This is a genomic window from Methylobacterium sp. D48H (genome assembly GCF_053345715.1).
In genome coordinates, this window is sequence record NZ_JBKFAP010000003.1 from 1 (window position 1) to 57,671 (window position 57,671).

Here is a 57,671-nt window from a genome sequence, read left to right on the forward strand (position 1 = left end):
GCCGGCGGCATCAGCCGCACGTCGTGGCCGAGGCTCATGAGCTCCCGGGCCCAGTGGTGCGCTGTGCCGCACGCCTCCATGCCGACCAGGCATCGCGGCAGCTTGGCGAAGAACGGCACGACCTGCGCCCGCCTCAAGGCCTTGCGCACGACGACGTGCCCAACTGCATCGACGGCGTGAACCTGAAAGATGCTTTTGGCCAGATCGATGCCGACGGTGGTGATCTCCATGGGGATGGCTCCTGCATGAGCGTGGCTGCTGCTTTGACAGCAACCACATCTTGGCATCGAGATGCCGTCAGTCGGAGCGGGAGCCATCCACCCCATCTGCTTCCCAGATCTGGCCTCCCGGCTCCCCATGGCCGCCGGCATGCAGTAGTCTCGCAATCGGCTCGGTCCAAAATACCGGTCAGGTCAAGGAGACACCCGAGCCGAGGCTATGAAGATGGGGGCATATGCGGACGTTCCGCTGGCGACCCATGCCGGCCGCCCGGATCGCGGCCAAGCTTTCGCTCAAGGCGGTCATCTGCGACCAGCCGTGCACGGTCGGTAGCCATCGAAGTCGGCGGCGACTGTACCTGAGATTCCATGATCGAAGCAGTTCAACGCGGCGAACTCGTAAAGTCGGGCAGGTTGTGTCGCGAGCAACGTCGGTACTCTCGCCCCCCGGCGAACGCAGCCGTCGCCGTGAGTGCGCTCATCGACCGGTCCCCTGCTGCATCCGCTGGCGGGGCTTCGTATGCCGTCGCTTGCTCACCCTGCCGAAGGGCAGGCGCAACGTCGCGATCACCGGATAGACGGCGGGAAGAACGACGAGCGTCAGCAGCGTCGCGGTGATCAGGCCGCCGATCACCACCGTGGCGAGCGGGCGCTGCACTTCCGCGCCCGCGCTGGTCGAGAGCGCCATCGGCAGGAAGCCGAGCGCTGCGACAAGGGCCGTCATCATCACCGGGCGCAGGCGCCTCTCGGCCGCCCGGGTGGCCGCCTCCCGCGGGTCCAGGCCGGAAGCTTCGAGGTCGCGGATGGTGCTCGTCAGCACCACGCCGTTCAGGATCGCGATGCCGAAGGTCGCGATGAAGCCGATCGCCGCCGAGATCGAGAACGGCATGTCGCGCACAGAGAGGGCAAGGATGCCCCCCGTCGCGGCCATCGGCACGTTGAGGAAGATCAGCCCGGCGCGGCGGATGTCGCCGAACATCACGACGAGGAGGACGAGGATCCCCGCCAGCGCCGCCGGCACCACCACCGAGAGGCGGGCGGTAGCCTCCTGCAGGTTCTGGTACTGGCCGCTCCATTGCAGCGCGTAGCGGGGCGGCAGCTTGACCTGATCGGACACGGCCTTCTGCGCGGCGTCCACGAAGCTCTGCACGTCGCGGCCGCGGACGTTGGCCTGGATCGAGATCCGCCGCTGCAGCCGCTCGCGGCTGATCTGGGCCGGGCCGGAGGTGACCTCCACCGAGGCCACCATCGCGAGCGGCTCCGTCATGGCGGGACCGGTCTCCTTGCGCGGCCGCCCCACCGGCAGGGCGCGGATGCGCTCGATGTCGCTGCGGTCGGCCGGGTCGAGCCGGACCACGATGTCGGTGATGGAATTGTCGTCGCCGTAGACCATGCCGGCGGTGCGCCCGCCGATGCTCTCGACCACGTCGAGCACGTCCGAGACGTTGATCCCGTAGCGGGCGGCCTTGACCCGGTCGACCCGGATCGAGAGCGCCGGCATCCCGGCCTGCGCCTCGGCCTTCACGTCCGCCGCGCCCTGAATGCCTGAGACCACCCGCACGATGGAATCGGCCGTGTCCTTCAGGACCTTCAGGTCGTCGCCGTAGAGGTTGATCGCGACGTCGCCGCGCACGCCCTCCAAGAGGTCGTCCATCCGCATCTGGATCGGCTGCGAGAAGCTGTAGGCGACGCCCGGCACCTCCTCCCGGAGCCGCTTGTCGAAGGCCGCGACGAGCCCTTCCTGGCTGTCGGCGGTCCTCCAGGTCGAGGGGTCGGTCAGGGTGATGAAGCTGTCGGTCGATTCGACGCCCATCGGGTCGGTCGGGATCTCGGCGCTGCCGGTGAGGGAGACGATCCGCTTCACCTCGGGGAAGGATTTCAGCACCCGCTCGATGCGGGTCACGGTGGCGAGCGAGGCGTTCAGCGCGATGCCGGGCAGCTTCTCGGAGGTGATGACGATCGAGCCCTCCGACAGCTTCGGCAGGAACTCGCCCCCGAGACGCGTGGCCATCGCGCAGGAGCCGGCGAACAGGGCGACCGTCGTGAGCACGGTGACGAACGCGTGCCGCTCGGCCCAGCGCAGCACCGGCGTGTAGACACCCCGCACCGCGTGGACGAGGCGCGTCTCGCGCTCATTGACACCGCGCCCGGTGAGAAAGAGCGCCGCGAGCGCCGGCATCAGGATCAGGGTGACGACGAGCGACGAGGCGAGCGCCAGGATCACCGTGAGCGCCATCGGGGCGAACATCTTGCCGGCCACGCCTTCCAGCGCGAGGATCGGGACGTACACGATGATGATGATCGCCACCGCGAAGATCACCGGGCGGGCCACCTCGGCGGCGGCGTCGCGGATCACGTCGTGGGCCGGGCGGTCCGGGTGCTCGCCCCGGGCGCGGAGCACGTTCTCGATCATCACCACCGCGCCGTCGACGATCAGCCCGAAATCGATCGCCCCTAGGCTCATCAGGTTGCCCGACAGGCCGAGCAGCCGCATCCCGGCGAACGCCATCAGCATCGAGAGCGGGATCGCGGCGGCGACGATCAGCCCTGCGCGCAGGTTGCCGAGCAGCAGGAGCAGCACCACGATCACCAGCACCGCTCCCTCGAGGAGGTTGTGCTCCACCGTGCGGATGGTGCGGTCCACCAGCGCGCTGCGGTCGTAGAACGGGACGATCTCGACCCCTGGCGGCAGTTGCTGGCGCAGGGCGGCGATCGTCTTCTTCACCTCCGCGACCACGGCGCTGGCATTCTCGCCGTAGCGCATCATCGCGATGCCGACGACGGTCTCGCCTTCCGCGTCGTTGGTGACGGCGCCGAGCCGGACCTTGGGGGCCTCCTGCACCGTGCCCAGCGTGCCGAGCGTCACCGGCACGCCGCCGGGGCCCGTCGCGACGACGATGTTCGCGATGTCCTCCGGGCCCTTGGCGAGGCCGAGGCCGCGGATCGTCTCCTGCTGGTCGTTGTGCTCGATGTAGGCGCCGCCCCGGGCGGCGTTGTTCTCGGCGAGCGCCGTGTAGACCTGGGCCAGCGTCACGCCGTAGCGGCGCAGCGCGTCCGCCGAGACGCGGACCTCCTCGGTCGGCATCTGGCCGCCGTAGATGTTCACGTCGGCGATTCCGGGGGTGAGCTTCAGCTTCGGCGCGATGGTCCATTGCAGGATGCGCTTGAGCTGCATCGGCGTGTAGGCGGGCCCGCGCAGCTCGAACTGGTAGATCTCGCCGAGCCCGGTCGCCATCGGACCCATCTGCGGATCGCCGACTCCGGCGGGCATCAGGCTCTTGGCCTGGGGCAGGCGCTGGAATACCTCCGCCCGCGCCGCTGTGACCGACACGGATTCGTCGAAGGTGACGTAGACCGCCGAGACGCCGGCCCGGGACGTCGAGCGGACGTTGGAGAGCCCCGGCGCACCGGCCATCGCGTTCTCGACCGGAAAGGTGACGAGCCGCTCGACCTCCAGGGGGCCGAGCCCCGGCGACAGGGTGAGGATCATCACCTGCTTCGGCGAGATGTCCGGCACCGCGTCGATCGAGAGACCTCCGAGGTTAGCGGCTCCGCCCGCCGCCGCGGCCAGCGCGATCATCAGCACGAGGAAGCGGCGGCGGACCAGGATGGCGAACCAGCTCTTCATCGCCGGCGCTCAATCCGTCGAGCCGAGAAGGCTGCGCAGCAGGATGGCCTTCAGGCCGAAGCTGCCCGCGGTCGCAACACTCTCACCCGCCGCCACGCCTCGGTGCACCTCCACCCAGTCAGTGCGCTGGATGCCCAGCGTCAGGGCCCGCCGCTCGAACCTGTCCGGGGCCGTGCGCACGAAGGCGATGGGGCCGGTGTCCGTCTGCTGCACGGCCGCCGCCGGGATGGTCACGCCGTCGCGACCGAGATCAGCCCCGACCATCACCGAGACGAAAAGGTTGGCGCGCAGGAGATCCTGCGGGTTGTCGAGTTCGATCCGCGCCGGCGCCGTGTTCGTCGCCGGATCGAGGGCGGCGTTGACCGAGCGGACATGGCCCTCGAAGGGCGGATGGCCGGGCACCGGGCTCTCCACCGAGACCGCATCCCCGGCCTTCACCCGGGAGATGTCGGCCCCGTAGAGGTTCGCCAGCACGACGACACGGGTGGGATCGGCCACCGTGAAGGCGTCGCGCCCGGTATCGACGACCTCGCCCAGGGTGATGCCGACGCTCGTCACCACGCCGGCAATCGGCGTGACCACGGCGCTGGTGCCCGGCGCGGCGCCCTCGGCCGGGGCGAGGCGCCGGTACTGCGCCCGGTACATCTCCGCGTTCGCCTGCGCAGATTTCACCGCCGCCTGTGCCTTGGCGAGATCGACCTGCCGCCGCTCGACCTCGGCTTGCGCCACGCCCCCGAATTTCAGCTGCTCCAGCCCACGCTTCACCTGGAGCGCCGCCACCGCCTCGGAGGCCCGCGCCTCGCCGAGGGCGGCTTCAGCCGCCTGAAGCCCGTTGCGGGCGTCGAGGAGGCCGGCTGCATCGAGGGTCGCGAGCGTCTGCCCCGCCGTCACCCGGTCCCCGGGCTGGACGGCGAGGCTCAGTACACGTCCCTGCGTGCGCGGCTTGAGATGCGTCACCCGCCGCTCGTCGAAGGCGACGGTGCCCGGCGCCCGCACCGGGAGCACGATCCGGCGGGTCTCCGCCGTGCCGAAGGCTAAGCCGATCCGCGTCTGCCCCGCCCCGTCGAGGGTGACGAGATCGGGGTTCGCCGGGGCGTCGTCGGAACGGTCCGCCTTCGCCTCGGGGACCGCGGGCGGGGCGAGGCCAAGGCCGGCGAGGATTGGGCCGCGATAGGTCCAGCCCGCGAAGGCCACGGCGGCCAGCACCGCCAGGATGAGCAGCGCTCGCGGCGCGCGGCTCCGGCTCACAATCGGAGCCGGCGCGGAGGCATCCCCGCGCCCGAAGCCATCTGTCTCGGATGCCTCGGAGACCTCCGCGGGGCGCGCGGACGCTTCGGCGTTCAGCGACATGGACAGGCAGCTTGCCGACCGGTCGGGCCGGACGCCGCGCGGGTGAGGATGAGGTTCATGCGTCGAAGCCGGTGGGGAGCACCTCGTCGCTGACGAAGCGCCCGGTCTCGACCTCGCGGATCACAACCTCGAAGCCCTCGCCGCGCCATTCCCGCAGGCGTTCGACGGAGACATAGGTGCGAGTCTCGACGTCGTAGAGCCGGCTCTGGGCGTAACGGTTGATGAGGCGGCGGGGCCGCCGCTTCCGGGGCATGTGTGGACTCCCTCAGCGGTGGGGGATCGCGGCGGATGCGGGGAAGCGGCGTAGCAGGAACAACATCGGAGGAGCCCGCTGAGGATCGCGCCCAGCCGAACAGGGCCCGAGGTGCGCGCTAGAGTCATTCTAATAAATTGGACGAAGCCGATGGGGCGCCACTAAATTCTGGTTCACAGTCGCTTCCTCGCGCAGGCCGCAGGGCCGACATGCGACACACTGGCAACGCGGGAGGACCGGGTTCACGTGGCGAGGCTGCTGCTGATCGAGGACGACGGGGACACGGCCGGGGACGTGCGCGACGACCTGCGCGGGCGCGGCCACGAGGTCGCCTGGGCCGCGACCGGGCCGGACGGCGCTCGCTCGGCGCGGCAGGGCGGCTGGGACGCGATCATCCTCGACCGGATGCTGCCCGGCCAGGACGGGCTCGGCGTGCTGCAGGACCTGCGCCGGGACGGGGACCGGACACCGGCCCTCGTCCTCAGCGCGCTCGGCGACGTCGACGAGCGCATCCGCGGCCTCCGGGCGGGTGGCGACGACTACCTCGCCAAGCCCTTCGCGCTCGGCGAACTCGCCGCACGGATCGAGGCGCTGCTCCGCCGCCCGGTCGACACCCGCGAGACGCTGCTGCGGGTCGGAAGCCTGGAGATCGATCTGATCGCCGGGACGGGCCGGCGCGGCGCGCGCGACCTCGACCTCCTGCCTCGGGAACTCAAGCTCCTCGCCTATCTGATGCGCGCGCCCGGTCGGATCGTCACACGGGCGATGCTGTTCGAGGAGGTCTGGAACTACCGCTTTACTCCGAAATCGAACCTCATCGACGTCCATCTCGGCCGCCTGCGCCGCAAGCTTGAGGCGGCCGGGGAGGCGCCCCTGATCCAGAACGTCCGCGGCGTCGGTTTCACCCTCACGCCCGATGACTGACCTCCTGCGCTCGACCACCCTGCGGTGGGCGGTGGGGATCGCCCTGTGGTCGGTGCTTCTCGCCCTGACGATGTTCGCCTTCATCTACTGGCAGACGGCCTCCTACCTGCGGGAGGAACTCGCCGAGACCCTGCGGCTGGAAGTCCGCGCGGCCGCCGCCGACCCCGCCGCCACGGCGTTGCGGGTCGACACCTGGACCGCCATGGACCCGCATGCCCGGCACTATGGCGGCTACTTCGCTCCGGACGGCGGCCGGCGCGCGGGTAACCTCGATGCGATGCCGAAGGGGCTGCCGCGGGACGGGGATGCCTACCGGGTGAACGCCACGGTGGAGGTCGGGGGCCGCAGCCTCGCCGACGAGATCTGGGCCGCGGCCCTGGCGCTGCCCGGTGGCGGCACGGTGGTGATCGCCCACGACACCGACGACATCGACCGGGTGCGGGTCACGACGCTGCGGGCGCTCGGCCTCGGGCTACTGCCGATGCTGGCGCTCTCCGGGATCGGCGGCCTCGTCCTCGCCCGCCGGGGCCGCAGGCGGTTCGCCGCCACCGAGGTGGCGCTCGCCGAGGTGATGCGCGGCAACCTCGGCAAGCGCCTGCCGGTCGGAGGCCGGGGCGATGAGTTCGACCGCCTTGCCGCCAACGTGAACCGCATGCTCGACGAGATCGAGCAACTTATGGGCGAAGTCCGCAGCGTCGGCGATGCCGTCGCCCACGACCTGCGGACGCCGTTGACCCGCCTGCGGGCCCGGCTGGAACGCAGCCGGGCGCAGGCGCGAACGGTGGCGGAATTGCACGAGGCGATCGATCAGGGCCTCGCCTGGATCGACCAGACACTCGCGATGGTGACGGCCGTGCTTCGGATCGGCGCGATGGAGGAGGGCCGCCGGACCGCCTTCGCGCCGGTCGACCTCGGGGAGGTCGCCGCTGCGGCGGTCGACTTCTTCGAGCCCGAGGCTGAAGAGAGGGGCGTCCGGCTCGTCCTGTCGGCGGTGGGGCCTTTCACCGTCCACGGCGACCGGGACCTCTGCTTCGAGGCCCTGTCGAACCTCATCGACAACGCCGTGAAGTTCACGCCCCCCAGAGGGACCGTCCGGGTCGGGGTCGCCTGGACCGGCCAAGCGATCGAGGTGGCCGTGGAAGATACCGGCCCAGGCCTGCCGGCGAGCGAGCACGAGAAGGTCTTCCGCCGCTTCTACCGCGCCGAGATGTCCCGCCAGACCCCCGGCAACGGCCTTGGCCTCAGCCTGGTCGCCGCCATCGCCAAGATTCACGCCGCAAGCGTGAGTGTTCGCACGTCGGAAAAGGGTGGTTGCCGTTTCGCGATGACGTTCCCGAATTTGACCATCGAAGACTGCACGTCTTCTACTTATTGGACGGCTTCGAGAAAAGGTCCGCTTGTCAATTTTTGAATGAATTTCTGGCCCTGCCCGCTAAATGATCTGCCAATGGGCTCGCGTATCAAGAAGCGTCGCGGCACGTCTGCTTCCATGTCTATGCCAGTCGAAAGCGGGCCGTTTCAGATCCACCCATCTTGGACGTTCAGAAGAGCGCGTCGTGGTGGTGACCTGGCCGGTCACTAGGTCGAGCGGGGCGCGTTCGTGCCGGTCCTGCAGAGCTTCGCCACTGAGCGCTCTGTGTTCACGGCGCTGTGGCCGGAGAGCCGACGCGGCGATCCAAACGTGAAGGCTTTCCCGGCATTCCTCGGTGGTATGCTCCCATCCCCGACACCTTGGGACAAGCTGTTCGAAGGTGCGGCGAGGGCGTGAGCGGTCCCCGTGGAGATGTCCGCTTCGGGACATCCGCCGATCGGAAGCAGGCGGGCAGGAAGCCACCCGAAACAGTCTGGCAGATAGTCAGCAGAGCTTCCCAGAAACGGCCGTTCGTCGATCCGGCGCTCCGATCGTGTGCGTCCCGGGCGGCGAACTCTACGACCGAACGTGCTCCCACACCTTGGAGATGACGACCGATCCCTCGCCGACCGAGGCTGCGACCCGCTTGACGGAGCTGGCGCGGACGTCGCCGACCGCGAAGATTCCCGGATGCGACGTCGCGTAAGGCGAATGCGCGCCGATCGCGTCTCCGGTCAGGACGAAGCCGTGTCCATCGAGCTCGACGAGCCCCGAGAGCCAGCCGGTATTGGGGGCGGCGCCCACCATGACGAACACGGCGCAGGTCGAGATCCTGCGCGTCGCTCCGTCGGCGACGGTGCGGATCGTCACCGCGTCGAGATGGTCGTCGCCGTGCAGGTCGGTGACTTCGGCCCCGTACTCGATCGTGATCGCCGGGTCTGCCTCGAGCCGGCTCGACAGGTACCTCGACATGGAGGTGGCGAGCGATTGCCCGCGCACCAGGAGGCGAACGTGTCGCGCTGAGCGGCTGAGATACATCGCAGCTTGGCCCGCCGAGTTGCCGCCGCCAATAATGATTGCCTCGGCATTCCGGCAGTAGCGCGCCTCGATCTCCGTCGCAGCGTAGTAGATGCCGGCGCCCTCGAACGCTTCGAGGCGGTCGATCGGCAACCTTCGGTACTGGACGCCGGTCGCGACGACGACGGCCTGTCCCCGAACGCGCCGGCCGTTGTCAAACGTCGCACAGAACGATCCGTCCTCGAGCTGCTCCAACTTCGCCACCCGTCGCGGCATCGCGAAGCGAGTGCCAAATTTCATCGCCTGGATCTCGCCGCGCCAGACGAGGTCGGCGCCCGAGATCCCGGTCGGGAAGCCCATGTAGTTCTCGATCCGGCTCGATGTGCCGGCCTGACCGCCGATCGCCACATCCTCGATGACCAACGCGCGCAGCCCCTCTGCACCCGCATAGACGCCCGCTGCCACCCCGGCCGGCCCGCCGCCCACGATGAGGACGTCGAAGGCCTCGTCGTCGACGAGGTTGTAGTCGAGGCCGAGCAGCCGCGCGACCTTGGCGGGCGTCGGCTCGGTCACGACCACGTCCCGGCCGAAGATGACCGCCGGTCGGTTTGCCGAGATCGAGCAGGCCGTTGCGACGCTTGCCGCCTCCGGGCTGCCCAACGGATAGGTCCTGTAAGGAAGCCGGTTGCGGCTCGCGAACTCGGCGATCCGCCGCACGCTCCGGTCGTCGTCCTCGCCGATGAGCACGAGCGTGCCGTCGTGCGAGTCGAGCTGCCGCCGCCGCCGTGCGGCGAGGACTGTGATGATGATGTCCGACATCTCCGGGATCTCGGACATCAGTCGCAGCATCTCGGGGCGCGGCACCTCGGTGACGACCGTATCTGCGCTGGCCCGCATGGGCATCGACCAAACGCCGCCGTTCAGGAACGAGATTTCGCCCATGAACTGGGTCGGACCGAGGGTGGATGGGAGATGGCGCTCGTCTGTGAAGGGATTCACGACTTCGATCTCGCCGGCCTCGACATACACGAAGCGATCGGCTGGCTCACCGGCACGGACGAGAAAGGCGCCTGCGGAGTAGTGCTTCTCGGCCCCGATCGCCCGCAATGCGGCGACATGCGATGCAGCGAGGGGTATGCGCTGCATCTCCCGCAGGTCACGGCCGATCGTTTCCAAGGGTCGCTCCCGTCGTAGGCCATCCGCTGCGGCGCAGCATCGATGGCTCGGCCGCTACAGGCAAGACCCTCGATGTTTGATCCCGCGGTGTGGTGGTACGGTCGACCGTCATGCTGCGAGGGATGCCCCGACGACAGTCCAGAAGTGGCGAACGCGGCAGACGACAGGTGACGCCGCTATGGGGCCGAAGCAGCCCCGTTCGACGGTTCTGACCCCAGCGGAGGAGGTCATCATCGTCGCCTTCCGCCGGCACACCCTGCTGCCGCTGGACGACTGCCTCTACGGCCTACAGCCCACGATCCCGCACCTGACCCGCTCGTCGCTGCACCGCTGCCTGGAGCGGCACGGCACCAGGCGCCTACCGGACGGAAGGCGACAAGCCCGAGAAGAAGCGCTTCGCCGATCACCCAGTGGCTACATGCACATCGATATCGCCGAGCTCAGGACAGAAGAAGGCAAACTCGACCTGTTTGTGGCCATCGACCGAACCTCGAAGCTGGCTTTCGCCAAGCTGGAAGCAGAAGCGAACCGCTATACGGCATCGGACGTCCTGCGCGCGCTGACGAGACGGAGGGACTGGGTTGCCGCTGCGAAAGCGCAGCGATCCTGCTACCCTGCGCACAGCCGTCGCCGCTCGGTGGCGCACCTCAGCGCGAGGCAAGTCGATCATGCATAGCGCGGCGATCAGGTGGCTCGTTGTCGCGCTCGCGGGCTTCGTGAGCACCGAAGCTGTCGCGCGGCGTTCTCGAGCGAGCAGCCCCGTCCCGCGCGGCGCGACTGCGTTCTCCCCCTTCGCCTTCCCGCGGCCGCCCAATACCGCGCCGCGTCCCGCCGGCGACGGGATCATCCACTGGAACACGCCGAACAAGGACGGCAACCTCGGCGGACCCGGAACAGGGGGAGGGGGCGGCGGTGGAGGCTGACCCCGCTCAGCTTCGCCATCGGGCGCCCGTGGTCCCGCACCCCGTCGCGGAAGGGGCGTCTCGGGAGCAGCGGCGGCAACCCTCAGGCAGGGACGCCTGTCAGACCGCACTCAGGCCCATCAGCACGACGGCCATTTGCCAGCCGACCACCAGCATCGCGGCGATCCACACCACCGTCGCCACGCCGCCCGCGACCATGATCATCGTGAGGAAGCGATCCATCCAGGGACGCATGGATTGATCCTGAACCGACACCGTCTCGATGTGAGCCATGATTCACCGTCGCATCAGCGTACCGAGGCGATGTCCGCAAGCTTGGTTCCTGCGGCGGAGCACACAGCCCGCCCGCCAGTCAGGCATACAGGAGGTAGAGCACGGTCGCCGGAGCGATCACGACATTGGCTGCACCGAGGCACACGAGAATCGTCACGGCTGTCGCATGGAGGTTCGGCCTGTTCTTGAACATCCATTCTGCAGGGAATGCGAGTACTGTGATCGGCAGCATGCAGAGGACGATCGAGATCCACAGCAGTGCGCCCGGCACGAAAATCAGGAGACCGATCCGGCTTCTCGGCAACCACTCCGTCCGTTGATCGCGTGCAAGGATGGCTTCCGACATCTGACGCGCCGTCCCCTCTTCCAGATGGCTAATGCAACTAAAAGTGGTATATGCCGGATTAGCGTCACCTCAACGGGAAATCCCCCGGCGCCTCGGGTTCGGATTACGCAGAACCTGAGCAGCACCCGCCGTTGCGTTGCCCACCTGCCGATGGGCCTGTGAACACAGCAGGATGGCGGCGCCCGACAGGGTGACCGGTAACGCGTTCCAGCCTCAGCGGCGGCGTGCGACCCTCGCCGCGACCCAAGGTGAGGCGGGCGCGGGTCTCAGCAGCGCGTCTCCGGCCTCGAACCTCGCCACCTCATGGTCCGTGCCGCCCCCGGACCTGCTCTGAAGCGGGCTGTGGACCTCCTCAACACGGAGAACGCCCGATACCCGAAGACCGAAGACACGGAAGACCCGCGGAAGCTGCGTACGCTGCTGGGCGCGAGGCCCGCGTCGGTGCTGAGCGGCAGACCGCTCCTTCCGCCTGCTCCGGCTGCGGCAGGGCTTGGCTGACGTCCCGGCGGTCGGCCTCTCGCGAAGGACCGCGATGAGAGCGTCGTCGCGAAGCGGGAGACCGGAATCCGAGCGCCCCGGCTGGCGCAGGTCGATCCTGCCAGCCTCATGCAACAATCGGAGCAATCCTGGCGACATCCAGCTTGACCATAAGGCCGCCTCGGAACAGCCGAGCTGACGGGGCCACGATGACCAAGCCGATCACCCTGACGAACCGTCTCGTCGACGCCGTCGTGACGGCCGCCATGGCGTTCAGTCTCGTCGTGCACGCCCAGGTCATGATCCTGCCGCCGCACTTCGTGTGACGGACGATCGAACGTGGAGGATGCCGAATTGTCTCACCCGCTGTCGCGCGCGTGAGAAGGGGCCGTCGGCCCCGGCTCGGCAGTGCCGAGCAGCTGATCCCTCGCGAACCCAGCAGTTTGCCACATTGAACCATCACCGTTTCATGCACGTATGCGTTGTATATGGAGCTTGGAGGTTGTGATGCAGGCATCCGAATGCTGCATCATCCGGGTATCTATCGCCGCGAGCCTCGGCTGGCTCATCGCGATTACCCTGATGTGGAAGCATGGCGTGCTGGCCGCGCTGATCGTCAGCCCCTTGTTCGGGACCGCGGCGGCGATCGCCGCCATGACCCTGTTCTGGTTCGTGAGCCTGTTCGTCTCCTGCGAACCCATCGGGCCGCGGGCGTCTGACACCAACCGGTAGCAGGATCGGAGAAGGTCGCAGCGCCGAGCCATGTGCACCGGGATCGGCACGGCGCCGGCCGGCGCCCGATCGGAGCCGGGCGCGTCGGGGCGTGTCAGGTCCGCATCCTGCGGGGAGCAGGCGCAGCTGCTAAGACGTGGCCATGAAGCGGAGACCGCCTGACCGACTCACGACGATCGCGATCCTCGCGGTCACCGCCGCGCTCGCAGCCGTGCTCGTTGTGAGGCTTCGTGACCCCACGCCTCCGCACCGTGGCCCCCTGCCCAGTGCGTCCGCCGCCAGGCGATGATGCTCCACAGCCCGCGTTGAACAAATGCAGCGGGTGGAAGCGGAATGGCTTCTCGCATGCGCGCCGCCCGCGAAGGCGGACGTGCGTTGGCCGGTGCTTCCCCGTGCTCGGACCGGCGTTTCGCCGAGCGCGACACAGTCGGTCCTGTAGGGATCGGCTCCGCGATCTCGGCAGGTTCCGTGACCGTCCATGCGGGCGACCCGGCGGATCTTACTTCTCCCGGAACGCCCGCCGGGCTTGATCGACGAGCGGCTTGGTGAGGTAGGACAGCACCGTTCGGTCAGCCGTGCGGATGAAGGCCTCCACGGGCATGCCGGGCATCAACTTGGCCCCGTCCAGTCGCTTCATCTCCTCCTTCGTCACGCCCAGGCGAACGAGGTAGTAGAAGCTGCCGGTCCGCTTGTCCTCGCTCACATCCGCCGCGATCCGGGTCACGCGCGCGTTGAGTTCGGGTGTCGTCCGCTGGTCGAAACTCGGGAAGCGCAACCCCGCGGCCTGACCGGTCTGCAACCGGTCGATGTCCTGCGGCGCCACACGTACCTCCGCGACGAGGGAATCCGCGGTCGGCACGATCAGCATGATCGGCTCGCCCGGGGAGATCACACCGCCGCGGGTGTGGACCGCGAGTTCGTGCACGTAGCCGGTCTGCGGCGCGCGGATCTCGATGCGCTGCAGCTGGTCGAAGGCCGTGATCCGCTGCTCGGTCAGCGTCGCCGCCTTGGCGCGGTTCTCGGCGAGCTCCTTCGCGACGTCGCTGCGGAGATTCTGCTCGAGCTGGATGATCTGCAGCTCGGTCTCCGAGACCTTGCCCTTGGTCTGCGCGATGTTGGCGACGAGGACGCCGCGCTCGCCTTTCAGGCGGGACATGTCGCGCTGGAGGCTCGTGAGCCGGGTCAGCTGGATGAGGTTCTTCCGCCAGAGATCCTCGACGCCCTCGTACTCCCGCCCAATGATCGCGGTCTCCTGCTCCTTCGCGGCGGCCTGCTCGGACAGGCCTTTGATCTCCTCGTTCAGCTGCCCGACCCGCTCGCGGAGCTGCGCCTTCTGGCCCTGGAGCGCGTCCTGTCGGAAGCGGAACAGCTTGCGCTCGCCGTCGACGATCCGGGCCACATCCGGTCCGGCTCCCTCGAGTTCGGGGGCGATGGCGAGGCTCGCGCGGCCGTCGCGTTCGGCCTCCAGCCGGGCATTGCGCGCCGCGATCTCCCACAGGCTCTTGGTGACGCTGTCGTAGGTGGCCTTGGCGGTGGTCGCGTCCAGGCGGACCAGCAGGTCGCCCGCCTGGACGCGCGCGCCCTCCTGAACCGGCAGTTCGGCGACGACGCCGCCGGTCGGATGCTGGACCTTCTTGATGTTGCTCTCGACCACCAGCGAGCCCGTGGCGATGATGGCGCCGGACAATTCCGTCGCCGCCGTCCAGGCCCCCGCGCCCGTGGCGACCACGATCACGGCGGCGACGCCGGCGACGTGCCGCCGCAAGGAGCGGCGCGTCTCGTAAGTCGGATCCGTAGCCGGCCCGTCAGGCGTGCGATCCGTCGTCATGCGACCCTCGTGGGCGTCTGCCGCGTCAGGGCGTTCAGCTTCGACAGAACTTCGTCGCGCGGGCCGTGCAGCTGCACGCGCCCGTCCCCGAGGACCAGGATGCGATCGACCGCCGCCAGGGCGCTCGGCCGGTGCGCGATCACCACGACGATGCCGCCGCGGGCGCGCACGCCCTGCACGGCGGCGGACAGGGCGCGATCGCCGTCGACGTCGAGATTCGAGTTCGGCTCGTCGAGGACCACGAGGAACGGATCGCCGTACAGCGCCCGCGCGAGCGCGATCCGCTGCCGCTGACCCCCGGAGAGGCCCAGGCCGCCGGTACCGACGCGGGCGTCGTAGCCGCCCGGCAGCCGGAGCACGACCTCGTGCACGCCGGCGGCCCGGGCAGCCGCCAGCAGGGCCTCGGGGTTGGGCTCGGGATCGAAGCGCGTGATGTTCTCGGTGATCGTGCCGTCGAACATCTCGATGTCCTGCGGCAGGTAGCCGACCGCGCGCCCGAGGGCATCGGGATCCCACTGATCGATCGCCGCGCCGTCGAGGCGGATCACGCCGCGGTTCGGGCGCGCCAGCCCGACGAGGGCACGGGCGAAGGTGGACTTGCCGGAGCCGCTGGCCCCGATCACCCCGAGGGCGCTTCCGGGCGCGAGGGCGACGTTGACGTCGTGGAGCACCAGGGTGTCGGTCCCGGGCGCCGCGATCGACAGGGCCGTCACGCGCACGCTCTCCCGCGGCGCCGGGAGCGGCGTGAGGGCGGCGGGCTCCCGCCGGGGCAGGAACGCGACGAGGCGGCCCCAGGCCTGCCGGGCGCCCGAGAACGACTTCCAGTTGGCGATCGCCAGGTCGACCGGGGCGAGGGCGCGCGCGGACAGGATCGTGGCGGCCAGCATCACGCCGGCCGTCGCCTCCTCGCGCACCACGAGGAAGGCGCCCAGGCCGAGGATGCCGGATTGCAGCACCGTGCGCAGCAGGCGCGCCGTCGTGCCGAAGCCGATGGCCAGGTCGTTCCCGTACGCCGCGACATCGAGGTTCCGCCGGGCCCGGACCTGCCAGAGCTCCGCGATGCGGGACCGCATCCCGAGCGCCGAGAGCAGCGGTGCCGTCCGGTGCGCCATGTCGGTGAAGGACCGGCGCTCACCGGCCGTTCGGACGGCCTCCTGGGTGGACGCGGACGAGGCCCAGTCCGTGAGGATCGTCAGCACGCACAGGAACAGGGCACCCCCGGCCACCGCCGCGCCGAGCCAGGGATGGAACAGGAAACAGACCGCGACGTAGAGCGGCACCCAGGGCAGGTCGAAGAAGGCGCTGACCGCCATGCTCGACACGAAGCCGCGGACGGTGTCGAGATCGCGCAGGGCCTGGGGCCCGTCATCGCTGCGCGGCATCTCGGCGCCGCGGACCAGCAGGGTCCGGAAGATCCGCGGACCGAGGCGCTCGTCGACGAGGCGCGCGAAGCGCGCCAGGATCCGGGCACGGAAGATCTCGAAGACGCTCTGGATCACGAGCAGCATCAGCGTGATGCCGGCGAGACCGACGAGCGTCGCGATGCTCCGGCTCGGCAGCACCCGGTCGTAGACCTGCAGCATGAAGATCGGGGCCGTGAGCATCAGCAGATTGATCAGACCGCTGACGATCATCACGGTGATCAGGCACGTGCGCCCGGCCCTGACGGCGGACCAGAACTCGCGCCGCTTCGCGACACGCAACACGCGTTCATCGGTCACAGGTCGATCCCTCGGCTTGGCACGTCAGCGGAGCGGTTCGGGCCGAAGCGGGTCGGGCCCCGGCGTCGCGGAAGCCCCCGCCGCGTCGGCGGCGGGGGCCGCGTTTCACAGGCCGAGCAGGTGCAGGCCGCTCGTGGCCGTGTGAGAAGTCGGGTCCGTGTGCTGGACCTCGGTGTGGCCGCCGAGATCGATCGTGGCGACGCCGAGATCGACGCTCACGCCCTGGGCGGCGCCCGCCTCGGCCGGCGCGGCGGAGGTCCCCGACACCGCGTCCACGAGGTGGCCGACGAGGGAGTCGGCACCGCCGCCCGTCTGCGGCAGGTGGATGCTGTCGCCGCTGAGCAGGTTCGCCGTGGCCAGACTCGGCTGATCGGCGCTCACCGCGACCGCGCTCACGTCGACGGTGTGGGCCGGATCGGCAGCGGGCGTGAGCACGGCGACGTCCGCCACCGGCGTCGGGGTCGTCGGGCCCGCCGACACGTCGATCAACGGGTGGGTCTCGGCTCCCGGCTCGCCCGACGTGCCGCCGGTGAGCGTGCCGAGCAGGTTACCGACGGCGCTCGCCGCCCCACCGGTCTCGCCCCCGCCCAGGACCGTGGTCACGGTCGCGACGACGCCGTCGACCGGGGAGCCCGCCTGATGGCCGTCCCCGCCGGCCGCGGGAAGGATCCCCGCCACCGAGCCCACGACGCCGCCGGCCGCCTCCGTCACGGACCCGAGATCGCTCGCGACCTGCGCCACCGCGGGGCCTCCGTCGCCGTTCAGGACCGCCCCCGGCAGGTTGACGACATCGGTCACGAGGTTGCTCGACCCGCCGAGCTCCCCCAGGCCGACCGTGGTTCCGAGGTTGATCACGGCGTGGAGCGGGTCGTTCAGGACCGGCACATCGTGGCCGACCTGTTCCAGGGCCGCATGGACGCCGTCGATCAGCGTATTGGCGACGTCTCCGACCGGCTGCAACGGCGCGTTCGTCCCGAGCAGCGCGCCGGCCGCGCCGGAACCCGGGCCTCCGTTCAGGCCGCCCAGGAGACCGTCGAGGGCTCCGGCACCCTGGTCCCCCGTCAAGCCGCCGAGGGCGGAGGTGACCGGTGCCAGGAGACCGCCGCCCGGCAGGCCGGATCCGAGACCGCCGCCGGCCGAGTCGAGGAGGCCGGTCGCGGAGCCGACGACGCCGCCCAGCGCGCCCGCCACGTGCCCGAGGTCGTCGACGACCTGCGCCACGCCTCCGGGTGCGTTCCCGGTCAGGATCGCGCCGGGCAGGTTGATGGTGTCGGTGAGCAGGTTGTGGCTGTCGCCGAGTTCCCCCAGTCCGACCGTGTTGCCCAGCGCGATCACCGCGTGGAGCGGGTCGTTGAGGAGCGGCACGTCGTGTCCGACCTGCTCCAGCGCCCCGTGGACGGTGTCGATCAGCGTGTTGGCGACAGCGCCCACCGGCTGCAGCGGCGCGTTCGGCCCGAGCAGGGCGCCGGTTCCGTCCGGAGCGCCGCCGGTCACGGTGCCGAGCAGGCCATCCACCGCGGCGGTGACGGGGGTGAGGAGACTGCCCGCGCCCGGCGCGCCCGCTCCCCCCAGGTCGCCGACGATGCCGGTGACGCCGCCGAGCAGTCCGCCGGCCGCACCGGCCACCGCGCCGACATCGCCGAGGATCGGGGACAATGCGCCGAGCCCCTGGCCGCCCAGCAGGGCACCGGGCAGGGCCGCGGCGTCGGTCAGCAGGTTTCCGCCCTCGCCCAGATGGCCGAGTCCGAGGGTCTCGCCCAGATTGGTCAGGCCGTGGACAGCGCCGTTCAGCAGCGGGACCTCGTGCCCGAGATTCTCGAGGGTCATGTGGACGTCGAGGACGGCGGTGTTCGCGAGATTCGCGACCGGGGCGAGAAGGCCGCCCGACGCGAGCAGCCCGCCGGCCGTCGCGGCTCCGGTGACGGAGGTGATCAGCGTGTCGGTCGCTTCGAGGACGGAACCGAGATCCGCGAGGACCGGCGTGGCCGAGCCGAGGCCGCCGCCAGTGAGGAGCGATCCCGGCACGGCGAGCGTGTCGGTCAGGAGATTGCCCGCCTCGCCGATGCGACCGAGGCCGACCGTCTCGCCGAGGCCCGTGAGGGCGTGGATCGGCGCGTTGAGCACGGGGACCTGATGGCCGACATCCTCCAGCGTCGTGTGCAGGTCGAGGACGGCTTGGTTGAGAATCCCCACCGCCGGCGCGAGCGTGCCGCCGGAGCCGACAAGGCCGTTGCCGGCCACGGGCAATGCTGTGACAGTATTCAGCAAGGTTCCGGCAGCCTCGGCGACCTGCCCGGCATCGTTCAACACCGGGACGACGCTGCCGGCATCGGTCGGGTTGGCGACGGCGCCGGTCAGGTCCGTGATCAGGTTGCCGCCCTCGCCGATATGACCGAGCCCGACCGTCTCGCCGAGATTGGTCAGACCGTGGAGCGGGCCGTTCAGCGCCGCGACCTGATGACCCGCGTTCTCGAGCTGCGCATGGGTGTCGAGGACGATCTGGTTCGCGGTATCGGCCAGCGCGCCGGGAAGCGGTGATCCGCCCTCGTCCGCCGCACCGACGTCGACGGCACTCTCGATGAGCGAGGTAATCGGACCGAGACTCGTCAATTGGCCGGTCGACAGTGCGGTGGAGGACAGTAGCGCGCCGGACCCGACCAGCCATTCGAGCGAGCGTGACGACGGGTTGAGCGCGGCGAGAGGGGACGACGACATGGGCACCTCCGGTTTTGATGCGTAACCGGCAGTACAATTATGGGTTGCAGTGTCGAGCGTCGGTAAAGAATACCGAGCCTGCGGCCTGCCGTTGCTGCGTGCGGCCGGTCACGACACCGCCGAGGGAGGAGGTCCAACCGCGTCCGGCCTGGGTCGCGGACAGCAATATGCGTCGCAGAAATGACGTGCTCGAATGTTATTTATAGTAATATTGCGTGGATAAAAGCGGCAAAGGAGAGCAATGTTCGTTATAAATCAATAATCGCGGCGGATGACAGGGAATATATAGATAAATATCCGCTGTCGATCGGCTCCTCCGTATCGATCTGCTCGGATCGACGGCGGCATCCCGCGCGTCGTGCCATCGACCAGACGGTGCCCGGCAATCATCGTCAGGACCCAGGCGCCCTGTTTTCCGATGCAGCTTATGATTGTATTGTGCGGCGCGGCCACTTCAGTGCGTGGCACGAATGGGCAGGTGATCCGTGGCCATTGATCCGAGGAATCTCGCCCAGACGGCGACACTCACCTACAGCCAGGACTTCGACACCCTGCCGCTCTGGGACGGCACTTCGGGTCTCGACACGTCCGGCGGCCCGCAGTGGAGCATCCACGTCACGTCGACCGGGACGCGGCCCTTCAATCAGGAGCAGCAATGGTATGTCCGCGCCGATCAACCCGACGGCAGCGCGCTCCCGAACCCGTTCCGCGTCCACGACGGCATCCTCACCATCACCGCCGCGCCGTCGGATCCGTCTATGCTCCATGACCTGGGGGATCAGCCCTACACGTCGGGAATGGTCAATACCTTCCACAGTTTCAGCCAGACCTACGGCTATTTCGAGATGCGGGCCGAACTGCCCGCCGGTCAGGGCTTCTGGCCGGCGTTCTGGCTGCTCCCGGCGGACGGTTCCTGGCCGCCCGAGATCGACGTGATGGAGATGCTCGGGCACGATCCCGGCACGCTCTACACCACGGTGCACAGCCTGGCGCCCGGCCAGACACCCGGCAACCACACGATGAGCCAGGGGATCTCCGCAGTCGCCGACATGAGCGGCGGCTACCACACCTACGGCGTTGACTGGCAACCGGACACGTTGACCTTCTACTTCGACGGACAGGAGATCTATCGTACGCCGACGCCGGCCGGTCTGGACAAGCCCATGTACATGATCGCGAATCTCGCCGTCGGCGGCTCTTGGCCGGGTGACGCCGACGCGTCGACGCCATTTCCCGCGCAGATGAATATTGACTACATGCGGGCTTATCAGGCCAGTCCGGGCGCCGCGGCGCTTGAGCCGGTTTTTCACTTCTACGACGCCGCCTCAGGACGGCATTTCTACACGGCAAGCGTCGCAGAACGCGCGCAACTTGAGAGCACCCCGTCGGGCTACGCCTATCAGGGCGTCGGCTGGGCCGCGCCAGTGTCGTCGTCTGTCACGGCTGACGTCTTTCGATTCACCAACCCGACGACCGGCGACCACTTCTACACGACCAGCACCGCGGAGCGCGACGGGCTTCTCTCGGACGGTTCCGGCTACAACTATGACGGTGTTGCGTTCGACGCCTATGCGAGTTCGACCGCCGCGGGATCGCATGCGTTGACCGTCGAGCGGTTCGTCAACACCGAGAGCGGACGGCACTACTACGCTTCCAGCGCCGATGAGATCAGCTACATCGAGCAAGGTCACGCCGGAAGCGGCTGGATTGATGAGGGTCATGCCTTCACGTTGCATGCTCCGACTGCGAACATGTTCGGCATGTAACGGCCTTTTCGGAAGACCTGCTCCGAGGCAGCCAGTCCCTCTTCTCGTCGCGTCAGGGCCGCTTCCCGCCCGTCGGCACGGGCGGTTCGGTCCCTCGACTGCTCCACCAGGGTCGCGTTCTCGGCGCCTGTCCGCCCACCCTGAGGCTCGCAGGCCGCGGTGCGGCGACAGGGCCGCGATCAGAAGCTGTACCCGACGCGCAACCGCATCTGATGGCGGTCGAAGCTCGACAGGTCGAGCGGGCCGGGCTCGCCCGTCGCCTGGCCGGCGACCTGGAAGCTCCAGGTGAACGAGGCCCAGGCCTGGGGTGACAGGGTCATGTAGGCGGTTGGTCCGAGATACACGGCCTCGCCCGCGAACCGGTCGAGCGCCAAGCCGTCGTAGGTCCGGGCATAGCGTGCCTCGCCGCCGAGGAAGAGGCCGGGCCGGACGCAGTAGGCCAGCGCCCCCGCCACCTCGATCCCCGATCCGCGCACGGGCGCGTCCATCACGGTCAGCCGCGTCGTCGAGAGCGCGAAGCCGACATTGACGGCGGCGATCAGCTTGCCGGGGATGATCTCGCGATCCGCCAGCAGGCCGATCTCGGTGGCGAAGCTGCGCGCCGGCACGCCCGTCCCGCCGTCGACGGTTCCGTAGCCCGGCACGATGTTGAGGGTCAGGCCGAAGGGGGCCGTCCGGCGATCCATCAGGCGCACCCGGGTCTCGAGGAAGCCGCCGTTGAAGCCGCCCGTGGTCCGGGCCGGGGTGCCCGGCGCGCCGATGTCGTAGGCGTTGAAGGTGACGCCCGGGGCCAGGCGGAAATCGTTGGTCAGCGGCACCTTCAGGGCCAGGGAACTGTCCACGGTCAGGAAGCGGGCGACGCGCCGGCCGAGGCGCCCGCTCGTCTCCCACTCCAACTCCGCCTCCTCGGGAACGCCGAGGTCGCTCCCCTCGGTGAAGCCGAACAGATGCTCGCTGTCGAGGTCGCCCGGCGTCAGGTTCTCGGCGGCGGTGGGCAGGGACTGGGCCAGTGCCGGCCCGAGCGCTGCGGCCACCCAGAGCGCCGCGGCCAACCCGAGCGCCGCGGCGAGGCTGCACAGGACCGATCCTGGAGCCGAGAGGCGACGCGGAGCGCCGGTGTGCGTCATAGCCCTGACCCATCATTATAGCTAATGCTATATCTAATAGGGTGGGCGATGTAAGGCCGTCAACGGTCGAGCATGCCGGACGCGTGGTCTTTGGAAGTCCGGTCGCGGATCCGGCGCCGCGCGTCGGAGGGAACGGCGTCGCGCGGTGACGGAGGCGCGGGGCGTGAACCGCAGGGCGCGGAGCAGCGCCGCGTCAGCGCTCCGGCTCACGCCGGTCCGGTCTCGGGGGTTGTCCCGGCCGGGGGCGGGGACGCGACGGGCCCGGGCTGCCCCCGGTGCGCGCGGCGCTCCTCGATCCGCTGCAGGATCACGTAGAAGGACGGCACGAACAGCACCGCCAGGCAGGTCGAGGCGAGCATGCCGCTGAACACCGTGATGCCGATCGATTTGCGCGCCGCGGCCCCGGCCCCGGAGGCGGTGACGAGCGGCAGCACGCCGAGGATGAAGGCGAACGAGGTCATCAGGATCGGGCGGAAGCGCAGCCGCGCCGCCTCCACGGCGGCGGCCGCGATGTCGAGGCCGGCCTGCCGCTTCTCGCGGGCGACCTCGACGATCAGGATGGCGTTCTTGCTCGCCAGCGCGATCAGCAGGATCAGGCCGATCTGCGTGTAGAGGTTGTTGGCGACGCCAAGGAGCAGCAGCGCCCCGACCGTGCCCAGCAGCGCCAGGGGCACGCCGAGCAGGACCGCCAGCGGCAGGATCCAGCTCTCGTACTGGCCGGCCAGAACCAGGTAGACGAGGAGGATGGCCAGCGCGAACACGAGGTAGATCTGCGCGCCGACCGCCTTCTCTTGGTACGACATCGCCGTCCAGTCGTAGCCCGTGCCCGGCGGCAGCACCTTGGCGGCGATCTGCTGCATCAGGTCCAGCGCCTGCCCGGAGCTGAAGCCCGGCGCCGCCCCGCCCACGATCGTCGCCGTCGGGTAGAGGTTGTACAGGCTGATCAGGGACGGCCCCTGCACGGACTTGATCTCCACGACGGTGCCGAGCGGCACCATCACGCCGTTGCCGGCGCGCACCTTCAGGTTCTCGACGTCCTCGGGGCGGAGCCGGTAATCGGGCGCGGCCTGCACGTAGACCTGAAAGGTCCGGCCGAACTTGTTGAACTGCGTGACGTAGGACGACCCGACGTAGCTCGAGAGGGTCGAGAAGACCTGCCCGACCGTCACGCCGAGAGCCTCGGCCTTGACCCGGTCCACCGCGATCGCGATCTGCGGCACGCCGGCCCGGAACGAGGTGTTGAGCTTCCGCAGCCCGGATTGCGAGTTCCCGTCGGCGACGACCGTCCGGGCGACGCTCTCCAGCAGGGGGTAGTCGAAGTCGCCGTTGCGCAGCTCGATCTGCATGGTGAAGCCGCTGGCGTTGCCGATGCCCTGGATCGGCGGCGGGATCAGCACGAAGGTGTCGGCGTCCTCGACGCCTTCCAGCATCGTGTTGAAGCGCTCATAGAGGCTGCGCAGATCCTGGCCCTTCTCCTTGGCCCGGACATCCCAGTTCTTGAGAACCACGTAGGCGACGCCGGCATTGGGCAGGCTGGCGCTCGAATCGAGGACCGAGATCCCGCTGATCGAGAGCACGTTGTCGACGCCCGGCGTCGCCTTCGCCTGGACGCTGATCCGCTGCATTACCGCGTCGGTGCGCTCCTTCGAGGCCCCGTCCGGCAGCTGTGCGCCGATCAGGACGTAGCCCTGGTCCTCGGTGGGCAGGAAGGCGGTCGGCAGGCGGGTCAGCCCCCATCCGGCGAGCCCGATCAGCAGGAGCGCCACGGCGACCATGAGGCCGCTGCGCCGGACCATGGTGGCGATCAGCCGGGCGTACCAGCCCTCGAGGACCCCGTAGACGCGGTTGAAGCCGCGGTAGAACACGTTCCGCTTCTCCGGCGGCACCGGCTTGCGCAGCCACAGGGCGCACTGGGTCGGCTTCAGGGTGGCGGCATTGATCGCGCTGATCAGCGCGGTGGCGGCGATCACCAGGGCGAACTGCTTGTAGAGCTGCCCGGTCAGGCCGGGCAGGAACGCGGCCGGCACGAACACCGACATGAGCACCAGGGTGATGCCGATGATCGGGCCGAACAGCTCCTCCATCGCCTTCTCGGCCGCCGCCCGGGGCGAGAGGCCCTCGTCGATGTGGTGGGAGACCCCCTCGACGATCACGATGGCGTCGTCCACCACGATGCCGATGGCCAGCACGATCGCGAACAGCGTCGAGAGGTTCACGCTGAAGCCCATCGCCGCCATGGCGGCGAAGGCGCCGATGATCGTCACCGGCACCGTCGTCGCCGGCACCAGCATGGCGCGCCAGTCCTGGACGAAGACCAGGATGACGATCAGGACCAGGACGGCCGCCTCGAACAGCGTCATGTAGACCTCGTGGATCGAGGCCTGCACGAACTCCGTCGTGTCGAACGGGATGGCGTAGACGAGGCCCGACGGGAAGGTCTTCGCGAGCTCGGCCATCCGGGTGCGGACCGCGTTCGCCACCGTCAGCGCGTTCGCCTCGGGCAGCTGGTAGATGCCGATGCCGGCGGCGGGCTGCCCGTTCAGGGTGAAGGACTGGCTGTAGGTCTGCGCGCCGAGCTCGACGCGGCCGACGTCACGCAGGCGGGTGATGCGGCCGCCGTCCTGCGCATCCGCCTTGACGACGATGTTCTCGAAGTCCGGGGCGTTGTTGAGCCGCCCGTTGACGTTGAGCGTGTACTGGAAGTCCTGGCCTGCCGGGACCGGCGGCATCCCCACGGCGCCCGCGGTGACCTCCTGGCTCTGCTGCTGCACGATGTTGATGATGGCGTCGGGGGTAAGGCCCCGGGCCTGGACGAGGTCAGGGTCAAGCCAGATCCGCATCGCGTACTGGCCGGCGCCGAACACGGTGACGTTGCCGACGCCGGGCAGCCGGGCCAGCTCGTTCTGCACGTTGATGACGCCGTAATTCGACAGGAACAGGCTGTCGAACTTCCCGTCGCTGGCTGACAGCGTGACGAATTGCAGGACCGCGGTGGATTTCTTCTGGGTCGTGACGCCCTGGACCTGGACCGCCTGCGGCAGCGACGACATCGCGATCGCGACCCGGTTCTGCACCAGCACCTGGGCCTGATCGCCGTCCGTCCCGATCGCGAAGGTGACCGTGAGGGTGTAGGTGCCGTCGCTCGCGCTGGTCGACTGCATGTAGAGCATGCCCTCGACGCCGTTGACCTGCTGCTCGATCGGGAGCGCCACCGTGTCGACCACCGTGCGGGCGCTCGCACCCGGGTAGCGGGTGGTGACCTGGACCGTCGGCGGCACGACGTTGGGATACTGCGACACCGGCAGGTTGAAGAGCGACACCGCGCCGATCAGCACCATGACCAGGGCCAGCACGTTGGCCAGGACCGGCCGCTCGATGAAGAAGCGCGAGATCATGCCGTTGGCCCTCGGTGCCGGCGTCTCAGGGGCGGCCCGCCGCCAGGGCGGGACGCGGGGTGGCGGAGATCACTGTCCGATCGTCGGGCGTGTCGGCCTCGTCGGCAGCGCCGGGACTTCCGGACGACGGCTCACCGCGGGAGTGGCGCCGGGTCGGGCAAGGCTTCGGCCACCGCCACCTTCTGGGGCGCGACCTTCGCCCCGGGGATTGCCCGCTGGATGCCGTCCGTGACGACCCAGTCGCCGGGTGCGAGCCCGGCCTCGATCACCCGGTAGCGCCCGTCCCGGGGCCCGAGCGTCACCACCCGCTGCGAGACCGTGTCGTCGGCGCCGACCGTGAGCACGTAGCTGCCCTGCTGGTTGGTCCCGATGGCGTCGTCGCGCACCAGCAGGGCCTTGTCCTGGCGCCCGACCGGGACCCGGACCCGAACGAACAGGCCCGGGAGGAGCGCGTGGTCGCCGTTCTCGATGAGCGCCCGCGCCATCAGCGTGCCGGTGGACGGGTCGACCTGCGGCGCGAGGTAGTCGAGCTTGCCGGCATGCGGATAGCCGGTCTCGGTCTGCAGGCCGATCTCCACCGGGATCCTGGATAGGTCGCCCAGCGTCCGGTGCGTGGCGAGCAGGTGCTCCTTGACCAGCAGCACCTGCTGCTCGCTGATGTTGAAGTAGACGTAGAGCGGATCGATGCGCACGAGCTGCGCCAGCTTGGTCGGTCCGCTGATGCCGACGAGCGCCCCGACATCCGCGAGGTGGTTGGTGACCACGCCGTCGAACGGTGCGGAGACTTGCGTGTAGCCGAGATTGATGGCGGCGATGTCGAGGTTGGCCTGCGCCTCCATGACGGCGGCGCTGGCTTGGTCCTGCTTGGTCTTCGCGTCCTCGACGCGCGCCTGCGAGGCGAATTCCTGCCGGCCCAGCGTGGACTGGCGCTGATACTCGGACTGGGCATTTGCCAGGGCGGCCTGCTGCGCCGCCAGGGCGCCCTGCGCCTGCTTGAGCTGCGCCTCGTAAGTGTTGCGCTGGATCGAGAAGAGCGGCGTGCCCTTCTTCACGACGGCGCCGTCCTTGTAAGTGATCGCCTCCAGGAAGCCCTGGACCCGTGCCTCGAGCTCGACGGCCGCGAACGCCTTGGTGTTGCCGGTGAGCTCGAAGTAGCGCGTGACCGTGCGCACGAGCGGTTGCGCGACCGAGACCGTCGGCGGCGGTGGGGGAACGTACTGGTTCGCATCGCGGCAACCGGCGGCGAGGCCCGCGATGGCCGCCAGGGCGAGGAGACGGAGGGATCCGGGAAGCTGCAGCACGATCGGCACGGTCGACCCTCAACCTGAGAGCGTTACGGGACGGTCTTCGGTCTCGGTCCTGACGCGGCTACTGATCGTCCTCGGCCTTGGCTTCCCGGGCGAGGGTCAGGCACTCCAGCAGATCGACGTAGCTGGGCAGGCCGTCGAGCTGGGCCTCCGCCGCGCAGCGCGTCCGGTCGACCGCCGGGAAGCTGGACCACTTCTTCGCCACCTCGGCACGGGCCGACCCCTCGTCCTGGAGGCAGAGCTTCTGCCGAACGGGATCGAGGGTCATCGCCGTCGTTGCCGCTCGGCAGCTGCCGTGAACGTCGAAGACCGGCATCTTGTCCGAGACCGGTGTCGTCAACGCCAACTCCAACAGCAGGGCGGGGACAGCAAACATCATGATCGGCACACCCGCACGTCGCGTCGACCGGACGGCCCGGTCGATCCTTGTTCTGGCGGCCCCGCACGGTTGCCGTGCCCTGCAGCAATACAGGTTCGATATTAAAGACCGGCCCGATTCGGACGCCTATCCTGTATCGATAGCATATGTCGCGGTTAAGTTGTTGCAACAAAAATTGTTATCAACCACGGCGCACTACCTAAACCGGTCTGCGCCCGGCAAAGCGGCAGTGTGATTTCTCCGATGTCCGTCAAGTGAGTAAAATCGAATGAAAAACCGGAATGTTTGGTGAAGCAACGGGAGCTTTCCCGCGTATGAGGTCGATTTAGCGAGTGCGCAGAGCACCTATACAAATGTTCGCGTCGGGGGCGCCGGCGCCAGTCCGCCCGGCGCGGCCGGCGGCTTTGGCATCGGGACCGGCTGAGGCGTCGACGGCGCAATGACGCACACGTACCGAATCGCCGGGCCGGCAACCGGTATGGCACCGGTCCGCCGGTTCGAGCGTGTCCCGTGACGCGGACGGCCCTGCGCGGCCGAGATCCCGGCGCGGGGCCGGTCAGGCGGCGGTCCGGAACGCCGCGCGCCCGTTGCGGAGGATCGAGATCAGCGCTCCGGCGAGGCCGGCCAGGATCACCCCGTCGATCGCCAAGAGGGTGATCGCCCGGTTCCACAGCCGGTCGAGGCCGAGATCGGTGGTGACGGCTTCGGGATGCGCCGGGTCGGCCATCACCCCGATCGTCCAGTCGCCCGCGTGCAGGCCGGTGAACACGTAGTTCACCCGGCGGGTCACGCTGCCCGCGGGCGTCCGCAGCGAGAGCGTCGCGTCGCAGATGTGGAACACGAGCTTGGTGCTGCACTTGCCGTCGCTCACGCGGGCGTTCGGGACGGGCCGGGCGGCCTCGCGGACCTGCCAGTCCGAGATCAGCACGGGCGCCGTGTAGACGGCGCTGGCTGCCAGGAGGCCGCCGAACAGCACGAAGCCGAACAGCACGCCCAGGATGACGGTCCAGCTCGCGCGGTCGGGCGGCAGGCGCAGGGTCTCGGCGGTCTCGGGCTTGGCGGTCTCGGGCTTGGCGGGCGATCCCATGCGATCCTCAAGCAGGCAGGGCTTCGGGAGAAGGGGTGCCGGCGGCGACGGTCGCGCGCGCGGCGCGCTCGGCCAGGGCGCGGCGCGCGTGGTGCGCGGCTTGGTAGCGGGCGATCAGGTCGGCGAAATCCTGCGGCTTCATCCCGCGCGGCAGTCCGACCGTGAGGGTCACGATGCGGCGCTTCGCGTCGAGCTTCACGGGGTGCCGCCCCGGGGCCCGCTCCGGCCAGTCCACGCCCGGCGGCAGCAGCAGGCGGGTGACGATGCCGCCGCGGCTCAGCGACATGTCGAGATCGGCGACGGCCTCCCAGGGTATTACCCTGTCGAGACCGGGCGCCGTCAGCCCCGCGGGGCTCAGGATCAGGGCGATCGGCTCGCCCCGTGACAGGACGAAGGCGCCCGCCCCGCCGAAGGCGGCCGCGAGGGCCAGGGCCACGGCCGCCACGATACGGGCCTCGTACGGCGACAGGCCCGGGATCCGGAACAGGGCGAGCGCGAGCGCCGCGGCGGCGAAGAGGCCGGCGCTGGCGGCCAGCGTGAGGCCGCGGGCGCGGTGGCTGGCGCGCAGCACCCGTTCCTCGGTTCCGATCTCCGCGGCGGTCGCCTCCAGATGTGCGCGGGCGGCGGTCTCCCGCGCGCGGACCGCGCCGAGGAAGTCCCGCGTCGCGGCCCGGCACAGGCCGTCGGGGTCGGCGAAGTAGGCGGCGAGCTGGTCGCGGGCCCGGGCCGGCGGCGCGGCTCCCGCCGCGGCCAGCAGGTCCGCGTCCATCGCCAGCCCGAGGGCGGCGACGCGGTCGCGGGTCGGCGGGTGGGTGTCGGTCGGGTGGGCCTGCTCGTCCTCGAGGCGCGCCGCGGGATCCTCGAGGCCGCGCGCGATCGCGCCGTCGAACGCCGCCGCCACGAGGTCGGCGGCGGCCGTCTCCGGCGCGTCGGCCGCCGCGTCCAGGGTCTCGACGACGCGCGGGCGCGCGGCGCCGTAGCGCAGGAGCGCCCGGGCCGAGGCGTCGGGGGAGGTCACGGCGGCGCCGGCCGCGTCGGCCGCGAACTCGCGCACCCGGCTCCAGTGGCGCACGGCGAGGTGGAACTGCTCCATCACGAACAGGCCGAGGCGGATCGACGGCCCGAGCACGCCGAGCGCGCCGCGCTCGCGCTCGGCCATCGCGTCGAGGGAGCGCCCGACGCCCGCGTAGATCGGCAGGAAGCGCTGGCTGTAGGCGGTGTCGCCGCCGGCGTAGTGGGCGAGTTCGTGCCCGAGGATCGCCGCCGTCTCGTCGACGCGCAGCAGGGCGAGATAGGGCAGGGGCACGTAGAGGATCCGGCCGTCGAGCCGCGCGCCGCCGGGCTCGAGCACGGCCGGGCCGGCGCTGACGAAGAAGCCCTCGGTGAGGCCGACGACCAGGGCCTCGGGCTTGAGCGCGCCCATCCGGTCGGCGAGCGCCTCGACGAGGCGCCAGAGACCCGGCGCCTCGGCCGGCGCGATCCGCCGCCCGAGGATCGGCAGCGGCTCGGGCGCGAAGGCGACGAGGGCCCGGCGCAGGCCGATCAGGGCGCCGCACGCGGCGAGGATCGTGGCGCCGACCGCGCCGGCCGCGATCGCCAGGAGCTTCACGCCGCCGCCGCTGAGGCCGCCGTCGACGAGCAGCCCGGCCTCGAACAGGACCACCGCGACGAGGCCGGCGGTCGCCGCCACGATCTGGGCGGCGAGGGCGGGCGGAAGCAGCCGCCGCACCAGCGAGAAGCCGCGGACCAGGGCGTCGCGCGACCCGCGTCCCAGCTGCCCGAGCAGGCCGCCGACGAGCAGAACGAGCACGGAGAGCGCCGCCGCGATTCCTCCGCCCGCGACCGCGACCGCCGGCAGCCTGCGCCGCCAGTCCATCACGGCGGCGAGGGTCCCCGCGTGGTCGCGGATCTCGCGGGCCTTCACCGCGGCGTAGGGGCCGCCGTAGAGGCGGCCGTCGTGCCGGAACTGCAGGCTGAAATCGGGGCGCCCGTCCCGCGGAGACCGCGCCTCCAGATCCGCCACGACCGCGCCGAGGCGGTCGCGCTCGGCCGCGAAGGCCCGCCAGTCGTCGAGGCCGCGCTGGCCCTGCCAGAGCCCGATCAGCAGGATCGCGAGCGGCAGCAGCACGGTCGCTGCCAGGAGCCCGGCGAGGGCGCGCGGTCGCGAGCGGTCGCGCGGGGGCGCTGCTTCGGCGATGGTCGGCTCCTGATGGCGAGACGCGGGCGCGGCAGGGCGGGCGTGGCAGGATTGCGGTCGGGTCGGCGTCCCGGTATCGAGCCGGCGCAGCGAACAGTCTCGGTCCAGGAGGCTATAGATGCGGTCGAGCTACAGCTTCCGAGCGACAAAGATTGGGCGCAACCGGATCGATAACCGATTCGACGGCCGGTTTTCTAACCGGCCGAACGGCCACGTCAACCGAATGCTGCGATCCGGCCTCCGAGGGCTCCGGGCGCGGCGCGCCTTGCCCGGCCGGTGCGCCCGCCCCACTCTGGGCGCGCCCGCTTCCGCGCTCGCGCGCCCGGCGCGACCGGGCCCGGTGCGGATGCCGGCCTCGGAGGCGCCGCTGCGCGGGAAGACCGGAAGGGAGAGACCATGAATCTGCTGAAGCGGCTGTTCGGACGCGCCGATGCGGCACCGGCGGAGGCGGCGCCGGACGAACCGCTTCTCGTCAACGCCTACGCGACCGTGCGCGACCTGCCCGCGCTCCCCTTCGACCACGCGCTGAACGGCCGGCGGGACCTCTCCGACCCCGAATTGCAGCCGCATCTCGACGGGTTCATCGGCTACGTCATGGGACGGGGCGACGGGCAGATGACCGCCCTCCGCTACCATCTCTGGCGCCACTTGCAGCGCGTCCGCAACCACGTCAGCTTCGCGGTCGCCGCGTCCGACCTGCCGCGCGTGGAGACCTGGGCGCTCGCGGCGAACGCCGTCCTCTTCCTGCCCGACGGCTCCGTGCGCGCGCCCGACATGGCGCTCCTCCTGTCGGCCGCGGGCGAGACGGATCCGGCCGCGCGTCTGCCCTACCCGCCCGACGCCGTCGCGCGCCGCGCCCGGACCCTGGAGCGCCTGGAGGATCTGGACCCGAAGCCGCCCGCCGGCATGCCCCCCGCGCTCGGCGAGGCGGAACTCGCGCTGCGACCGCCGGCGGAGGTGCTCCGGCGGGCTCTGGCCCTGCTCTACATCGCGGCCTGGGGGCAGGCCTTCGGCGCCGGCACGACGCTGCGCGAGCCGGGGCAGAGGACGCTGAATCCCACCGGCTTCGCGGCCCTGTCGCCGGCCGAGCGCGCCCAGATCGAGGCGGCGGACCCGAAGGACGCCGCGGCGGCGTCCTGGCGCTACGAGGCCGCGAACACCCTGCTGTGGGCGCTCGGCGTGCGCGCGGCCCGGATCGCCGACAGCGACGCCACGGTCGACGTCGACGCGCTCTGGCGGGCGGTCGCGCCGCTCGCCCGGGACGCGGGCGCGGCCGACGCCGCGCGGCTGCGGCCGCCCGGCGAGATCCTGGAGGCGCTGGACCGCGCGTGGCGGGCGCACTGGGTCGTCCGGCAGGCGCGGCAGAAGGGGACAGCCCCCGCGGGGCTCAACGGCGACGTCGTGGCGGAGCGCCACGTCGCGCTGAACTGGCTGACCGGATTCCAGAACGACCGCGACACGCCCTGGGACGCGACCGACACGCCGACGTGACCGCGCCGCGGCTCAGCGGAGACCGTCGAAATAGTCGAAGAACACGCGGTCCGGATCGTGCTCGTCGCGCAGCGCGCACAGCCTCTGCCACTTCTCGGGCGTGAACGCCTGGGCGACGATCTCGGGCTGCTCGACCGTGTTGGTCTCGCCGATGTAGTAGCCGATGTTGAGCGGCTTCAGCGCGGCGATCACCGCCCGATGCCAGGCGGCGTTGGCCTGATCGTCGTCCGCCTCGTGCCACATGGTCCAGGGGCCGCCATAGACCTTCGAGGTCATGGAGCGGGCCATGTTCCGCTGCGGCCCCGGGACGTCGGGTCCGCAGAAGATCGTCGACAGGAACACCGAGGTCGCCGAAGGCGCCCGCTGCCACAGGGGCAGGATGGCCGCCATCACCGCGCCGGGGCTGTGATTGGAGAAGGTGGCCTCGACCCGGGATCGCACGCCCTCCGGGAAGAGCGCGCCGGACGCGTCGAACAGCTGCTCGAAGTCGAGGGGCGTCACCCGCGCGCTCGACAGGGGCGCGACCGGTGCGTCATCGAGCGGCGCCAGCGCGCGCCGGGCCGCCTCCGGGGTGTCCTCGAAGGCGGTGGCGGTGACCATGCAGACCCAGCCGTTCCGGTCCGCCGCCGCCTCGGCCAGCGCGGGCGGCGCCTTCACGAGGAACTGGGTCAGCTCGACGCTCGGCGCGATCGTGGGCGCCGCCTCGCCGAGCCACGTGCCGACGGCCGGCGCATCCTCGAGGCGATAGAAATACTCGCTCCCGTGAATGGCCTTCGGCAGCGCGTGGAGCTTGAGGAAATACTTGGTGACGATCCCGAAGAAGCCTGGGCCGGCGCCGCGCGCGGCCCAGAAGAAGTCCGGGTTCTCGGTCTCGCTGGCCCGGATCCGCTCGCCCTGGGCGGTGACGAGCTCGATCGCCTCGAGGCTCTCGGTGCCGTAGCCCCAGACCGTGGGGTTCCAGGCCATGCCGCCGCCGAGGAAGTAGCCGCTCGCCTTGACCTGGGGGCAGTGGCCGGTCGGGAAGGCGAGTCCGTGGGCGTTGAGCGCCTTCTGGATGTCGCGGTTGCTGACGATCGGCTGGATGACGGCCCGGCGCTGCGCGACATCGATCGCCAGGATCCTGTCGAGGCTCCCGAGGTCGATCAGGATCCCGCCGTTGCGCAGGGTCGGCTGGCACCAGTTGTGGCCTCCGCCGCGGACGACGACCTTGAGGCCGTGCGCGCGGGCGAACTTCACGGTGGCGACGATGTCGTCCTCGTCGGCGGCCCTGACGATCATCTGCGGCGCCCGGTCGGGGATCAGCCTGTTCCACAGGTTCCCGTGAAGCGCCTCCCGGAACTGCGGGTCGCCCGCGTCGATGACCGGGCCCTTGCAGGCCGTCCTCAAGGTCTCAGCATTCATGACTGGGCACTGCGCGGGCGTGGAGGCCCGCTCGGGCGACGCGGCCTGAGCGGGCGGAGCAGGACGGCCGGTCTCGCGATCCGGCCCTCAGTAGGGGACGCGGTCCGCCTTCTGGGCGTACTTCTTCCAGACCTCGACGGCCTCCTCGCGCATGATCTGCTGGGTCGGGATAGAGCGCTCGCCGACATCCTTCTTGAGCTCGGCGTAGATCATGCTGTCGTCGAAGCCGCCGTATTCCAGTGCGTCCTCGACCTGCGCCGCGTAGTAGACGTTCTTGACGCCGGCCCAGTAGGCGGCCGCCATGCACATCGGGCAGGGTTCGGCGCTGGTGTAGAGCGTCGCGTTCCGGAGCTTGAAGCTGCCCTGCGCCTTGCAGGCCTTCCGGATCGCCTCGATCTCGCCGTGCCAGGTCGGGTCGTTCTCGGCGACGACGCGGTTGGCGCCCTCGGCGATGATCTCGCCGTCCTGGACGATCACGCAGCCGAACACGCCGCCGGCACTGTCGACCAGCGACGTCTTCTCCGACAGGGCGATCGCCCGGGCCATGAATTTTTCGTGGTTGTCAGACATTGGAACCTCTGTCGTCGCGAAACGGGTCGGTTGGTCGAGACTATGAACCGCGGAGATTTCTTAATCGAGGGGCGGTCCCGATTGTTGTGTCGGACCGCACTAGACTTCGCGCGGCGTGCTTAACAACTCCGGGTCGGCCGACCGGCATTGGCTTCGAGTTGAGCGATGTCGCCGCGCGGTCCGGCCGAGCGGTGCGGGGTGTCACGGAGCGCGACCACCGTCGAGCCGCGCGGGCAGGATCGGCGACGGGGCCGCGCGCGGATCGGGACGTTCCGCTGAAACCGTGCGTCCTGCGAACGCATGTTCGTCAGCCAGTAACGAGCGGCTACCCGCGGCTTGGCGACAGAATAGACAGGGGCGGAAGTGCCGCGTCAACGCCGGCCCGCGATCGTCGGCAGTCGAATTGTAAATATAGGGAAATGCAATAAAACGACCGTGAAGAGATGATCGATCAGGCTCTCCGGCCCGATCCGAGCAGCACATATGGCGCGTCGCGGTCGCGGCGGCGGCTCCTGATCGGGACGGCGGCGCCCCGCCTGAGACGGACGGACAAGAAATAATCCGTCCCGTCATGGCAGGGCGCCCCGACCCTGCGCCACACCCTGCGCCACACCCGGCGCCACACCCTCCGCCGCGCCCGGCGACGATCGTCTCCGCCCCGTCTTTTCATTGTCGCTCCGTCCCAGCTCGGCGGGGCTCGGGCGGAGCGGGCGCCGAAAAAGTCCGGCATTCCGGGCCGCGCGCGCGGAAGATAAATATCGTGCAAGCGTTTCCGCTTAAAAGACGATCGCCGTAGAGAACGAGCTGTATTTACAATTAAAATATTCGACCTCCGCGCCGAGGTCTTGACTCCGGTCGTAGATTGCCCGCTGATGCAGGCATGCAGAGCAGTGCTGCCAATGGAGTGGCGGGCGCTCGATGCAAGATCAATTTTCGGTTGTTTATCCTCGTGTTCCGCGGCGCGGCAGATCCCTGCGGGTCCGCCGCCGCCTCGGTGCCGCGGTCCACGGACCGGCCGTCCGGGTCGCCGGAGGTGGCGCCTCTCGGCACCGCCCCGGACCCGCCGGGCGGTGACCGGGCGCGGCGCCGGGGGCCGGGCGAAGCCAACGCGCGAGTGCAGGCAGCCGTGCAACGGAAGCGCGTCGGTTCATGAGCGGTGCCACATCGTCCGTCAGCATCGTGACGCAGACGACCATCCGGCCGGAGAGCGCGGACGCCTTCGCCCGCTGGCAGGTCGACACCAGCGCCGTCGTCGCGGCCTTCCCGGGCTTCATCGAGCAGCAGCTGATCCCGCCGCGCCCGCCGCTGCAGGTGGACTGGGTGATCGTGCAGCGGTTCCACAGCCTGGAGCAGGCCAAGACCTGGATGGCCTCCCCCGAGCGGCAGGCCCGCATCCAGGGCGCCACGCCGATGCTCGTCGGCCGCGACGACGTCCACATCGTCAAGGACGACGCCGGCGCGGCCCGGACTTCGCCGGTCAGCGCGGTGATCAGCACCCGCGTGAAGCCCGGCATGGAGGCCGCCTACCTCCGGTGGGAGCAGAAGATCGCGGCCGCGCAGTCGCGGGCGCCCGGCATGCAGGGCTACCGGTTCGAGCCGGCCGTGCCGGGGGTGCAGGAGGACTACGTCGCGATCCTGCGCTTCGACAGCGAGGCGAACCTGCGCACCTGGATGGACTCGCCCGAGCGGCGGGCCCTGGTCGCCGAGGCGGCGCCGATGACCGCGGAATTCCACACGCGGACGGTGCAGAGCGGCTTCGAGCAGTGGTTCCGCAACGTCGCGCCGCCCGGAGAGGGCGCGCCCGCGGCGTGGAAGATGAACATGATCGTCGTGCTGACCCTCTACCCGACCGTGTTCCTGTGGGGCGTCCTGGTCGGCGCGCCGATCCTGGCCGGCATGCTGAAGGTGGATTTCCCGGTCGCCCTGTTCATCAGCAACGTGTTCAGCGTCCTGCTCACCTCGCTGATGGTGCCCTGGACGGCCAAGCGGCTGGGCTGGTGGCTGACGCCGGATCCGGCGCGGCGGACCCGGGTCAACCTGCAGGGCGCCGCGCTGCTGATCGCCGCCTACGGGCTCATGATCCTCGTGTTCTGGAAGCTGTTTTGACCGGCGGCGCGCCCGGGCGGTCGCGGCCCGCGCGGCGCCGTCGCGGGCAGGGGCCGGGCGCGGGGACAGGGCGCGCGATGCTCCGGTCGGTGTCCCGGGCGAGCCCGCACCCGGCGGCCGGCCTGCTGATCCTGGCCTGCGGGGTCGGTCTGGCCGGGCCCGCCCGCGCCGAGCCGGCGCCCGCTCCGGCCACGGCCGCGGCCAGTTCCTCGGCTACGTCGGGGACGGGTGCGGCCGACGGGACGCCCGTCGCGGCCGCGGCCCGCGCGCGGCGCCAGGAGGCCTCCGTTGCCGTCGCGGCCGCCACCGTGATGGCGGCGCCGCCGCCGTCCTTCTTCAACTTCTCCGACACTGTGGTGAGCTACCGCTTCCAGGGACCCTCGGCGGAGCCCGGCCTCCGGGTCCAGCGTCCCGACGGCCAGTTCGTGGGGCGCGAGGTCCCCAAGACCGTCATCAACCTGTTCCACGCCAACGCGTGGGCCTACGGCACCAACCTGCTCTCCCTCGACATCCTCCGGTCCGGATCCCAGGATCCGGCCGGCAATCAGGTTGGCCGGTTCGAGGGCGTCGGCGCCACCGAGTTCTACCTGATCTACCGGGGCGTCCTGAGCTTCAACAAGGTCTTCGACACGCAGGCTCTGGCCATCCCCGGCTTCGTGAAGGATGTCGGCCTGTCGTTCGGGGCCGACGTCAACACCAAGGACACGACCTTCGATTCCGAGAAGCGCGCGGCGACCTTCGGGCTGAGCTTCGCCTTCGACGTGCCGGCCGGGTTCGTGAACCTGAAGGTCCAGGGCTACAAGGAGTTCTCCCGCAACGGCTTCGCCGGATACGGGCCGGTGCCGGGCTTCGACTACGCGCACTTCCGCAGCGTCGAGTTCAAGATGACGCCGGAATTCGAGATCACCTACACGATCCCGCTGCCGTTCACCGGGCTGCCGCTGTCGCTCGCCGGCTTCAACACGATCGTGCTGCCCAAGGGGCGCTACGGTCGATTCAACGAGAACGACACCCAGCTGGAATTCGTCTCCCAGACCAACCTCGTGCTCGATGTCGGGCAGCTCGTCGCCGGCACGCCCAACCGGGTCGAGGTCTTCGCCGGGTTCCAGTACTGGCACAACAAGTTCGGGGGCGACCCGCGGCGCACGCTCAACACCGAGGAGAAGGCGCTGATCGCCGGGGTGGCCTACCACCTGAAATGAGCCCGCCGGATCGGAGCGTCCGCGACGGGGTCATGACGGGCCCTGCGAAGCGGGGCCTCGGTCGCGGCCTCAGGCGCGGACGAGCTTGCCCACGACGGCGAGCAGCTGCTCGGGCTTGAACGGCTTGGTGATCCAGCCGGTCGCCCCGGCCGCCTTCGCCTGCTGCTTGATCGCCTCGTCGGATTCCGTGCTCAGGAAGAGGATCGGCACGCCGGTGCAGCTCGGCAGCGTCCGCAGCTGCTTGATCATCTCCAGCCCGTTCATCACCGGCATGTTGAGATCGGTGATGACGAGGTTGACGCTCTCGCTCCTGGCCTTCGCGAGGCCTTCGGCGCCGTCGCCGGCCTCGATCACCGTGTGGCCGGCCGGGCCGAGTACCACCTTGATCATCTGCCGGATGCTGGGCGAATCGTCGACGGCGAGGACAGTGGCCATGACACGGATTCCGTTCTTGTGCCTGACGCGCGCCTAGAGGAGCGGCGCGCTGGGGTGTTCGATCGCGGCGCGCCGGAACGCGCTCTCGACCGCCGGGGGGACGTTGACCAGCGCGATCCCGGCGGCCCGACCCCGCGCCGTCCGGTCGGCCGCGAGCACGACCTGGACGAAGGTGACGTCCGCGCGCTCGACCGCCGCGCAGTCGAGGGTGAGGCGCGCCCCGCCGGCGAGCGCCGCCGCCAGCGTGTCCTGCAGCGCCCGGACGGTCCGGATGGTGCAGTCGGGACCGAGCGTGAGGACGGGAGCCTCGGACATGCGGGTTCGTGACCTCGACGACGGATGTGCGGGGCGACGCGCCGCCGCGCCCGAGTCAACACCGCGGCGGGTAAATTCTTCCTGAAGGTTCGGCCAATCGCGGACGGCCGACGCGGCCGCAGACGCAGCACAGGACGGAGGTCTGCCCGGCCTCGGACAGTGTTGATTGGCTAATACTGTGATCTCTGACGGCCGCAGCGGCCATCGGCCGGGCGATAACGCTTTCTTCAACGGCGATCCTTAGCCTCGGTCGGGTGCCGACCGTGGGATTGTTGCATGACCCGCGCGCGTCGGACGACGCCGAGAGACCCGCCCGCCGATGGCCTTCCAAGTCGCCCACGACATCCTCAGGCAGGTCCCGGACCGGTTCCGCCGGCCCGGGATGCGGCCCGAGGTGGGGTCCGAGGTGGGGCTCGATGACCGGCGCGGATCGGGCGCGGCGATCCCGGCCGCGCCGCTCCCGGAGGCGGCCGCGTCGTCCAGCGAGCCCGCGCCGCTACCCGCCGCGATCGTGGCCGAGCCGGCGCCCGCCGCGCAGGCGGCCGACCTGCTCCAGGCCTGGCTCGGCCTCTCGGCGCAGCAGCGGACGCTGCTCGACGCCCTCGTCGCCGAACTCGGGATCGTCTCCACCGACGTGGAGGCCAACGTCCACGGCCTGTCCAACCGCTTCCAGAGCATCGCCGCCACGACCTGCGAGCAGTCGGAGATCGTCCGGGGGCTCGTCGCCTCGGTCCAGACCGTCCGGATCGACGACCGGACCCTGCAGCTCGGCGACGTCGCCGCCGGCCTCGGCGAGACGCTCACCGCCCTGATCGAGCGGATCACCCTGATGTCGTCCCGCGGGTCGACCCTCGCGCAGGGTCTGGCCGGGGTGCTCGAGGGCCTGTCGTCGGTCGAGGGGAGCGTCGCGCAGATCGAGCGGATCAACCGTCAGACCAACCTGCTCGCCCTGAACGCCAAGATCGAGGCGGCCCGGGCCGGCGCCAGCGGCGCGGCCTTCGCGGTGGTCGCCGACGAGGTGCGCGGCCTCGCCACGACGATCAACGCCCTGTCGGACGTGATCAAGCAGCAGATCGGCACCATGGCGGCCGGCCTGCGCGGCAGCCATGCCCTGCTGGGCGACATCGCGGCGATCGACATGTCCGAGGAGAGCCGGACCGCCGAGACGCGCGTCCGCATGGTGATGCGGGCGCTGGTCGAGCAGAACGCGCAGGTCGCGGGCATCCTGCAGCAGACCGCCGAGACCACGCAGGCCATCACGCAGGACGTGTCGGCGGCGATCGTGGCGATGCAGTTCCAGGACCGGGCCAAGCAGCGCATCCAGAACGTCGAGGGCCTGCTGCGCTCGGCCGGCGCGGAACTCGGGCGGCTCGCCGACCACAGCGCGGACCGCGTCGCGGCGCCGGAGGCCGCGGCCGATCCGGCCTGGATCGCGGCGGCGATCGCCGGCTGCACCCTGGGGGAGGTTCGCGCGCGCCTGACCGAGCGCCTGCTCGGGGGGGCTCCGGCCTCCGAGACGCCGGCCGCCGACGCCGCCGACGATCTGGACGGCATCGACCTGTTCTGAGCGCGCCCGCCGCGCCGGCGCGCGCCGAGGGCAGCCCGTTCGGGCCCGGTCGGCGGTCGCGCCGCGGCCGGGCCTTCCCGCGCCGGACCGGCCGCGACCGGCCCCGTTCCCGGTTCAAGTCCCGTCGCGATCCGCGCGCCGCCCGCAGGGACCTGCCGCGGCCCGCATCCGCGCGGCTGCGCGCCGGTGGGCGTCGATGTTCGGCCACGCCCGTCCGCGTCCGTCCACGTCCGACCGAGTCCATCGACGTTCGTCGACGCGCGTCGATGCGCCGTGATGGCCGGAGTCGTGCCGCACCGCGCGCCCGAGATCCTGTGATCCGCGTCTCACACGATCGCAGTATCCGATAATCAATGTCTTCAAACTCGATGTGGATATACTTCCCGTTCCGGACTCAAATCTGTTCGTTAACCGAAAATTTCTGGTCCGATTATATACAACCCAGGAAGTCAGGCGGTGGCTTCGCGTCGTGTCCCGTCACCGCGCGGTCGCCGCGCGCCGGGACAGTCTGTTCGACTGCCTGATCGCGAAGGACGCGGCCGGTCTCCGGTATCGGCGCGTCCGTTCGCGCTCAGGATCGGGCGGTTGGTTCTGTATCTGCGTTCTGTGTCCGGGGGTCCGTTCGTCCCATGACTGCTCTCGATCCCGCGGAGATCTTCCGCGCCGAGGCCGCCGAGCTGCTCGCCCGCCTGGAGACGACGCTGCTCGACCTCGGCGACCGGCCCGAGGACCGGGCCCTGATCGACACGGCCTTCCGGGCCCTGCACACCATCAAGGGCTCGGGCGCCATGTTCGGCTTCGAGCAGGTCGCCGCCTTCACCCACGATTTCGAGACCGCCTTCGACCGCGTCCGGCGCGGCGAGGTCCCGGTCGGCCGCGACCTCGTCAACGTCTCCCTCTCGGCCAAGGACTACATCCGCGGCCTCATCGAGGAGCCCGAGGCGAGCGCCCCGATCATCGGCGAGGCCATCCTGGCCGAACTCGAGCAGCTGCTCGGCGCCGCGTCCCGCCCGGCCGCCCCGTCCGCGCTCCTCCCGGAGCCGGCCGCCGGGCCCGCTGCGGCGGGGGAGGGAGGCTGGCAGATCGGCATCGCGTTCGCGCCCGAGATCCTCCGCAACGGGACCAATCCCCTGGCGCTCCTCGACGAGCTGCGCGACCTCGGCGCCTGCACGATCGTGCCGCGCCTCGACGCGCTGCCCGAGCTGCCGGCCCTCGACCCCGAGAGCCTCGCCATCGGCTGGGACGTCACGCTGCGCGCGGCCGTGCCCCGCGAGGCGATCGAGGACGTCTTCCTGTTCGTCCGGGACGAGATGACCCTGACGCTCGTCCCGGTCTCGGCCGCGCCACCGGACGCCGCGCCCGAGCCGGCCGAGGCCGCACCGTCGCCGTCGGGGCCGCCGTCGGGGCCGCCGTCCGGGCCGCCGTCCGGCGCGGTTCCGGCTGCCGATCTCGCCGCCCGCGCGTCCGGCGAGACCGGACCGGCCGGACCGGGGGCGGTCGAGCCCGCGGCCCGGGCCACCGAGCGCGTCCCGGCCCGGCGGGCCGAGGAGCGGCCGGCCAGCAGCGTCCGGGTCGAGGCCGAGCGGCTCGACGAGCTGATGGACCGGGTCGGCGAGCTGGTCATCGCCCAGGCGCGGCTCAGCCAGCTCGCCGGCCTGCATGCCGATCCCGGCCTCAAGGCCATCGCCGAGGAGATCGAGCGCCTGTCCGCGCGGCTGCGCGACACCACGATGAGCATCCGCATGGTCGCCATCGGCGCCCTGTTCGGCCGCTTCCGCCGCCTCGTCCACGACCTCTCGCGCGATCTCGGCAAGCCGGTCGAGTTCGTCACCGCCGGCGAGGAGACCGAGCTCGACAAGACCGTGATCGAGCGCCTGGCCGACCCGCTCGTCCACCTGATCCGCAACGCGATCGACCACGGCATCGAGGCGCCCGAGCGCCGCGCGGCCGGCGGCAAGGCCGCCACCGGGCGGATCACGCTCACCGCCGAGCATGTCGGCGCGCAGGTGCTGGTGAGCGTGCGCGACGACGGCGCCGGGCTCGACGCGGCCCGCATCCGCGCCAAGGCCGAGGAGAAGGGCCTGTGCGCGCCGGGCGCGGTGCTCACCGACCAGCAGATCTACCAGTTCCTGTTCGCGCCGGGCTTCTCGACCGCGCAGGAGATCTCGGCCCTGTCGGGGCGCGGGGTCGGCATGGACGTCGTCAAGAAGACGATCGAGAGCCTGCGCGGCACGATCGACATCGCGACCGAGCCGGGCGGCGGCACCTGCGTGGCGCTGCGCCTGCCGCTGACGCTGGCGATCATCGAGGGTCTGCTGATCCGGGTGGGGGAGGGACGCTACGTCATCCCGCTGGCCGCGGTGGAGGAATGCGTCGAGCTGCCCGCCAGCGAGCGCGGCGGCCGCGGGCGGGACTTCCTCAACATCCGCGGCGCGCTGGTGCCGTTCCTGCGGCTGCGCAGCCTGTTCGGGGCCGCGGGCGAGCCGGACCTGCACCAGAAGGTGATCGTGGTGGCCGCCGGTGAGGCGCGGGTCGGCCTGGTGGCGGACCAGATCATCGGCAACCACCAGACCGTCATCAAGTCGCTGTCGAAGCTGCACGCGGACGTGGCGACCTTCTCCGGGGCGACGATCCTGGGTGACGGCACGGCCGCGCTGATCATCGATGTCGGCCGCCTCGTGAGCGGCGGGCGCGCCGAGGGCGTGCGCGAGTACCAGGAGGTGGCGTGATGAGCGGCGGCGTGGCGCGCGGAGTCGTCGAGCCCGGCCCGCAGGCGGCCGCCGACGGCGGCCAGCGGGACGGTCGGCAGGGCGGCCAGCAGGTGGTGATGTTCCGGATCGGCTCGGAGAGCTTCGCGCTGGAGGCCGGGATGGTGCGCGAGATCATCGATCCGATCCCGGCGACGCGGGTGGCGGGGGCGCGCCCGCATATCGATCGGATCGTGAACGTGCGCGGCAACGTCGTGCCTCTGGCCGACATCCGCGAGCGGTTCGGGATGCCGGCGGCGTCGGCGAGCCCGGACACGCGCTTCCTCGTCCTGGAGGTGCCGGTAGCGGGCGACCCCGTGGTCGTCGCGCTGGTGGCCGACAAGGTGTTCGCGGTCACGGAGGTCGATCCGGCGCAGTGCGAGGCGGTGCCGCCCGTCGGCACGACTTGGCGCCCGGAGTACATCCGCTCGATCGTCAAGGCGGGGGACGAATTCATCATCGTCCCCGAGCTCGAGCAGATCCTCGACTGAAGTCTTTCCGAAGTATTTCCGAAGTCCCGTCAGAATCTCGTGTTTGCGTAGGGGTAAAGGGCGATGCGTTTCTCGATCAAGGCCAAGCTCGGGGTCGGCTTCGGCGCGATCCTCGTTCTCCTGGGGACGGCCAGCGGGGTCGGCTACCAGAGGCTCACGGCCGCCGACGCGACGATGAAGTACGTCCTGAGCCGCGCCGAGATCCAGAAGCAGGTCCTGGAGGGCAAGGCGCACGCCATCCGCAGCGCGTTCAACGTCCGCGGAGCCCTGATCAGCCCGGACGAGGCGCAGATGACGGAGTTCGCCAAGCGCTCGGCGACCAACCACGGTGACGCCATGGCGTCGCTGGCCAAGGTGAAGCCCCTGCTCATGACCGACGAGGGCAAGCGGCTCTACGAGGACCTGTCGGCCAAGTACGAGAAGCAGAACGCGCTGGGGAACCGGGCTCTGGAGCTGACCCGCGACAATTCCAACGGGAAGACCTGGGCCGAGATCAATGCGGCGGGTCGCCCGGCGCTGGCCGCCCTGCGCACGGACCTCGACGCCCTGATCAACACGGCGACCGACGCCCAGAGCCCCGCCGGAGAGCGGCTCGCCCGGGTCGCCGCGGTGTTCAAGAGCCGGGTCGAGCGGGCCTGGGGGCAGCTGACCTCGGCCACCGGGACCACGAGCGTCGAGGCGCTCCAGCAGCGCGTGGCCCTCGCCAAGCAGTCGCGCGAGGAGATTAACCGGTCGGTGGACGAGCTCGCGGCGGCGTCCCAGGCGGCGGGAATCGCCGTGACGGCTGTCCGCGAGCGGTTCGGGACCTGGGCGTCCTCCTTCCAGCGGGCGCTCGCCCTCGTCGAGATCGGCAGCTCGGTGAAGGCGGCAGAAGTCGCCTCCGGCGAGTACGCGACGGTGAGCACGACCGCGATCAACGCGTTCGAGGCGCTGGCGGAGCGGCAGAAGCGGTTCATGGACGACGCCGCGGCCCAGGCCACCGCGGAATCCGCCCAGGGTCAGACGATCCTGCTGAGCGTGGCGGCGGCCGCGCTCCTCATGGGCCTCGGCATCGCGACCTGGCTCGCTCTGTCGATCTCCCGTGGCCTCGGCCGTGCCGTCTCGCTGGCCGATGCGGTGTCGATGGGCGACCTGAGCCAGACCGCGACGGTCACGACCAACGACGAGCTCGGCGACCTCGTCGGCGCCATGGGCCGCATGACCGAGAACCTGAACGCGACCGCGGCGCTCGCCAACGCGATCGCCCAGGGCGACCTCACCGTGGAGGCCCGGCCGCTCTCCGACAAGGACACGATGGGCCTCGCCCTGCAGACCATGCTGACGAAGCTGCGCACCGTCGTGGCCGAGGCGACCGCGGCGGCCGGCAACGTCTCGGCGGGGTCCCAGGAGCTCTCGGCCTCGGCCGAGCAGCTGTCGCAGGGTTCGACCGAGCAGGCCTCGTCGACCGAGGAAGCCTCGGCCTCCATGGAGGAGATGGCCGCCAACGTGAAGCAGAACGCCGAGAACGCCAGCCAGACCGAGACGATCGCCCGGCAATCGGCCCAGGACGCCGAGGCGAGCGGCATCGCCGTCGGCCGCGCCGTCGAGGCCATGCAGACCATCGCCCAGAAGATCACCATCGTGCAGGAGATCGCCCGCCAGACCGACCTGCTGGCGCTCAATGCCGCCGTGGAGGCGGCCCGGGCCGGTGAGCACGGTCGCGGGTTCGCGGTGGTCGCCAGCGAGGTGCGCAAGCTCGCCGAGCGCAGCCAGGCGGCCGCGGCCGAGATCGGCACGCTCTCGTCCGACACCGTCAAGGCCGCCCAGCAGGCCGGCGACATGCTCGGCAAGCTCGTGCCCGACATCAAGAAGACCGCCAGCCTGGTCGAGGAGATCACCGCCGCCTGCCGCGAGCAGGATGTCGGCTCGGGCCAGATCAACCAGGCGATCCAGCAGCTCGACAAGGTGACCCAGCAGAACGCCAGCGCCTCCGAGCAGGTCTCGGCCACCTCCGAGGAGCTGGCCACCCAGGCCGAGAAGCTGCAGGCGACGATCGCCTACTTCCGGATCACCGAGGCGGCCGCGCCGGCGACCGGTGTCGACCAGGCGGTGACGCGGCTGCGCGCGACCGCGGCGCGGATGGGCACGCCCTCGGCGGCGATCCGCTCCCCGAGCCCGAAGCGGGCGGGCGCGCGCGGCCCGGCCGGGGGCGGCGGCTTCGCCCTCGACATGGGCGAGGGCGACGCGCAGGACGCCGCCTTCACCCGGGTCGCCTGACACCTCGCCCGAGGCCCGGATCCGCGCGGTGCCCGTGCCCGCGCGGATCCCGCCGCCGTCGTCAGCCGCCGTCGCGCGCCGCGCTCCAGCCGGAGATCCTGCATGTCCAGTGTGTGGCAGTACCTGACCCTCGGCCTCGGGGCCGAGACCTTCGGGATCGACGTCGAGCACGTCCACGAGATCCTCGACTACCGGGTCCCGGCCGCGCTTCCGCAGGCGCCGGCCTTCCTGCTCGGCATGATCGACGTGCGCGGGCAGAGCTACCCGGTGGTGGACCTGCGGACCAAGCTCGGCCTGCCGCCGGTGGCGCGCACGCCGGCCACCCGGATCATCCTGCTCAACGTGCCGATGCCCGGCCGGCCGCTGCGGGTCGGGTTCGTGGCCGACCGGGTGATCGAGGTGACCGAGCTCGACCGGGCCGAGATGGAGGTGGCGCCCGAGGTCGGCGGGCGCTGGAACGCCCGCTACATCGCGGGGATCGGCCGCCGGGGCGAGGCCTTCGTGGTGGTGTTCGACCTCGTCGCGCTCATGGACGGCGACGGCCCGGCCCTGGTCGCGACCCCGCAGGCCGCCTGAGGGATCCGCCACCATGGAGGCCGATCCGGGTCACCTGAGCGACCGGCACTTCCGCTCGGTCGCCGACCTCGTCCAGCAGCATGCCGGCATCCAGCTCCCGCCGGCCAAGCGCACCATGGTCGAGGGGCGGCTGCGCAAGCGCATGCGCGCCCTCGATCTCCCGACCCTGGAGGCCTACGGCCGCCACCTGTTCGAGGCCGGCCACCTCGCGGACGAGTTCCCGCACCTCGTCGACTGCGTGACGACGAACAAGACCGATTTCTTCCGCGAGCCCGCGCATTTCGACCTGCTGCGCGAGACGATCGTGCCGCGGCTGGCGGCGCGGGGCGACCGGCCGCTGCTCAAGGTCTGGAGCGCGGCGGCCTCGACCGGGGCCGAGGCCTATACGCTGGCGATGGTCCTGCACGACATGGCCGCCGACCGGTTCCGCTACGCCATCCTCGGGACCGACATCTCCTCGGAGGTGCTCGACCGTGCCCGGACGGCGATCTACCCGGCCGAGATGCTCGACGCCGTGCCGGCGGACCTGCGCCGCCGCTACGTGATGGTCGCGCGCGATCCGGCCCGGCGCGAGGGGCGGATCGTGCCGGAGCTGCGCGCCCGGGTGCGGTTCCAGCGGCTCAACCTGATGGACGAGACCTACCCGATCGACCGGGACGTCGACCTCATCTTCTGCCGCAACGTGCTGATCTACTTCGACAAGCCGACCCAGAGGGCGGTGGTCGCGCGCCTGGCCGGGCACCTGCGCCCCGGCGGCTACCTGATCGTCGGCCATTCCGAATCCATGGCGGGCGTCGGCGTGGCCGGCCTCGACCAGATCTCCTCGACCGTCTTCGGCAAGCTGCGGGATTCCGGCCGGTGAGCGCGTCCAGACCGATCCGCGTCCTGATCGTCGACGACTCGGCCTCCGTCCGCCAGACGCTGTGCAGCATCCTGGGGACGGCGCCCGACATCGAGATCCTGGGCACCGCCGCCGATCCGTTCATCGCGGCGCGCCGCATCCAGGAGGAGATCCCGGACGTCATCATCCTCGATCTCGAGATGCCGCGCATGGACGGCCTGACGTTCCTGCGCAAGATCATGGCGCAGAAGCCGCTCCCGGTGATCGTCTGCTCGACCCTGACCGAGGCCGGGTCCCGGATCCTGTTCGAGGTGCTGGAGGCGGGCGCCGTCGACGTGCTGCCGAAACCGCGCGTCGACACCCGCCAGTTCCTGCTCGAATCCACGGTCCGGGTCTGCGACGCGGTCCGGGCCGCTGCCCGGGCCAAGCTGCGCGGGAGCCGGCCGTCCCGGCCGCTGGTGGAGGCGAAGCTCTCGGCCGACGTCGTCCTGCCGCCGCCCGTGCCCGGGCGCGTCGTGGCCGGGACCGACCGGATCGTCTGCATCGGCGCGTCGACGGGCGGCACGGAGGCGCTGCGCGACGTGCTCGAGGTGCTGCCCGCCGAGTCCCCCGGTCTCGTCATCGTGCAGCACATGCCGGAGCATTTCACGGCGGCGTTCGCCAAGCGGCTGAACGGCCTCTGCGCGATCGCCGTCAAGGAGGCGGAGGACGGCGATCCCGTGGTGCGCGGCCGCGCCCTGATCGCCCCGGGCGGGCGGCACCTCATGGTCGAGCGCCGAGGCGGCAGCTACGCGGTGTCGGTGAAGGACGGTCCCCTCGTCGCGCGCCACCGCCCGTCGGTCGACGTCCTGTTCCGGTCGGCCGCCCGGGCCGCGGCCGCGAACGCGCTCGGCATCCTGCTGACCGGCATGGGCGACGACGGCGCCAACGGCCTGCTGGAGATGCGTCGCGCCGGGGCGCAGACGGTCGCCCAGGACGAGGCGAGCTGCGTCGTGTTCGGGATGCCCAAGGAGGCGATCGACCGCGGTGCGGCCGCCAAGATCCTGCCGCTGGAGCAGATGCACCTGGAGATCCGGCGCTTCGGCCTGCCCGCGGCGCGCTGAGGCCGGGGCGAGCGCCGGGGCCGGGTTCAGGACTGGTCGCGTTGCCCGGGCTGCGCCTCGGCCACCGCCTGGCGCCCTCGCGTGCGGCTGGACGGCTGGTCCGCTGCGCGCCGCGTCCGGCCGGTACCCGTCTTCACCGACCGGCCTCGAGGAAGCTTCTTGCTTCCGCCGCGCCGCGCGCTGCGCTGCGTGATCTGTTCAGGGTGGGGACCCTGTTCCTGCGTCCCGGAATCCAGCAGGTGCTGAACACCGGGCGGATGCTCGGGCACGCCGAACAGGCGGGCCAGCCCGTCGGCGACGCCCCGAAGAACGGCATCGGCCTGCTCGTGATCGTCCTGGCCCTGTACGACGATGAAACTCATCTGCGCACCCGGATCGTTCGTTCAGGTCCTCAACTCGACACGCTGCGAAGGGTTGCCTGGGCCTGTCGGAAGTCATCCGACGATTATGCGAATCCGCACGTCATGAACGTCATGTAATCAACCGGTGGTCGTATCTCGGTGAATCATGAATGATTGTGCCCGGTGGTGACGGCGACTCGCCACGATTCCCGGAGTCTTGCTCAACGCACGGTCGGATCGCGTTCGGGGCGATACCGGGCAGAGTTGTGCTGGTGCGCCACGGCACGCGCTGCGCAGCGCGACGGCGGTTCAGTGACCGGGCGACGGGGAGTCGGACCGGTCAGGGCCGATCCGGCCGGCCGGCTCACGCGGCGTAGCGGTCGAGGGCCAGATCGTCGCTCGCGATCTCCGGCGCCCGTCCGGACACGAGGTCGGCGAGCAGGCGGCCCGATCCGCAGGCCATCGTCCAGCCCAGCGTGCCGTGACCGGTGTTGGTGAACAGGTTCCCGATCCGCGTGCCCCCGACGATCGGCGTGCCGTCCGGCGTCATCGGCCGCAGGCCGGTCCAGAACGCGGCTCGGTCGAGGTCGCCGCCGGCCGGGAACAGGTCCTGCACCGAGCGCGCGAGGGTCTCGCGGCGCGGCCCGCGCAGGGCGCTGCTGAACCCGGCGAGCTCGGCGGTGCCGCCGACGCGGATGCGGTCGCCGAGCCGGGTGATCGCGACCTTGTAGGTCTCGTCCATCACCGTCGAGACCGGCGCGGCCGCCGGATCGGTGATGGGGAGCGTGAGCGAGTAGCCCTTCACCGGGTAGACCGGCAGGGCGATCCCGAGGGGGCGCAGCAGGGCCGGCGTGTAGCTGCCCAGCGCCGCCACGTAGGCATCCGCCCGCAGGAGGTCGCCGTCGGCGGTCTCGACCGCCGTCACCCGGTCCCCGACGTGATGCAGGCGCGCGATCGCCGTGCGGTAGCGGAAGGTGACGCCGAGGCCCTCGCAGATCGCGGCGAGGCGCTGCGTGAACAGGTGCGCGTCGCCGGTCTCGTCGCCCGGCAGCCGCAGGCCGCCGACGAAGACGTCGCGCACGGCGGCGAGCGCCGGCTCGGCACTGACGCAGCCGGCCGGGTCCAGCACCGTGTAGGGCACGCCGTAGGCGTCGAGGACGCGGGTGTCGTCGCCGACATGGTCGAGCTGCTTCCGCGTCCGGAAGAGCTGGAGCGTGCCCTTCTCCCGGTGATCGTAGGCGATGCCGGTCTCGGTGCGCAGGTCGCGCAGCGCGTCGCGGCTGTACTCGGCGAGTCGGACCATGCGGCCCTTGTTCCGCTGGTAGGCCTCCTCGGTGCAGTTCGCGAGCATGCGCGTGAGCCACGCGTAAAGGCGGGGCTCGAGCCGCGGCCACAGCACCAGGGGGCGGTGCCGCATCATCAGCCACTTGAGCGCCTTCACGGGGATCCCGGGTGCCGCCCAGGGGGCCGAGTAGCCGGGCGAGACCTGCCCGGCATTGGCGAAGCTGGTCTCCAGGCCGGAGCCCGGCTGGCGCTCCAGCACGGTGACCTGATGGCCGGCCCGGGCGAGGTAGTAGGCCGAGGTGACGCCGACGACGCCGCCGCCGAGGATGATCACGTGCATGGCTTGCCTCAGGCTCCGAGATAGATGCGGTGGAAGCGGTGGCCGAGGCTGGTCAGGACCTCGTAGCCGATCGTGCCGGCCGCCGCGGCGACGGCGTCGACGTCGCGCTCCGGCCCGACGATGTCGACGAGCGCCCCCGGCCCGAGGGTGCCGGGCGCCACGTCGGTGACGTCGAGGACGAGGCTGTCCATCGAGACGCGCCCGACCACGGGCAGCCGGACGCCGCCGAACCACGCCGCGCCGCCCGCCGTGCTGCGGAAGAACCCGTCCGCGTAGCCGATCGCGACCGTGGCGAGGCGGCTGTCCCTGTCGACTCGGGCCGCGTGCCCGTAGCCGACCGGCGTCCCCGCCGGGACGCCGCGCGTCTGCATCACCCGGGCCCGCAGCCCGATCACCGGCCGCATCGGGTTCGCCGCGCCCTCCTGCGGGGCGATCCCGTAGAGGGCGGCGCCGGGGCGCACGAGGTCGAAGTGGAAGTCCGGACCGAGGAAGATCCCGGACGAGGCCGCGAGGCTCGCCGGCACCGTCGGCAGGCGCTGCCGGACCGCCCGGAAGACCGAGAGCTGCGCCGCGTTGACCGGGCTGTCCGGCTCGCCCGCGCAGGCGAGGTGGCTCATCACCAGCCGCAGGTCCAGGCCCGCGAGGGCGTCTGGGTCGTCGAGCAGCGCGCCGACCTCCTCCGGCGCGAAGCCGAAGCGGGCCATGCCGGTATCGACCTGGAGGATCGCCGGCAGGCGCCGCACGCGCCGCCGGGCCAGGCCCTGCCAGCCGTCGAGCTGGGACCGGTCGTTGAGCACGGGCACGAGGTCGTGGTCCGCGCAGGCCGCCTCGCTGCCCGGGGCGGCGCCGTTGAGCACGGCGATCGCCGCCCCGGGGCCGAGGATGGACCGGAGGGCCACGCCCTCACCGACCTGGGCGACGAAGAAGTGCCGGCAGCCCGCGGCGGCCAGGACCGGCGCGACCCGGTCGGCGCCGAGGCCGTAGGCGTCCGCCTTGACGACGGCCGCGCAGGCGGCCGTCCCGGCTCGCGCGGCGAGCAGGCGGTAATTCTCCGCGATGGCCGCGAGATCGATCGTGAGGAGGGCGGAGGCCGTCCCGGCCGGGCCCGCATCGGGCCGGAGCTCGCGGTCGATCATGCTCATGGCGGCCCTCGGAACGGCGCTCGGATGCAGTGCCAAAAGGCTACACGAAGGATCGTCGAACGAGCGTGCATCCTGTCGAAGAGATTTGAATTTCGAGCTTGGCCGTGGAAATATCTGCGGCGAGTTCGAAGATCCTGCGAGGCGCGCGTGGACGCGATCGACCGCCGCATCATCCAGGCCCTGCGCGGCGACGGCCGGATCAGCAACGCGGATCTCGCCGCGGCGGTCGGCCTGTCGGCGTCCGCCTGCCATCGCCGCGTGCGGCTGCTGGAGGAATCCGGAATCATCCGGGGCTACACCGCGCTGATCGGCGGCGCGGTCGACGGGCCGGGCCTCGTGGTCCTCACGCAGTTCACCCTGGACCGCCAGACTGAGGACTATCTCAACCGGTTCGAGGCGGCCGTCCGGCGCTGTCCCGAGGTGCAGGACTGCTATCTGATGACCGGGACGGCCGATTACCTCGTGAAGCTCAAGGTGATCGACGCGGCCGACTACGAGCGGCTGCACAAGGATGTCCTGTCGCGGCTGCCGGGGGTCGCCCGGCTGCAATCGAGCTTCGCGATCCGGACCGTCGTGGCCGCCGGCCGGCCGCTCTGAAGGAAGCCCCGTCATGACGCCGAGCACCGAACCGCGCTGGGACGCCCCCTGCGACCTGCGCCTCCACGACGCCGCGCTCGCCGAGGGAAGCCGGGCGACGATCGACATCCGGGGCGACCGCGTGTCGGCGCTGCGGGATCCCGCCGCGCCGCTCCCGCCCGCCGGCCGCACGATCGATCTCGGCGGCGCCCTGGTGCTGCCGGGCCTGTCGGACGGGCACGTCCACCTCGACAAGTGCCTGCTCGGCCTGCCGTGGCGCCCGCACGCGGCGGCGGGGTCCGTCCGCGCGATCATCGACGACGAGAAGGCGTTCCGCCGCGCCACGCGGATCCCGCTCGCCGAGCAGGGCGCCGAGGCGCTGCTCGAACGCATGCTCCGCGGCGGCACGACGAGCCTGCGGACCCATGTCGACGTCGACGACGTCACGCGGCTCGACCACCTCGCCCAGATCCTCGACCTGCGGGCGCGCTGGGCCGACCGCCTGCAGATCCAGATCGTCGCCTTCCCGCAGAGCGGGATCCTGGGCTGCCCGCCGGTCGCCGACGACCTGGGCGCGGCCCTGCGGATGGGCGCGGACCTCGTCGGCGGCCTCGATCCCGTCGGCATCGACGGAGACCGCGACGGTCACCTGGACATCGTCTTCGCCCTGGCCGAGCGGCACGGGCGGGGCATCGACATCCATCTCCACGAGGGCGGCGCGGCCGGACTCGCCACGATCGCGGCGATCGCGGCCCGGACAGCGGCAGCCGGGCTCGGCGGGCAGGTCACGATCAGCCACGCCTTCGCCCTCGCGGAGGCCGACGACCTGGAACTCGGCCGGATCGCCGAGGCCCTGAACCGGGCCGGCGTCGCGATCCTCAGCAGCGTGCCGGGCGGGGCCCGATGCCCGCCGATCCCGCGGCTGCGCGCGCTCGGCGTCCCGGTCTGCCTCGGCACCGACAACGTCCGCGACTGCTGGAATCCCGCCACGGTCACCGGCATGATCGCCCGCGCCCAGCTCGCCGCCTACCGGTTCGACCTGCGCACCGACGCGGACCTCGCGGCGTTGCTGGCGCCGATCACCGCAATCCCGGCGCGGGTGCTGGGCCTCGGTCCGGGCGCGGTGGCGCCCGGCGCGCGGGCCGACCTGATCGCCTTCGCGGCCGGCGGCGTACCGCAGATGATCGTGGAGCGCCAGGAGCCCGTGCTGGTCGTGGCGCGGGGCGCCGTCGCGGTCGACCGGCGCGGCGCGGCCGCCGGGGATCCGCCGCCGTGAACGACCGCGCGCTGCGCTACCTGCTGGCCGTCGTGCGCGCGGGCTCGGTCCGGGCGGCCGCCGATGTCCTGAACGTCGCCGCCTCGGCGGTGAGCCGGCAGATCATCGAGCTGGAGGCGCAGGTCGGCGAGACCCTGCTCGAGCGCCTGCCCCGGGGCGTGGTGCCCACCGAGGCCGGCCGCCTCGTCGCCGAGCACGCGCAGCGGCAAGCCGACGAGGCGGCCCTGCTGGAGGACCAGCTGAAGCGCCTGCGCGGGGTGCAGCGGGGCACGGTCAGCCTGCGCTGCGGCGCCGGCTTCCTGATCGACCTCCTCGACAACGCCCTGGCCGGCTTCGCCCAGGACCATCCGGGCATCGCCTATCAGGTCGAGATCGGAACGACCGACGGGATCCTCGCGGCGATCGCCCGGGGGGACGCGGATATCGGCCTCGTCTACAACCCGCCCGCGCACCCGGACGTCCGCGGGATCGTCTCCGCCCGGCAGCCGCTCCTCGCCGTCCTGCCGATGGGGCATCCCCTCGCCGACGGGGCGGCCCCCGTCCCGCTGCGCAGCTTCGCCACCGAACCCGCCGCCCTCCTGCCCCCCGACCACGGGGTCCGGCAGCTGATCGGCCGCGTCGAGGCCGACGGCGGATTCCGACTGGTGCCGCGGCTGGAGACGGCGTCCTTCGAGCTGCACCGCCGCTTCGTGATGGCCGCCATGGGCGTCGCGTTCCTGCCGCGCTTCGTGGTCGCGGCCGAGCTGCGCGACGGCCTCCTCGCGGCCTTACCGCTGCGCGACGCGATCCTGTCGGAGGCGAGCGCCCACCTCGTCGTCCGCGCGGGGCGGCGCCTGCCGGAGGGCGCGGCGCGGCTGCTCGGCTGGCTGGCCGACCACATGGTGGCGTTCCGGCCGCCGCCGGCATGACGCGAGCGTGCGGATTTTCCGCACGCTTCGTGCAGAAATCGGTTGTTGTCGCAACGCTCGTTTGCCGGAACTATCGTGCCGCTTCGTGAGGACGGATCGGCATGACCATCGCAACGGTAGGCGTCGTCGGGCTCGGCAACATGGGTCTGGGCATGGCCGCGACCCTGGCCCGCAAGGGCTTCGCGGTCCTGGGCTACGACCTCAGTCCGGCCCGGCGCCCCGCCGCCGAGGCGGCCGGCGTCACCGTCCTCGACGCCCTCAACGACGTGCTCGGCCGGGCCGACGCCCTGGTGTTCTCGCTGCCGCTGGCGCGGGACGTGGAGGCGGTGGTCACCGCGGAGGGCGGGCTCCTGTCCCGGACCGACCGGAAGGTGGTGGTGATCGACACCTCGACCTCGGATCCCGGCACGACCCGGCGCCTCGCCGAGCGCCTCGCCGCGGCCGGTCACGCGCTCCTCGACGCCCCCGTGAGCGGCGGCCCGTCCGGCGCCGCCGAGGGCACCCTGACCATGATGATCGGCGGCGCCGAGGCGGATTACGAGCTGGCCCGGCCGGTCCTGGAGGCGATGTCGGCCCGCGCGCCGCATGTCGGGCCGTCGGGCGCCGGCAACATCGTCAAGCTCGTCAACAACCTGCTGGTGGCGGCCCATCTGGTGACCACCGGCGAGGCCCTGCGCCTCTCCGAGGCGGCGGGCCTCTCGGCCGAGGAGGCCGTCCAGGTCGTCAACACCGCGACCGGCCGCAGCGCGATCAGCGAGGTCATGGTCCCGCGCTGGGTCCAGTCCGGCACCTTCGACAGCGGCTTCTCGGCCGGCCTGATGCGCAAGGACGTGCGCCTCGCCCTCGAACTCGCCGCCGAATGCGGGATCGACCTGCCGCTCTCCGCCGAGGTGAAGCGGATCTGGCAGGCGACGCAACCCGCCATCCCCGACACGGCCGACTTCACCCGCATGGCCGATTACCGCGATCCCAAGGGAGCCCACTGATGTCCGGCACGCCGCACTCGCCCGCCGCCGACCGGGTCGCCGCCCTCCTGGCCGACCTGCTGCCGGGCGGCCGCATCGGCAGCGTCGTGGCCGGCGAGATCCTCGCCGGGACCGGCGCCGCCCTCGATCTCACCAACCCCGCCGACGGCGGCGTGCTCGCGACCTTCGCCGATGCCGGCCCGTCGGTCGTCGAGGCCGCCATGGCGGCGGCAAGCGACGCCCAGCGCGCGTGGTGGGGGATGACCGCTGCCGCCCGCGGCCGCGCGATGTGGGCGGTCGCCGCCCTGGTCCGGCAGCACGCCGGCGCGCTCGCCGAGCTGGAGACCCTCTCGGCCGGCAAGCCGATCCGCGACACCCGCGGCGAGGTCGCCAAGGTCGCCGAGATGTTCGAGTACTACGCCGGCTGGTGCGACAAGCTGCACGGCGACGTCATCCCGGTCCCGACCTCGCACCTGAACTACACCCGCCACGAGCCCTTCGGCACCGTGGTGCAGATCACCCCCTGGAACGCGCCGATCTTCACGGCGGGCTGGCAGATCGCGCCGGCGATCTGCGCCGGCAACGCCGTGGTGCTGAAGCCCTCCGAGCTGACGCCGCTAACCTCGCTGGCGCTGGGCCTGCTCTGCGACCGCGCCGAGGGGATCCCGCGCGGCCTCGTCTCGGTGCTGGCCGGCGCCGGCCCGACCACCGGCGCCGCCGCGGTCGCCCATCCCGAGACCCGGCTCGTCGTGTTCGTCGGCTCGGCCGAGGCGGGCGCGCAGATCGCCGCCGCGGCGGCCCGCGCCATCGTGCCGAGCGTGCTGGAGCTCGGCGGCAAGTCGGCCAACATCGTGTTCGCCGACGCCGACCTCGACCGGGCGCTGATCGGCGCGCAGGCCGCGATCTTCGGCGGCGCCGGCCAGAGCTGCGTGGCGGGCTCCCGGCTCCTCGTGCACCGCTCGATCCACGCGTCCTTCGTCGAGCGCCTGTCCCGCGCCGCCGCGCGCATCCCCGTGGGCGCGCCGACCGACCCGGAGACGCAGATCGGCCCGATCAACAACCGGCGCCAGCGGGACAAGATCGCCGACATGGTCGAGGCCGCCGCAGGGGCGGGCGCCACGATCGCGACCGGCGGGGCCTGCCCCGCCGCCTTACGCGACACGGGCGGCTTCTACTACGGCCCGACCATCGTGGACGGCGTCGCGCCGGACGCGGCGATCGCCCGGGAGGAGGTGTTCGGCCCGGTCCTGGCGGTCCTGCCGTTCGACGGCGAGGACGAGGCGATCGCGCTGGCCAACGGCACGCCCTACGGCCTCGCCGGCGCGGTCTGGACCGGCGACGGCGGGCGCGGCCACCGGGTCGCGGCGGCCCTGCGGGCCGGCACCGTCTGGGTCAACGGCTACAAGACCATCAACGTGGCCTCGCCGTTCGGCGGCTTCGGCCGCTCGGGCTTCGGCCGCTCCTCGGGCCGCGAGGCGCTGATGGCCTACACCCAGACCAAGAGCGTCTGGGTCGAGACCGCCGCCGCGCCGGCCGTGACCTTCGGCTACGTGGGCTGAGCCCGACGCCACGGGCGCAATGACCGAGACGATCTAACGCCAAGCCGGCGCTCAAGACCGGCAGGCGGAGCAACGGGCAGCCCCGAGGGGGGCCAAGGAGGATGACGATGGCGGGGGAACTGTTTGCGACGAACACGCGGCCGGTCGCGCCGCCCGTCTCGGGCGGGGGTAAGCTGACGCTGTTCCTGCTCGCCCTCGTCATCGTCGTCATCGCGGAGGCGATCGGCAACGTCAGCATCCCGGTGGGCGCCGGCAAGATCGTGCTGCTCCCGCTGCTCTGGGCCCTGCTGCTGGGCGGCGCGCTGGGGCTGATGAGCCCGCGCCTGCCCGCGCCGCTGCGGCTGTCGGGCGCCCTGCAGAACGCGGCCGGCGCCTACCTGCAGCCGGCGCTCCTGATCTTCATCGCCAAGCTCGGCCTGCTCGTCGGCGGGTCGCTGCCGAAGATCCTCGCCTCGGGCTGGGCCCTGGCCTTCCAGGAATTCGGCCACTTCTTCGGCACGATGGTATTCGGCCTGCCGGTGGCGCTCCTGCTCGGGATCAAGCGCGAGGCGATCGGCGCGACCTTCTCGGTCGGCCGCGAGCCCAGCCTCGCCATCATCGGCGAGCGCTACGGCATGGACTCGCCGGAGGGGCGCGGCGTGCTGGCCGAGTACCTGACCGGCACGGTGTTCGGCGCGGTGTTCATCGCCCTGCTGGCCGGGCTGATTACCAGCCTCGGCATCTTCAACCCGCTGGCGCTGGCGATGGGGGCCGGGGTCGGCTCCGGCAGCATGATGGCCGCGGCCTCCGGGGCGATCGCGGCCCAGCAGACGCCCGAGGTCGCCAAGGACGTCGCCACCTTCGCGGCCGCCAGCAACCTCGTCACCACCACGATCGGCACGTACTTCACCCTGTTCCTGTCGCTGCCCTTCACGATCTGGGCCTACGGCAAGCTGGAGCCGATCCTCGGCCGCAACCGGCCGGACGCCGCCCGCCCGGCGGCCGCCGACCCGCAGGCGCCGGCCCATCAGCCGGCCCACGGGGAGGTGCGGATCGGCCTCGGCGAGACCGTGCTCGCCTGGATCCTGATCGGCGCCTACGGGCTCATCGGCAACTGGCTGACCTACGGAATCGTCCCCGACGCGAGCGTCGTGGCCGGGATGGCGATCATCATCGGCACCGTGCTCGCCGGCTGGGGCCTCTACCTGCTCCTCGGCCGGCGCCTGCCCGCCGTCCTCTGGGTGTCGATCATCGGCATGGCGCTGACCTATCCCGGGACGCCCTACGCCGCCGAGATCGCCGCCCTGACCGGCAAGCTCAACTTCCTGGCGCTCGCCACGCCGATCCTGACCTTCGCGGGGCTCTCGGTCGCCAAGGACGTGCCCGCCTTCCGCCGCCTCGGCTGGCGGATCGTCGTGGTCTCGTTCATGGCCAATGCCGGGACCTTCCTCGGCGCGGCCCTCATCGCGCAGTTCTTCATGCACCCGCCGCTGGGGTGAACCGCCGCGCCGATCGGCGTAGGGTCCGGGCGGGGGATCGAGGCGCTCCGGCAGCCTCCCGTATCTGAGAGAGATCGCATGCGCATCGAGGCGGAGACCGTGGAGCGGATGGTCGCGTGGCGGCGCGACCTGCACGCCCATCCCGAGCTGGCCTTCCAGGAGGTCCGCACGGCGGATCTCGTCGCCCGGGAACTGGCCGCCTGCGGCCTGTCGGTGAAGACCGGGCTCGGTCGCACCGGCGTGGTCGGGACCCTGAGCCGGGGCGACGGCCCGACCATCGGCCTGCGCGCCGACATGGACGCCCTGCCGATCCAGGAGGCGACGGGCGCTGCTCACGCCTCCCGGACGCCCGGCGTGATGCATGCCTGCGGCCATGACGGCCACGTGGCGATGCTGCTCGGCGCGGCCCGGCACCTCGCGTCGCGCACCGACCTGTCCGGGACGGTCCACTTCATCTTCCAGCCGGCGGAGGAGTGCGAGGGCGGCGGGCGCGCCATGGTCGAGGACGGCC

The 57,671-nt window shown here is 71.1% G+C and carries 44 protein-coding genes and 2 pseudogenes (1 of these 46 running past the window's edge); 23 read left to right on the forward strand and 23 right to left on the reverse strand.

All coding sequences use genetic code 11. The annotated features are described in order from the left end of the window. The 4 genes and pseudogenes from ACLBX8_RS08680 to ACLBX8_RS08695 all read right to left on the reverse strand — a co-directional run. Nucleotides 1-230: pseudogene (locus tag ACLBX8_RS08680) on the reverse strand (IS110 family transposase); the annotation flags it as partial. 466 nt (nt 231-696) lie between these two features. Further along, on the reverse strand, nt 697-3,846 hold the full coding sequence (locus ACLBX8_RS08685; protein WP_447698148.1) for an efflux RND transporter permease subunit: 3,150 nt from the start codon (nt 3,844-3,846) through the stop codon (nt 697-699). A 9-nt stretch (nt 3,847-3,855) separates the two neighbouring features. Then, nucleotides 3,856-5,196, reverse strand: a complete 1,341-nt coding sequence (locus ACLBX8_RS08690) for an efflux RND transporter periplasmic adaptor subunit (RefSeq protein ID WP_447698149.1) — start codon at nt 5,194-5,196, stop codon at nt 3,856-3,858. Between the two features lie 55 nt (nt 5,197-5,251). Next, nucleotides 5,252-5,449, reverse strand: coding sequence for a polyhydroxyalkanoate synthesis regulator DNA-binding domain-containing protein (locus ACLBX8_RS08695; protein ID WP_091675875.1), 198 nt, complete (start codon nt 5,447-5,449; stop codon nt 5,252-5,254). Between the two features lie 246 nt (nt 5,450-5,695). Here ACLBX8_RS08695 and ACLBX8_RS08700 point away from each other — a divergent pair, with 246 nt between their 5' ends. Continuing rightward, entirely contained in the window at nt 5,696-6,373 is a 678-nt protein-coding gene (locus ACLBX8_RS08700; RefSeq protein WP_020091096.1) for a response regulator transcription factor, read from the forward strand. Next, nucleotides 6,366-7,784, forward strand: a complete 1,419-nt coding sequence (locus ACLBX8_RS08705) for an ATP-binding protein (RefSeq protein ID WP_447698150.1) — start codon at nt 6,366-6,368, stop codon at nt 7,782-7,784. The genes ACLBX8_RS08700 and ACLBX8_RS08705 overlap by 8 nt, the downstream gene beginning before the upstream one ends. Nucleotides 7,785-8,300: 516 nt before the next feature. On the opposite strand, the gene ACLBX8_RS08710 is transcribed toward ACLBX8_RS08705, so the two are convergent. Further along, nucleotides 8,301-9,917, reverse strand: a complete 1,617-nt coding sequence (locus ACLBX8_RS08710) for an FAD-dependent oxidoreductase (RefSeq protein ID WP_447714981.1) — start codon at nt 9,915-9,917, stop codon at nt 8,301-8,303. A 127-nt stretch (nt 9,918-10,044) separates the two neighbouring features. Between ACLBX8_RS08710 and ACLBX8_RS08715 the strand changes: the two are divergent. Continuing rightward, a pseudogene (locus ACLBX8_RS08715) lies at nt 10,045-10,479 on the forward strand (IS481 family transposase); the annotation flags it as partial. Between the two features lie 460 nt (nt 10,480-10,939). Here ACLBX8_RS08715 and ACLBX8_RS08720 read toward each other — a convergent pair. Beyond that, complete coding sequence (locus tag ACLBX8_RS08720) at nt 10,940-11,113, reverse strand: hypothetical protein (protein ID WP_165923179.1); 174 nt, start codon at nt 11,111-11,113, stop codon at nt 10,940-10,942. Between the two features lie 79 nt (nt 11,114-11,192). Then, on the reverse strand, nt 11,193-11,459 hold the full coding sequence (locus ACLBX8_RS08725) for a hypothetical protein (RefSeq protein WP_091675883.1): 267 nt from the start codon (nt 11,457-11,459) through the stop codon (nt 11,193-11,195). 984 nt (nt 11,460-12,443) lie between these two features. On the opposite strand from ACLBX8_RS08725, the gene ACLBX8_RS08730 reads away from it, so the two are divergent. Further along, complete coding sequence (locus ACLBX8_RS08730) at nt 12,444-12,668, forward strand: hypothetical protein (RefSeq protein WP_020091090.1); 225 nt, start codon at nt 12,444-12,446, stop codon at nt 12,666-12,668. Nucleotides 12,669-13,167: 499 nt separating this feature from the next. Here ACLBX8_RS08730 and ACLBX8_RS08735 read toward each other — a convergent pair whose 3' ends face one another. From ACLBX8_RS08735 to ACLBX8_RS08745, 3 genes are all read right to left on the reverse strand, one after another. Continuing rightward, complete coding sequence (locus ACLBX8_RS08735; protein ID WP_091927776.1) at nt 13,168-14,496, reverse strand: HlyD family type I secretion periplasmic adaptor subunit; 1,329 nt, start codon at nt 14,494-14,496, stop codon at nt 13,168-13,170. After that, nucleotides 14,493-16,217 carry a type I secretion system permease/ATPase gene (locus ACLBX8_RS08740; RefSeq protein WP_100251533.1) on the reverse strand — a complete coding sequence of 575 codons (1,725 nt, stop codon included), beginning with the start codon at nt 16,215-16,217 and terminating at the stop codon, nt 14,493-14,495. The genes ACLBX8_RS08735 and ACLBX8_RS08740 overlap by 4 nt, the downstream gene beginning before the upstream one ends. A gap of 105 nt (nt 16,218-16,322) precedes the next feature. Continuing rightward, nucleotides 16,323-18,932: a hypothetical protein gene (locus tag ACLBX8_RS08745; RefSeq protein ID WP_447714982.1), complete on the reverse strand. Its 2,610-nt coding sequence runs from the start codon at nt 18,930-18,932 to the stop codon at nt 16,323-16,325. A 485-nt stretch (nt 18,933-19,417) separates the two neighbouring features. On the opposite strand from ACLBX8_RS08745, the gene ACLBX8_RS08750 reads away from it, so the two are divergent. Beyond that, nucleotides 19,418-20,698: a family 16 glycosylhydrolase gene (locus tag ACLBX8_RS08750; RefSeq protein WP_447698154.1), complete on the forward strand. Its 1,281-nt coding sequence runs from the start codon at nt 19,418-19,420 to the stop codon at nt 20,696-20,698. Between the two features lie 179 nt (nt 20,699-20,877). On the opposite strand, the gene ACLBX8_RS08755 is transcribed toward ACLBX8_RS08750, so the two are convergent. The 4 genes from ACLBX8_RS08755 to ACLBX8_RS08770 form a co-directional block, all read right to left on the reverse strand. Next, a complete protein-coding gene (locus ACLBX8_RS08755) occupies nt 20,878-21,825 on the reverse strand; it encodes a hypothetical protein (protein ID WP_447698155.1) in 948 nt (315 codons plus the stop codon). A gap of 206 nt (nt 21,826-22,031) precedes the next feature. After that, nucleotides 22,032-25,220 carry an efflux RND transporter permease subunit gene (locus tag ACLBX8_RS08760; RefSeq protein ID WP_447698156.1) on the reverse strand — a complete coding sequence of 1,063 codons (3,189 nt, stop codon included), beginning with the start codon at nt 25,218-25,220 and terminating at the stop codon, nt 22,032-22,034. A gap of 131 nt (nt 25,221-25,351) precedes the next feature. Further along, nucleotides 25,352-26,524, reverse strand: a complete 1,173-nt coding sequence (locus ACLBX8_RS08765) for an efflux RND transporter periplasmic adaptor subunit (RefSeq protein WP_447698556.1) — start codon at nt 26,522-26,524, stop codon at nt 25,352-25,354. A 64-nt stretch (nt 26,525-26,588) separates the two neighbouring features. Next, entirely contained in the window at nt 26,589-26,795 is a 207-nt protein-coding gene (locus ACLBX8_RS08770) for a hypothetical protein (RefSeq protein ID WP_447698157.1), read from the reverse strand. A gap of 49 nt (nt 26,796-26,844) precedes the next feature. Here ACLBX8_RS08770 and ACLBX8_RS08775 point away from each other — a divergent pair, with 49 nt between their 5' ends. Next, the gene (locus ACLBX8_RS08775) at nt 26,845-27,141 is read left to right on the forward strand and encodes a hypothetical protein (RefSeq protein WP_447698158.1); all 297 of its coding nucleotides are present in this window, start codon (nt 26,845-26,847) and stop codon (nt 27,139-27,141) included. A gap of 321 nt (nt 27,142-27,462) precedes the next feature. Here ACLBX8_RS08775 and ACLBX8_RS08780 read toward each other — a convergent pair whose 3' ends face one another. Further along, entirely contained in the window at nt 27,463-27,993 is a 531-nt protein-coding gene (locus ACLBX8_RS08780) for a hypothetical protein (RefSeq protein ID WP_447698159.1), read from the reverse strand. A 7-nt stretch (nt 27,994-28,000) separates the two neighbouring features. Continuing rightward, nucleotides 28,001-30,121 (reverse strand): M48 family metalloprotease, encoded by a 2,121-nt coding sequence (locus tag ACLBX8_RS08785; protein WP_447698160.1) that lies wholly within the window; start codon nt 30,119-30,121, stop codon nt 28,001-28,003. 465 nt (nt 30,122-30,586) lie between these two features. On the opposite strand from ACLBX8_RS08785, the gene ACLBX8_RS08790 reads away from it, so the two are divergent. Continuing rightward, complete coding sequence (locus ACLBX8_RS08790; RefSeq protein ID WP_447680696.1) at nt 30,587-31,681, forward strand: DUF4272 domain-containing protein; 1,095 nt, start codon at nt 30,587-30,589, stop codon at nt 31,679-31,681. Nucleotides 31,682-31,693: 12 nt separating this feature from the next. On the opposite strand, the gene ACLBX8_RS08795 is transcribed toward ACLBX8_RS08790, so the two are convergent. Further along, on the reverse strand, nt 31,694-33,082 hold the full coding sequence (locus tag ACLBX8_RS08795; protein ID WP_056529842.1) for an FAD-binding oxidoreductase: 1,389 nt from the start codon (nt 33,080-33,082) through the stop codon (nt 31,694-31,696). 87 nt (nt 33,083-33,169) lie between these two features. Continuing rightward, nucleotides 33,170-33,652, reverse strand: coding sequence for a nucleoside deaminase (locus tag ACLBX8_RS08800; RefSeq protein ID WP_012321704.1), 483 nt, complete (start codon nt 33,650-33,652; stop codon nt 33,170-33,172). A 1,149-nt stretch (nt 33,653-34,801) separates the two neighbouring features. On the opposite strand from ACLBX8_RS08800, the gene ACLBX8_RS08805 reads away from it, so the two are divergent. Further along, complete coding sequence (locus tag ACLBX8_RS08805) at nt 34,802-35,758, forward strand: antibiotic biosynthesis monooxygenase (protein ID WP_447714983.1); 957 nt, start codon at nt 34,802-34,804, stop codon at nt 35,756-35,758. A gap of 77 nt (nt 35,759-35,835) precedes the next feature. Next, on the forward strand, nt 35,836-36,960 hold the full coding sequence (locus tag ACLBX8_RS08810; protein WP_447714984.1) for a hypothetical protein: 1,125 nt from the start codon (nt 35,836-35,838) through the stop codon (nt 36,958-36,960). 69 nt (nt 36,961-37,029) lie between these two features. Here ACLBX8_RS08810 and ACLBX8_RS08815 read toward each other — a convergent pair whose 3' ends face one another. Continuing rightward, nucleotides 37,030-37,395 carry a response regulator gene (locus ACLBX8_RS08815; RefSeq protein WP_020091072.1) on the reverse strand — a complete coding sequence of 122 codons (366 nt, stop codon included), beginning with the start codon at nt 37,393-37,395 and terminating at the stop codon, nt 37,030-37,032. A 33-nt stretch (nt 37,396-37,428) separates the two neighbouring features. Continuing rightward, nucleotides 37,429-37,710 (reverse strand): STAS domain-containing protein, encoded by a 282-nt coding sequence (locus tag ACLBX8_RS08820; RefSeq protein WP_091927766.1) that lies wholly within the window; start codon nt 37,708-37,710, stop codon nt 37,429-37,431. Nucleotides 37,711-38,029: 319 nt separating this feature from the next. Here ACLBX8_RS08820 and ACLBX8_RS08825 point away from each other — a divergent pair, with 319 nt between their 5' ends. The 7 genes from ACLBX8_RS08825 (at nt 38,030) to ACLBX8_RS08855 (ending at nt 47,291) form a co-directional block, all read left to right on the forward strand. Further along, a complete protein-coding gene (locus ACLBX8_RS08825; RefSeq protein WP_447714985.1) occupies nt 38,030-39,277 on the forward strand; it encodes a methyl-accepting chemotaxis protein in 1,248 nt (415 codons plus the stop codon). A 629-nt stretch (nt 39,278-39,906) separates the two neighbouring features. Further along, nucleotides 39,907-42,006, forward strand: a complete 2,100-nt coding sequence (locus ACLBX8_RS08830; RefSeq protein WP_447714986.1) for a chemotaxis protein CheA — start codon at nt 39,907-39,909, stop codon at nt 42,004-42,006. After that, nucleotides 42,006-42,515, forward strand: coding sequence for a chemotaxis protein CheW (locus tag ACLBX8_RS08835; protein ID WP_020091068.1), 510 nt, complete (start codon nt 42,006-42,008; stop codon nt 42,513-42,515). The genes ACLBX8_RS08830 and ACLBX8_RS08835 overlap by 1 nt, the downstream gene beginning before the upstream one ends. 63 nt (nt 42,516-42,578) lie before the next feature. Then, nucleotides 42,579-44,771: a HAMP domain-containing methyl-accepting chemotaxis protein gene (locus ACLBX8_RS08840; RefSeq protein WP_447714987.1), complete on the forward strand. Its 2,193-nt coding sequence runs from the start codon at nt 42,579-42,581 to the stop codon at nt 44,769-44,771. 102 nt (nt 44,772-44,873) lie between these two features. Next, a complete protein-coding gene (locus ACLBX8_RS08845; RefSeq protein WP_447714988.1) occupies nt 44,874-45,347 on the forward strand; it encodes a chemotaxis protein CheW in 474 nt (157 codons plus the stop codon). Nucleotides 45,348-45,360: 13 nt separating this feature from the next. Further along, nucleotides 45,361-46,209, forward strand: coding sequence for a CheR family methyltransferase (locus ACLBX8_RS08850; protein WP_354453730.1), 849 nt, complete (start codon nt 45,361-45,363; stop codon nt 46,207-46,209). Further along, nucleotides 46,206-47,291: a protein-glutamate methylesterase/protein-glutamine glutaminase gene (locus tag ACLBX8_RS08855; RefSeq protein WP_020091064.1), complete on the forward strand. Its 1,086-nt coding sequence runs from the start codon at nt 46,206-46,208 to the stop codon at nt 47,289-47,291. Before ACLBX8_RS08850 ends, ACLBX8_RS08855 begins: the two co-directional genes overlap by 4 nt. Before the next feature lie 26 nt (nt 47,292-47,317). Here ACLBX8_RS08855 and ACLBX8_RS08860 read toward each other — a convergent pair whose 3' ends face one another. The 3 genes from ACLBX8_RS08860 to alr form a co-directional block, all read right to left on the reverse strand. After that, on the reverse strand, nt 47,318-47,653 hold the full coding sequence (locus ACLBX8_RS08860; protein ID WP_447698169.1) for a hypothetical protein: 336 nt from the start codon (nt 47,651-47,653) through the stop codon (nt 47,318-47,320). A gap of 343 nt (nt 47,654-47,996) precedes the next feature. Beyond that, nucleotides 47,997-49,256, reverse strand: coding sequence for a D-amino acid dehydrogenase (locus ACLBX8_RS08865; RefSeq protein WP_447698170.1), 1,260 nt, complete (start codon nt 49,254-49,256; stop codon nt 47,997-47,999). Between the two features lie 8 nt (nt 49,257-49,264). Next, entirely contained in the window at nt 49,265-50,398 is a 1,134-nt protein-coding gene (alr, locus tag ACLBX8_RS08870; RefSeq protein ID WP_447698171.1) for an alanine racemase, read from the reverse strand. A gap of 147 nt (nt 50,399-50,545) precedes the next feature. On the opposite strand from alr, the gene ACLBX8_RS08875 reads away from it, so the two are divergent. The 7 genes from ACLBX8_RS08875 to ACLBX8_RS08905 form a co-directional block, all read left to right on the forward strand. Then, nucleotides 50,546-50,995, forward strand: a complete 450-nt coding sequence (locus ACLBX8_RS08875; protein ID WP_020091060.1) for an Lrp/AsnC family transcriptional regulator — start codon at nt 50,546-50,548, stop codon at nt 50,993-50,995. A gap of 13 nt (nt 50,996-51,008) precedes the next feature. Next, entirely contained in the window at nt 51,009-52,250 is a 1,242-nt protein-coding gene (locus tag ACLBX8_RS08880; RefSeq protein ID WP_447714989.1) for an amidohydrolase, read from the forward strand. Further along, entirely contained in the window at nt 52,247-53,158 is a 912-nt protein-coding gene (locus ACLBX8_RS08885) for a LysR family transcriptional regulator (RefSeq protein WP_020091058.1), read from the forward strand. The genes ACLBX8_RS08880 and ACLBX8_RS08885 overlap by 4 nt, the downstream gene beginning before the upstream one ends. A 101-nt stretch (nt 53,159-53,259) precedes the next feature. Next, nucleotides 53,260-54,144: an NAD(P)-dependent oxidoreductase gene (locus ACLBX8_RS08890; RefSeq protein WP_447698173.1), complete on the forward strand. Its 885-nt coding sequence runs from the start codon at nt 53,260-53,262 to the stop codon at nt 54,142-54,144. After that, complete coding sequence (locus ACLBX8_RS08895) at nt 54,144-55,682, forward strand: aldehyde dehydrogenase family protein (protein ID WP_447714990.1); 1,539 nt, start codon at nt 54,144-54,146, stop codon at nt 55,680-55,682. The genes ACLBX8_RS08890 and ACLBX8_RS08895 overlap by 1 nt, the downstream gene beginning before the upstream one ends. A 107-nt stretch (nt 55,683-55,789) precedes the next feature. Further along, the gene (locus ACLBX8_RS08900; protein ID WP_447714991.1) at nt 55,790-57,160 is read left to right on the forward strand and encodes a DUF3100 domain-containing protein; all 1,371 of its coding nucleotides are present in this window, start codon (nt 55,790-55,792) and stop codon (nt 57,158-57,160) included. A gap of 78 nt (nt 57,161-57,238) precedes the next feature. Beyond that, nucleotides 57,239-57,671 carry the beginning of a M20 aminoacylase family protein gene (locus tag ACLBX8_RS08905; RefSeq protein ID WP_020091054.1) on the forward strand. The gene runs 722 nt beyond the window's last position, so 433 of the gene's 1,155 nt are visible here — the first part of the coding sequence; the start codon lies at nt 57,239-57,241; the stop codon falls past the right edge of the window.

Coding starts and splice junctions, on each gene's coding strand:
- ACLBX8_RS08720 (WP_165923179.1), bottom strand. CDS start 11,113: ATGGCTCACATCGAGACGGTGTCGGTTCAGGATCAATCCATGCGTCCC.
- ACLBX8_RS08745 (WP_447714982.1), bottom strand. CDS start 18,932: ATGTCGTCGTCCCCTCTCGCCGCGCTCAACCCGTCGTCACGCTCGCTC.
- ACLBX8_RS08685 (WP_447698148.1), bottom strand. CDS start 3,846: ATGAAGAGCTGGTTCGCCATCCTGGTCCGCCGCCGCTTCCTCGTGCTG.
- ACLBX8_RS08800 (WP_012321704.1), bottom strand. CDS start 33,652: ATGTCTGACAACCACGAAAAATTCATGGCCCGGGCGATCGCCCTGTCG.
- ACLBX8_RS08760 (WP_447698156.1), bottom strand. CDS start 25,220: ATGATCTCGCGCTTCTTCATCGAGCGGCCGGTCCTGGCCAACGTGCTG.
- ACLBX8_RS08860 (WP_447698169.1), bottom strand. CDS start 47,653: ATGAGTTTCATCGTCGTACAGGGCCAGGACGATCACGAGCAGGCCGAT.
- ACLBX8_RS08735 (WP_091927776.1), bottom strand. CDS start 14,496: ATGACGACGGATCGCACGCCTGACGGGCCGGCTACGGATCCGACTTAC.
- ACLBX8_RS08815 (WP_020091072.1), bottom strand. CDS start 37,395: ATGGCCACTGTCCTCGCCGTCGACGATTCGCCCAGCATCCGGCAGATG.
- ACLBX8_RS08890 (WP_447698173.1), top strand. CDS start 53,260: ATGACCATCGCAACGGTAGGCGTCGTCGGGCTCGGCAACATGGGTCTG.
- ACLBX8_RS08900 (WP_447714991.1), top strand. CDS start 55,790: ATGGCGGGGGAACTGTTTGCGACGAACACGCGGCCGGTCGCGCCGCCC.
- ACLBX8_RS08730 (WP_020091090.1), top strand. CDS start 12,444: ATGCAGGCATCCGAATGCTGCATCATCCGGGTATCTATCGCCGCGAGC.
- ACLBX8_RS08690 (WP_447698149.1), bottom strand. CDS start 5,196: ATGTCGCTGAACGCCGAAGCGTCCGCGCGCCCCGCGGAGGTCTCCGAG.
- ACLBX8_RS08840 (WP_447714987.1), top strand. CDS start 42,579: ATGCGTTTCTCGATCAAGGCCAAGCTCGGGGTCGGCTTCGGCGCGATC.
- ACLBX8_RS08820 (WP_091927766.1), bottom strand. CDS start 37,710: ATGTCCGAGGCTCCCGTCCTCACGCTCGGTCCCGACTGCACCATCCGG.
- ACLBX8_RS08725 (WP_091675883.1), bottom strand. CDS start 11,459: ATGTCGGAAGCCATCCTTGCACGCGATCAACGGACGGAGTGGTTGCCG.
- ACLBX8_RS08850 (WP_354453730.1), top strand. CDS start 45,361: ATGGAGGCCGATCCGGGTCACCTGAGCGACCGGCACTTCCGCTCGGTC.
- alr (WP_447698171.1), bottom strand. CDS start 50,398: ATGAGCATGATCGACCGCGAGCTCCGGCCCGATGCGGGCCCGGCCGGG.
- ACLBX8_RS08705 (WP_447698150.1), top strand. CDS start 6,366: ATGACTGACCTCCTGCGCTCGACCACCCTGCGGTGGGCGGTGGGGATC.
- ACLBX8_RS08835 (WP_020091068.1), top strand. CDS start 42,006: ATGAGCGGCGGCGTGGCGCGCGGAGTCGTCGAGCCCGGCCCGCAGGCG.
- ACLBX8_RS08895 (WP_447714990.1), top strand. CDS start 54,144: ATGTCCGGCACGCCGCACTCGCCCGCCGCCGACCGGGTCGCCGCCCTC.
- ACLBX8_RS08880 (WP_447714989.1), top strand. CDS start 51,009: ATGACGCCGAGCACCGAACCGCGCTGGGACGCCCCCTGCGACCTGCGC.
- ACLBX8_RS08810 (WP_447714984.1), top strand. CDS start 35,836: ATGCTCCGGTCGGTGTCCCGGGCGAGCCCGCACCCGGCGGCCGGCCTG.
- ACLBX8_RS08790 (WP_447680696.1), top strand. CDS start 30,587: ATGAATCTGCTGAAGCGGCTGTTCGGACGCGCCGATGCGGCACCGGCG.
- ACLBX8_RS08830 (WP_447714986.1), top strand. CDS start 39,907: ATGACTGCTCTCGATCCCGCGGAGATCTTCCGCGCCGAGGCCGCCGAG.
- ACLBX8_RS08795 (WP_056529842.1), bottom strand. CDS start 33,082: ATGAATGCTGAGACCTTGAGGACGGCCTGCAAGGGCCCGGTCATCGAC.
- ACLBX8_RS08805 (WP_447714983.1), top strand. CDS start 34,802: ATGAGCGGTGCCACATCGTCCGTCAGCATCGTGACGCAGACGACCATC.
- ACLBX8_RS08695 (WP_091675875.1), bottom strand. CDS start 5,449: ATGCCCCGGAAGCGGCGGCCCCGCCGCCTCATCAACCGTTACGCCCAG.
- ACLBX8_RS08755 (WP_447698155.1), bottom strand. CDS start 21,825: ATGACGCACACCGGCGCTCCGCGTCGCCTCTCGGCTCCAGGATCGGTC.
- ACLBX8_RS08845 (WP_447714988.1), top strand. CDS start 44,874: ATGTCCAGTGTGTGGCAGTACCTGACCCTCGGCCTCGGGGCCGAGACC.
- ACLBX8_RS08770 (WP_447698157.1), bottom strand. CDS start 26,795: ATGACCCTCGATCCCGTTCGGCAGAAGCTCTGCCTCCAGGACGAGGGG.
- ACLBX8_RS08825 (WP_447714985.1), top strand. CDS start 38,030: ATGGCCTTCCAAGTCGCCCACGACATCCTCAGGCAGGTCCCGGACCGG.
- ACLBX8_RS08865 (WP_447698170.1), bottom strand. CDS start 49,256: ATGCACGTGATCATCCTCGGCGGCGGCGTCGTCGGCGTCACCTCGGCC.
- ACLBX8_RS08780 (WP_447698159.1), bottom strand. CDS start 27,993: ATGGGATCGCCCGCCAAGCCCGAGACCGCCAAGCCCGAGACCGCCGAG.